This window comes from Stenotrophomonas sp. WZN-1, from assembly GCF_002192255.1.
Classification (GTDB): Bacteria; Pseudomonadota; Gammaproteobacteria; order Xanthomonadales; family Xanthomonadaceae; genus Stenotrophomonas.
Window position 1 is genome coordinate 4,404,948 of record NZ_CP021768.1, and the last position, 42,553, is coordinate 4,447,500.

Here is a 42,553-nt window from a genome sequence, read left to right on the forward strand (position 1 = left end):
GGATGTGGTTTTCGTTCCACACCTCCGGGTCGTGCACATCGCGCGCGTCCGGGGCGATGTTGAAATCGCCCATCACGATCAGCTTCGGATGCCGCTGCATTTCTTCGGCGATCCAGGCATGCACCGCCTCCAGCCAGCGGAGTTTGTACTCGTACTTGTCGGTGCCGATGTCCTGGCCGTTGACCACGTACAGGTTGATCACCCGCAGGTCGCCGAAGGTACCGGCGATGACGCGCCTCTGCTCGTCCTCGAAGCCGGGAATGCCGATCTGCACGTCCTGCGCCGGCTCACGCGACAGCAGCGCCACGCCGTTGTAGGTCTTCTGGCCGGCGAACACGCTGCGGTAGCCCGCGGCGATCAGCGCCGAATCGGGGAACTTGTGGTCCTCCAGCTTGGTTTCCTGGATACCGACGATGTCCGGGCCGAACTCTTTGAGCCACTGCTCCAGGTGCGGCAGGCGGACATTGAGCGAATTGACGTTCCACGAGGCGATCTTCATGGGGGCATTCTACCCGGGCGGGCCTTGATGGGCTCCCATATAACCTGGTGGACGCCAACCCTGGTTGGCGCCGGCAATCACCGTGTGCCAACCAAGGTTGGCACCCACCAGGTAGTGCCGGCCGCTGGCCGGCAACCCCATTACCCCCACCGGCGTTACCGCACCAAGAACCGTAACAACCCCGCAATCTTCGAATACGGCGGCCGCAGCCGGTCACTGGCCGCCCAGCGCGACTGCCACAGCACCGGCAGCCGCTTGCTCATCGCATCGAACCCGGCCCGGCCATGGTACGCACCCATGCCGCTGGCCCCTACCCCGCCAAACGGCAGGCCTTCGGCGGCGAAGTGCAGCAGCGCGTCGTTGACCGTCACTCCGCCGGCCACCACCTGGCCGAGGATGCGCTCCACCGCCGCCGTGTCGTGGCTGAAGGGATACAGCGCCAGCGGCCGGTCGCGGGACAGCACGTCGGCCAGCGCGCCGTCCAGGTCCGGGTAGGCGCGCACCGGCAGGATCGGCCCGAAGATCTCCTCGCGCATGAGGTCCAGGTCGTCCGGCGGGTCCAGCACCACGGTCGGCACCAGCAGCCGCTCACGATCAGCGCGCGCATCGTCCACCTGAGCCAGCGGAATCACCGGCACGCCGCGTTCGCGCGCCTGCGCCAGATAGCCCTGCAGGCGCCGGTACTGGCCCTCGTTGATGATGCGGGTGTAGTCGTCGGCATCGCTGAAGTCGCCATAGCGCTCGCGTACCTGCTGCTGCAGCGCCTGCACGAACTCGCGCTGGCGCACCGTATCGATCAGCACGTAATCCGGCGCGATGCAGGTCTGCCCGGCGTTGAACCATTTGCCAGTGGCCAGCCGCGCGGCGGCTTTGTCCAGTGGGAAATCGCGGCAGACGATGGCCGGCGACTTGCCGCCCAGTTCCAGCGTGACCGGCACCAGATGCTCGGCGGCGGCGGCCATCACCTTGCGGCCAACGGCCGTCGAGCCGGTGAACAGCAGATGGTCCAGCGGCAGCGACGACACCGCCGCGGCCACATCCGCCCCACCCTGCACCACCGCCACCCGATCGGGCGGGAACACACTGGCCAGCAGATCGGCCAGGAACGCGCTGGTGCGCGGCGTGTGTTCCGAAGGCTTGAGCAGCACGTGGTTTCCGGCGGCGATGGCGGTAGCCAAAGGCACCAGTGCCAGCGTGACCGGGTAGTTCCAGGGCGAGATCACCCCGACCACCCCCAGCGGCGTCGGCCGCAGCTGCGCGCGCGCCGGCCACAGCCGCCAGCCGGCACCGACCCGCTGCGGCTTCGACCAGCGCCGCAGGTGGCGGCGCAGGTGGTCGATGGCCGACAGCACGCTCATGCCATCGGCCAGCTTCGATTCGGTGTGGGCGCGGTGGCCGAAGTCCTCGGCGATGGCCTCGGCCATTTCGTCCAGGCGCGGCTTCAGCGCCTCGCGCAGACGGCGCAGGTCAGCTTCGCGCTGGTCGAGCGAGGGGCGCTGCGCCTGCCAGGTGCTGCGCAGGGTGTGCAGGATGGCGGGGAGGCCGGCCGGAGTGAGGATGGTCATGGGCCGACTATACGGGGTGCTGCGCAACGCAATGGTAGTGCCGGCCGCTGGCCGGCAGCCCCATGGAACTCCGGCAGACATCGTGCATTTGCCGGCCAGCGGCCGGCACTACCGAACAAAAAGGCCGCGGTCTGCACCGCGGCCCCTGAAACCCGGCGGATGCCGACCGTTGGTCGGCACGCCGGTTATTTGGTGATATCCACGTCCTTGGTCTCGCGCAGGAACAGGCCACCAATCACCACCGACATCAATGCGATGATGATCGGATACCACAGGCCGTAGTACAGGTTGCCGGTACCGGCCACCAGCGCGAACGAGATCGCCGGCAGGAAGCCACCGAACCAGCCGTTGCCGATGTGGTACGGCAGCGACATCGAGGTGTAGCGGATGCGGGTCGGGAACAGTTCGACCAGGTAGGCGGCGATCGGGCCGTAGACCATGGTCACGTACAGCACCAGCAGCCACAGCATGAACACCGTGCCGGCGATGTTGATGCGTGCGCCATCGGCCTTGGCCGGGTAGCCGGCGGTGGTCAGGGCGGTCTTCAGTTCCGCACCGAACGCATCGGCCTTGGCCTTGCCCTCTTCCTTGGTCAGGCCGGCCGCCTCATACGAGGTGACGCTGGCGCTGCCCACGTTCACCATCGCCAGCGAACCGGCGGCGGCGGGTTGCACGTCATACGGCACACCGGCCTTGGTCAGCGCGGCGGTGGCCACGTCGCAGGAGCTGGTGAACTTGCGCAGGCCAACCGGATCGAACTGGAACGAGCAGGTGGCCGGATCGGCCACGACCAGGGCCGGCGAGCTGCTGCGGGCCTCTTCGATGGCCGGGTTGGCGAAGTGGGTCAGGCCCTTGAAGATCGGGATGTAGGTGACGGCGGCCAGCAGGCAGCCGGCCAGGATGATCTTCTTGCGGCCGATACGGTCGGACAGCCAGCCGAAGAAGATGAAGAACGGCACGCCCAGCGCCAGCGCGGCCGCGATCAGCAGGTAGGAGGTGGTGGCATCGACCTTCAGCATGCTGCTGAGGAAGAACAGCGCGTAGAACTGGCCGCCGTACCAGACCACCGCCTGGCCAGCCGCAGCACCCAGCAGGACCAGCAGCATCAGCTTCAGGTTGCCGCCCTTCAGGCTGTCACGGAACGGGGTCTTGGAACCCTTGCCCTCGGACTTCATCTGCTGGAACAGCGGCGATTCGCTCAGCTGCAGGCGGATCCACACGGACACGCCCAGCAGCAGGATCGAGACCAGGAACGGAATGCGCCAGCCCCAGGCTTCGAAGGCTTCGTTGCCGAGGAAGTAGCGGCAGGCCAGGATGATCAGCAGCGACATGAACAGGCCGAGCGTGGCGGTGCACTGGATGAAGCTGGTGTACAGGCCGCGCTTGTCGTCCGGCGCGTGCTCGGCCACGTAGGTGGCGGCACCGCCGTACTCACCGCCCATCGCCAGGCCCTGGGCCAGGCGCAGGATGATCAGGATCACCGGTGCGGCGAAGCCGATCGAGGCGTAGTTGGGCAGCACGCCGACCAGGAAGGTCGAGATGCCCATGATCAGGATGGTGACCAGGAAGGTGTACTTGCGGCCGATGCGGTCGCCAAGGCTGCCGAAGAAGGCTGCGCCGAACGGACGCACGAAGAAGCCGGCGGCGAACGCCAGCAGGGCGAAGATCATGCCCGTGGTTTCATTGACGCCACTGAAGAACTGCTTGGCGATGATGGCGGCGAGCGAGCCATACAGGAAGAAGTCATACCACTCGAACACCGTACCGAGGCTCGAGGCGAAGATGACTTTCTTGTGGCCCTTGGTCAGGGTGCCCGCTTTGTGTGCGGTGCTGGGTGTAGTGGACATGGGACGCTTCCCCTCCGAAGCAATCGTTGTTGGTGGGTGCCGACCTTGGTCGGCACTCAATCTCGGTAGGTGCCGACCGTTGGTCGGCGCTCGATCAGAAGCTGTACTTCGTGGTGAACTGCAACCGGGTGATGTCACCCTTGTTGCCGTTCTCCACTTCGCGACGGCCGTACATCAGCTCGGCGCCGATATCGACCTTGGGCAGCGGCGAGTAGAAGATGTTGCCGCGGATGCTCTGCACGCTCTTGGTCACCAGCGGGCCGAGGATGCTGTCGTTGTCGTAGTCGCTGCGCGCGTAGATCAGGTTGGTGCGCAGCTTCGGCGAGAACGCATGCCGCCAGCCCACGTAGCCGGCAAGCACGCCGGTCGGGTTGAGCTCGTCGCGGGCCACGTCGTAGGCACTGTCGGCGGTGATACCCAGGCCGATGTAGCGGGCGATGCCTTCGCCGCCGGTCAGCTGGTAGTGCAGCGAGTCGCTGTCACCCATCACCCACTTGCCGCCCAGGGTCAGGCCGCCGGCCACCTTGTCGGCCTTGGCGCCGGTGGCCTGGTTGTCAACCTTCAGCTGACGGACGATGCCGCCGACACCGAAGGTGCCCCAGTCGCCCTTCCAGCCGTAACGCATCGTCAGATCAGGCAGGCTGCCACGATCGGAGTTGGCGCTGGCATTGGTCCAGGCGCCGGTGACCGGGTTGCGGGTACCGGTGAGGGTGGTGGTTTCCGGGTTTTCCAGCGCGACGCTGAAGCCGCCCTGGGTGTAGCGCACCTGGGCCTGGCGCACGAAGATCACGCCGTCGGTGGGGCCGACGAAGTCGACCGCTTCCGGCAGTGCGGCCGCGTCCATGAAGTTGGACCAGGTCTGGCCGGCCATCCAGTTGTTCCAGTACATGTAGGCGTGGCGCAGGGTCACACCGTAGGTATTGGTCGCGGTCTGGTTGCCCAGCGAGTTGCCGAAGAAGTCCATTTCGAAGAACGCACCGGCCTTGTTGCCCGATTCGCTCACGTTGTCGATGCCCAGGTTGAAGCGCGAGAACTTGGCGTGGGCATTGAAGTCGGTGCCCGAACGCTTGCCGCTGCCGCCGGCGCCTTCCACCGGGGTCTGGCCCGGCAGGTACAGCGAACGGCCGGTGGCGTCGTCGGCCAGCTGGCCATCGCTGGTCTGGGTGGCCAGGAAATCGGCCTTGATGAAGCCGCCGATCTTGACCGTGGTACCCGGCGCCGCGCCCGGGGTGATGGTGGTGACCTGGATCGGCTGCTTGCCGGCCGGCACCCGTGCGACCGGCTTCTGCTCGGCCTGCACCGTGCGGACTTCGGTCACCGCCTGCTGGGTCTGGCTGATCTGGGTCTGCTGTTGTTGCTGCGAAGACAGCAGCAGCTGGACCTGGCGTTCCAGTTCGGCAACGCGTGCTTCCAGTGCCTTCTCTTTGGCGGTCTCTGCGAACGCCATGCCCGGTGCGACCAGGGCGACCAACAGGCAGGCCGCCAAAGGTTTGCGCACGGCTTTCAACGTACGGTGGCTCATGTTGCCCTCTCTCCCAAGTGGCAAGGTGATGCCGCGCGTGGGGCACGGTCGAGCCGAGACTGCGGGGCGTTCACGCACAGCGGCTATTCGCCATTGGTCGAACCCGGCCCTGCTGGGCGCTCACTTTCGACCATGGTCTAACCAGTGTGGTGACGCGGCCGGGGGTGGATGGGGCAAACTGAGGGGGATCGGTCGCTGCGATGCTGCGACCGCACATACAAAGTCAACGTGCAAGTGAGGGTGCCATGGCTGATATCTACCCCGTCGATCCGCAGTTCGCCGCCAAGGCACGCATCGACAAGACGTCGTACGAACAGCAGTACCAGGCTTCGGTGACCGACCCGGATGGTTTCTGGGGCAAGGCCGCCGAGCGCCTGCAATGGATGCGCAAGCCGACGAAGATCAAGAACGTCAGCTACGACCTGTCCGACTTCCACATCAAGTGGTTCGAAGATGGCGAGCTCAATGCCAGCGTGAACTGCCTGGATCGCCAGCTGGAAACGCGCGGCGACAAGACCGCCCTGCTGTTCGAGCCGGATGGCCCGGATGCACCGGCCCAGCACGTGACCTATCGCGAGCTGTACGAGCGCACCTGCCGCCTCGGCAATGCGCTGCGCAACCTCGGCGTCAAGAAGGGCGACCGGGTCACCATCTACCTGCCGATGATCGTCGACGCCGCCGTGGCCATGCTGGCCTGCGCACGCATCGGTGCGATCCACTCGGTGGTGTTCGGTGGCTTCGCACCGAACTCGATCGCCGACCGCGTCAGCGACTGCCAGAGCAAGCTGATCATCACCGCCGACGAAGGCCTGCGCGGTGGCCGCAGGATTCCGTTGAAGGCCAACGTCGATGCCGCGCTGAAGCTGCCCGGCACCAATACCGTGGAAACCGTGCTGGTGGTGCGCCACACCGGCGGCGCGGTGGACATGCAGGCGCCGCGCGACCGCTGGTTCCACGATGTGGTGGACAGCCAGCCGGCCACCTGCGAACCGGAACGCATGAACGCGGAAGACCCGCTGTTCATCCTCTACACCTCCGGTTCCACCGGCAAGCCGAAGGGCGTGCTGCACACCACCGGCGGCTATCTGCTGTACGCGGCCTACACCCATGAAGCGGTGTTCGACCTGCGCGAGGACGACATCTACTGGTGCACCGCCGACGTCGGCTGGGTCACCGGCCACAGCTACATCGTGTACGGGCCGCTGGCCAACGGCGCGACCTCGCTGATGTTCGAAGGCGTGCCGAACTACCCGGACACCTCGCGCTTCTGGAACGTCATCGACAAGCACAAGGTGACCATCTTCTACACCGCCCCGACCGCCATCCGTGCACTGATGCGCGAAGGCGAGGAGCCGGTGAAGAAGACCTCGCGCGCGACGCTGCGCCTGCTCGGCAGCGTCGGCGAGCCGATCAATCCGGAAGCCTGGCGCTGGTACTACGAAGTGGTCGGCGACAGCCGCTGCCCGATCGTCGATACCTGGTGGCAGACCGAAACCGGCGGCATCCTGATCTCGCCGCTGGCCGGCGCGATGGATCTGAAGCCGGGTTCGGCCACCCTGCCCTTCTTCGGCGTGCAGCCGGCGCTGGTCAATGCCGATGGCGAGATCCAGGACGGCCCGACCGAGGGCAACCTGATCATCCGCGATTCCTGGCCGGGCCAGATGCGCACGGTGTACGGCGACCACCAGCGTTTCATCGATACGTATTTCCGCACCTACCCGGGCAGCTACTTCACCGGTGACGGTTGCCGCCGCGACGAGGACGGCTACTACTGGATCACCGGTCGCGTCGACGACGTGATCAACGTGTCCGGCCACCGCATCGGCACCGCCGAAGTGGAAAGCGCGCTGGTCTCGCATCCGAAGGTGGCCGAAGCGGCCGTGGTCGGCTTCCCGCACGACGTGAAGGGCCAGGGCATCTACGCCTACGTCACCCTGGTGGCCGAAGAGGCGCCGAGCGATGAGCTGCACAAGGAGCTGATCGCGTGGGTGCGCAAGGAGATCGGCCCGATCGCCACGCCGGACCATCTGCAGTGGGCACCGGGCCTGCCGAAGACCCGCTCGGGCAAGATCATGCGCCGCATCCTGCGCAAGATCGCCGAGAACGCGCCGGACCAGCTCGGCGACACCTCGACCCTGGCCGATCCGTCCGTGGTGGCGTCGCTGGTGGACGAGCGCAAGGTGCGCTGATGGCGTGACTGCAGGCGCAGGACGCGCCAGGGACGTGGCCGGGAGGAGGGACCCGGCCGTGTCCGACCCGTCCTGCACCTGCCATCACGTCGCTCTTTTTCCTGATCGATAAGCTCGACCCATGACCACCCTCCTGATTGCCGATGACCACCCGCTGTTCCGCGAAGCCCTGCGTGGGGCGGTGCAGCGGGTCATCCCCGGCGTGCAGCTGTTCGAGGCCGACAGCGTGGAAGCGCTGTATGCACTGGCCGACCAGCACAACGACGCCGACCTGGTCCTGATGGATCTCAACATGCCCGGTGCGCAGGGTTTCAACGCGCTGGTGCACATGCGCTCGCTGCACCCGCACCTGCCGGTGGTGGTGGTGTCCGCGCGCGAGGAAGCCACGGTGATGCGCCGCGCGCTCGACCACGGCGCGCTGGGCTTCATTCCGAAATCCGCCGACTCGGACACCATCGGCCATGCACTGGGCACCATCCTTGATGGCGAGACCTGGGCTCCGCCGGAAGCGCACAACGTGCCGCCCACCGGCAGCGAAGAACGCGAAGTCGGCCAGCGCCTGCGTGAGCTGACGCCGCAGCAGTTCCGCGTTTTGCAGATGCTGGGCGCTGGTCGCTTGAACAAGCAGATCGCCTACGACCTCAACGTCTCCGAAGCGACGATCAAGGCCCACGTCACCGCCATCCTGCGCAAGCTGGGCGTGACCAACCGCACCCAGGCCGTGCTGATGGCCGGCAAGCTGGCCATCGACGACGACGCCATCGTGCTGCCGCCGGAAGAAGACTGAAGGTAGTGCCGGCCGCCGGCCGGCAATCGCCTTCAGTTCCTGAAATCACCCGAAACCGCTTCGGTAGGTGCCAAGCTTGCTTGGCACGCTCTCGCCGTTGCGCATGCCGGCCAGCGGCCGGCACTACTCGGCACCGCTGCGCTCTCGATATAGCCATCGCTATACAAACCAGCCCTGCCTGCGCATTTCGCTGGAAATGCGCCACGCGCGAATCGCGGTGCTAAGCTTCGCGTCCCCTTGGGGAGTAGCCGGATTCCTTCGCAGGAATCGTCCACGTCAACATACTCGGCCAGTGCGCCGTGGCGTGGACAACCATGATGGTTGGCGAGACCAGCGGCCCGCGCGCGCAACGTCAGGTTGGGCGCGAGCGCAGGCCGTGCGTCCGTCCTAGCCCGACCTCAGCCGCTGCCCATGTCCCCCATTTCGATCCTCCTGATCGGCTTTGCCATGTCCACCGATGCCTTCGCCGCTGCAATCGGCAAGGGCGCGGCCATGCGCAAGCCGGTGTTCCGCGACGCACTGCGTGCCGGCATCATCTTTGGCGTCATCGAGGCGATCACGCCCATCATCGGCTGGCTGCTCGGCCGTGCCGCCCTGCAGTACGTCGAAGCCTTCGACCACTGGATCGCGTTCGGCCTGCTCGGCGCGCTGGGCATCCACATGATCTACAACGGCCTGCGCCCGGACAGCGCCGAGGACGATGAAGATCCCTCGCAGCACCACGGCTTCTGGAAGCTGGCGCTGACCGGCTTCGCCACCAGCATCGATGCGATGGCGGTGGGTATCGGCCTGGCCTTCATGGACGTGCATATCGGCGTGATGGCTGCGGTGATCGGCCTGTGCACGCTGAGCATGGTCACCGTCGGCATCATGCTCGGCCGCGTGCTGGGCAGCATGGTCGGCAAGCGTGCCGAGATCATCGGCGGCGTGATCCTGGTGATCATCGGTGCGACGATCCTGTACGAACACCTGCACGGCGTGGGGTAACACATCCGCGATTACGTGGTTGCCGGCCGGCGGCCGGCACTACTGGGCGTCGCGCAGCGCGCCCAGGAAGGCGCGCAGCGAGGCCGGCTTGATCGGCTTGGTCAGCACGCGGTAGCCCCGTTCACGCGCCATCCGCTTCAGCTCGTCGCGGCCATCGGCGGTCAGCAGCGCGCCCGGCAGCGGGTAACCGGCGGCTTCGCGCAGCGCCACCAGCGCATCCAGGCCGTCCATGCGGTCGTGCAGGTGGTAATCCACCAGCATCACCTGTGGGTGCTCGGCGATCTTCTCCAGCGCCTGGTCGACGGTGGCCGCAGTGATCACCTGCACCTGCCAACGACCGAGCAGTGCGCGCATGCCGTCGAGGATCTCCTCGTCGTTGTCCACGCACAGCACGCGCAGGCCCGCCAGCGAATCGCTGCGCACCGGCGCGGCGACAGCCTGTACCGGCGCGGCCAGTTCGGTGTAGCCCGGCAGGGGCGCCACCCGCGGCAGGATGATCGAGAACATCGAGCCCTTGCCAACCCGGCTGCGCGCGTTCAACCGATGGTCGAGCAGGCGCGAAATGCGCTGGCAGATCGACAACCCCAGTCCCAGCCCCTGCTCACCCCAGTCGAACGGCTGCTGGTAGCGGTGGAACTCGTCGAAGATCTGCCGCATGTGGTGCTCGGGAATGCCGGGCCCGGTATCCCAGACCTGCAGCTCCACTTCGTCGCCGCGCTGGCGCACGGCCAGCACGATGCGACCCTGGCGGGTATAGCGCAGCGCGTTGGCCAGGAAGTTCTGCAGCACGCGGCGCAGCAGGCGGCGGTCACTGCGTACCCATGCCGGGCGCGCGAACAGGTCCAGGCGCAGGCCACGGCCAGCGGCAACCGGGGTGTACTGGGCGGCCAGCTCGCGCATCAACGCGCTCACGTCGAACTCGCCGATCACCGGGTGCAGGCCGCCGGCATCCAGCCGCGATACATCCAGCAGGCCATCGAGCAGTTCTTCGGCCGCGCGCAGCGACGCGTCCACGCGCTCGGCCAGGTGCTTCTGCTCGTCGCTCACGTGATCACTGTCGCGCAGTGCCGAAGCGAACAGGCGTGCTGCGTTCAGCGGCTGCAGCACGTCGTGGCTGATCGCCGCCAGGAAGCGCGTCTTCGACTGCTGCGCGACCTCGGCCTCGTGGGAGCGCTCGGCCACGCGCTGTTCCAGCGTTTCGTTGGCTTCCAGCAGTGCTTTCTCCGCGTGCTTGTAGTCGGTGATGTCGTTGTAGCTGGTCACGTAGCCGCCACCGGGCAGCGCCTGGCCGCGCATCTCGATCACCTTGCCGTCGCTGCGGGTACGCTCGAACACGTGCGGTGAACCAGCGCGCATGTAGCCGATGCGGCGGTTGATCTGCACCTCGATATCACCCTCGCCCAGCTCGCCGCGCTCGGCGTTGTAGCGGATCAGGTCGGCCACCGGGCGGCCCACGTAGAGCATGCCGTCGGGATAGCCGAACATGTCCTGGTAGCGACGATTCCACGCCGTCAGCCGCATGTCCGGATCGACCACGCTGACACCGGCGCTGATGTTCTCCAGCGTGGTCGACAGGATCTCGCGATTGAAGCGCAGTTCCTGTCCGGCTTCGTCCAGCACCGCCACCACTTCGCCCAGATCCATGCCCGAGCCGCGCAGCAGGCTGGTCAGCAGCAGGCGTGCCGATGCCGCACCGATCGAGGCGGCCAGCAGGCGCTCGGTGAACTGTACCCACGGCCGGTCCGCAGGCGCCGAGGATTGCAGCTCGCGGCCCAGCGACTGCGCCTGCTCGAAGAACGAACGCCGCGCATGGCGCTCGCCCACCACGCGCGAGGCCAGCGCCAGCAGGTCGCCCACGTGCACATGGCCCGGCCAGCCACCGGCCACCGACGGGCGCTCGGCATACGGGTCGAGGAACGGTGCGGCACGCAGCCGCTCATCGACGCCGGGGCGCCAGCGTGCGGACACCAGCATCATCGTCGCCGCATTGACCAGCAGCGACCAGAACGTGCCGTGGGTCAGCGGGTCCCAGCCGGTCATCCCGAACAGCTGCTGCGGGCGCAGCCACTCGATGCCGAATGGACCGTGCTGCACCCAGGCGGCATCGACCCAGCCGGCCATGGTCATCGCTGGCAGCAGCAAGGTGTACAGCCAGGTGGCGAAGCCCAGCAGCATGCCCACCTCGACGCCGCGCCGGCTGGCGCCGCGCCAGTACAGGCCGCCAATCAGGCCGGGTGCGAACTGCGCCACCGCTGCGAACGCCATCAGGCCATACGAGGCCAGCGTGCTGTCGTTGCTGCTGGTGCGGTAGTAGCTGTACGCCATCAGCGCCAGCAGCAGGATCGCCAGGCGGCGGATCCACAGCACGCGCGAGGCGACGTCGGCGGCCTCCTGGTGGTCACCGCTCCGACGCAGCAGCACCGGCATCACCAGGTCGTTGCTGACCATGGTGGCCAGCGCGATCGACGACACGATGACCATGCCGGTGGCCGCCGAGAAGCCGCCCACATAGGCGATCAGCGCCAGCGCGTTGCGGCCCTCGGCCAGTGGCAGGGCCAGCACCATCGAGTCGTCGGCGACGCTGCCGCCGGTGCCGAACAGGGTCACGCCGGCGGTGGCGATCGGCAGCACCATGCCCGAGATCAGCACCAGGTAGCCACCGAACATCCAGCGCGCGCGGCGCACGTCGCGCACGTCACCGCACTCGACCACAGCCACGTGGAACTGCCGCGGCAGGCAGATGATGGCGAGGAAACTGAGCAGGGTCTGCGAAATGAAGCCCACCGGCGGCAGGCCGGTGAACAGCGTATGCACCGACTCGACCACTGCATCGGTGCGGTTGCTCAGCCACAGGTAGGCGAACACGCCCACGGCCAGCATCGCCAGCAGCTTGATCACCGATTCGAAGGCGATCGCCAGCATCATGCCGTGATGGTGCTCGGTGGCATCGACCTGGCGGGTACCGAACAGGGTGGCGAACAATGCCATCAGCAGCGCCACGTACAGCGCGGGATCGGTGAAGAAGCCGGTCGGGCCGGTGTTGCCGGTCAGCACCTGCAGGCTCATCGCCACCGCTTTGTACTGCAGGGCCAGGTACGGAATGATGCCGATCAGCGCGATGATCGCCACCAGCGCCGCCAGCCTCCGCGAACGGCCGAAGCGCGAGGAGATGAAATCGGCGATGGACACCACGTTCTGGCTGCGCGCGATCAGCGCCAGGCGTTCGATGATGCGCCAGCCGAACAGCAACAACAGCAGCGGGCCTATGTAGATCGGCAGGTAGCCCACGCCGTTGCGCACGGCGGTGCCGACCGCGCCGTAGAAGGTCCACGACGAGCAGTACACGGCCAGCGCCAAGCTGTAGACCACCGGCCGCAGCCAGGGTCTATCCGGATACATCGGTCGACGGTCACCCCACCACGCCACGCCGAACAGCAGCGCGGCATAGGCAACCGAGACCAGCAGCAGGATCCAGCTGGAGACCACGCGTGCGTTTCCGTCGGAAGAACCCGCAGTGTAGGCCAGGCGTGGCCGGGGGTGCGGGCTCGTTGGGGGCAACCACCCCCACCAAGGTGGGGGCCTACGCGGAGCGGGCCACGACCGTTGGTCGTGGCCGGCTTCTTACTGGGCCGGTACGCCCATTTCCTTCAGCAGTTCCGGTGCCGGGTAGACCTTGGCCAGCAGCCAGCGCAGGTAGCGCATGTCCACGTGCACGGCGCGCTTGTAGCGCGGGTCGAACCACCAGCTGGCGCTGACCGACTCCCAGTTGCTGTCGAAGTTCAGGCCGATCAGTTCGCCCTTGGCGTTGAGCACCGGCGAGCCGGAGTTGCCGCCGGTGGTATCCAGGTTGGTCAGGAAGTTGACCGTCTGGGTCTCCAGCGCCGGATCGGCGGTGCTGCCGAAATCACCCTTGGCGATCGCCGCCAGCAGCGGCTTGGGGGCATCGAACGGATAGGCGTTGGTGTTCTTCTCGACGATGCCGGCCACGGTGGTCACCGGCGAGTAGGTCACGCCGTCGCGCGGATGCAGCGCTTCGACCTTGCCGTAGCTGATGCGCAGCGTGCGGTTGGCATCCGGGTACACCGCACGGCCCTGCTTGGCACGCCAGGCGAACAGCGCCTGCATGTAGGCCGGGCGCAGGCGCAGCTGCTCGCCTTCGCGGGTCTTGCTCTCGTTCTCGATGCGCAGCTGCGCGGCCACCAGCGGGCCGGCCACGGCGATCAGCGGATCGGTGGCCAGTGCCTTGCCTTCGCGGGCCGCAGCGAAGCGGGACAGGCGCTGCGCCTCCTCACCCAGCTGGGTACCGGCATACAGGGTGTCCAGCGCCGCGGCCAGCTGCTGCGGGGTACGGCCGAAGGCGGCGTCGAACTCGGCCACGCGCTGCGCGTCCGGCAGCTGCTGGTAGCGGGTCAGCAGGGTGCTCAGCAGCGCCTTCTCGACTTCCGGCGCGTAGCGGCGCTGGACCTGCTTGAGCACGCCTTCGATCATCGCCTGGTCGCGCTGCTGGTAGCCGCTCTCGCGCTGTGCGTCCGGCTTGGCCGATTCGATGCGCAGGCGCTCCAGCAGCAGTGCCGAGCGCAGCAGCTGGCTCTGTGCGGCCATCTGCTCCAGCAGCAGGTCGCGCTCACCCACCGCCGCACCCTGCGACAGGTTGGCCAGCAGCGCCTTGATGTCGCCCTGGTACTTGCGGTCGGTGGCGGCCAGCATCGCCGTCTCGTCGGCGGCACGCTGGGCCTTGGCGTCGCTGCGCAGCAGGCCTTCCAGCTCACCGGCAGCGCGCTTGCGGTTGTTCTTCAGCGACTGCAGCTGCGAGGCGTAGCGGGTACGCGCCTGCGCATCCTTGGCGCTGGCCGCCTCGATGGTGTCGATCATCTGCTGGAACACCGACACGCGGCGCGGCAGCACGGTATCGATCTGGCCAGCGAATTCGGCGGCGGTGCGGTGGCGGTAGGTGATGCCCGGGTAACCGGCCAGCATCGCGTAGTCGCCTTCCTTCGGCCCTTCCACCGACATCTGCAGGTGCGCCGGCGCCTGGTAGGGCACGTTGTCCTTGCTGTACGCGGCCGGCTTGCCGTCCTTGCCCACGTAAGCGCGCAGCAGGGTGAAGTCGCCGGTGTGGCGCGGCCACATGAAGTTGTCGATCTCATCGCCGTAATTGCCGATCGCACGCGGCGGCGCGTAGACCAGGCGCACGTCGCTCAGCTCCAGCTGGGCGATGCGGTAGAAGTCAGTGCCGTAGTACATGTTGGCCACCGAGCAGCGCACGCTGCCGTCCTTCTCGCACTCGGCCACGATCTGCTTGCTGGCCGCATCCACGGCATCGAAGTAGGCACGGCCGGTCTTGCCACGGGCCTGCGCCAGCACCTGGTCGGTCACCTTGTCGAAGCCGACGGTGACCAGCACGCGGAAGTCCGGGTTGGCCGGGCGCTCGTCGGCACGGTCCCTGGCGATGAAGCCACCATTGATCAGGTCGTGCTCGGGCGAGCTGTTGTACTGGATCACGCCCATCGCCACGTGGTGGTTGGTCAGCAGCAGGCCGTCGCTGGACACGAACGATCCGGTGCCACCACCGGCACGCACCACTGCGCTCAGCGGCGGCGCGGTGACGTTGGCCAGGTCGGCCGGATTGCCCTTGAAGCCCGCGGCCTGCAGCGGCTTGACCAGCTCCGGCAGCTGGGTCGGCATCCACATGCCTTCATCGGCATGGGCGCCGGCGGCGAGGGTCAGGCCCAGGGCCAGGGCGGTGGGAAGGGCTTTGCGTGGTGACATGAGGCAATCCGGTACGACAGAACAGCCCGGGACCATAGCCCGTGGGGCGCTGTCGGGCAACGCCCGATAGTCAGGCCTGCGCCGCGCTCCTAGAATTGCCGTTTTCTGCACATCGGACGTTCGCAGATGATCGTCGGCATCGATCTTGGCACCACCCATTCCCTCATCGGCATGCACACGGCAGCGGGGCCGCAGCTGTTCCCCAATGCCCATGGCGAGCTGTTGACCCCTTCGGTGGTCAGCCTCGTCGATGGCGCCGTGCTGGTCGGCCAGCCGGCCCGTGACCGCCTGGTCAGCCATCCGCAGCAGACCGTGGCCCATTTCAAGCGCTGGATGGGCAGCGACCGTGAGACCCGGCTGGGTGAGCGCAGCTTCCGTCCTGAGGAACTCTCGGCCATGGTGCTGCGCTCGCTGCTGGCCGACGCCGAGGCCGCCCTGGGCCACAAGGTGGAGGAAGCGGTGATCAGCGTGCCGGCCTACTTCTCCGATGCCCAGCGCAAGGCCACCCGTGCCGCCGGCGAGCTGGCCGGCATCCGTGTCGAGCGCCTGATCAATGAACCCACGGCCGCCGCGCTGGCCTATGGCCTGCAGGAACGTGACGGCGAAGGCCGCGTGCTGGTGCTGGACCTGGGCGGTGGCACCTTCGACGTCTCCATCCTGGAATTGTTCGACGGCGTGGTCGAAGTGCATGCCAGCGCCGGCGACAATTTCCTGGGCGGCGAGGACTTCCTGCAGGTACTCGTGCAGGCCTTCCATGCCGACCAGGGCACGTCTGCCAGCGACCTGTCCGCTGCCGAACAGGCGCAGCTGCTGCGTCGGCTGGAACTGTTCAAGCGCGAACTCAGCCAGAGCGGCGCTGCCAGCCTGCAGTTGCCCCTGACCGGCCGCGAACGCCAGTGGCAGCTGGATGAGGCACGCTACGCGCAGCTCTGTGAGCCGCTGCTGCTGCGCATGCGGACGCCCATCGAGCGCGCGATCCGCGACGCCCGGCTCAAGCCCGAAGCGCTGGACGACATCATTCTGGTCGGCGGTGCGGTACGCATGCCGATGGTCAGCAAGCTGGCGACCCGGATGTTCGGCCGGCTGCCACTGCGCCACGTCCATCCGGACCAGGCGATTGCATTGGGTGCCGCCGTTGCCGCCGGACTGAAGGCGCGCGACGAATCGCTGCGCGAGGTCGTGCTGACCGATGTCTGCCCCTACACGCTGGGCACGCAGGTGTCCCGCCAGGATGCTTCCGGTGGCGAGCGCAGCGGCTATTTCCACCCGATCATCCAGCGCAACAGCGTGGTGCCGGTCAGCCGCGAGGATCGCTTTTTCCCGCTGCACGAGCGGCAAAGTGCCATCCGCATCGACGTGTTCCAGGGCGAGAGCCCGACGGTGGATCGCAACATCAAGCTCGGTGAGCTGAGCGTGCCGCTGACCCATTCCGTCCCGATGCAGGAGCGCAGCGTCACCGCCCGCTTTACCTACGACGTGAACGGGCTGCTGCAGGTCGAAGTCACCGAGGACGCTACCGGTAGGCGCCACGAGCTCATCCTGGAGCAGAACCCCGGGCTGCTGTCACCCGAAGAAATCCAGCAGCGCCTGCGGGTGCTGGAAGCATTGAAGATCCACCCGCGCGACGCTCAGCCCAATCTGGCCGTGATTGCCCGCACCGAGCGCCTCTACGAGGAACGCATCCATCACCGCGAACAATTGCAGTCATGGCTGAGCAGCTTCCGCCATGTGCTGGAAAGCCAGGATGCCGTCGCCGTCGAGCGTCATCGCCAGCAGCTGGATGAGGCACTCGATGCCCTCGAGCGCGATGCATGAGCTGGGCACTGCATGTCCTGGAGCTGGACGAGACGGCTGACGAGCGCGCGATCAAGCGCGCCTACGCAAAGCGCCTGCGGGTGACGCGCCCCGACGAGGATCCCATCGCCTTCCAGCGCCTGCATGAGGCCTATCAGGCGGCATTGGACTGGGCCCGCCAGGATCCTCTGGCCGATACCGCGAGCGAGGCCGAACCGGCAGAGCATGCAGCCGACATCACACCTTGGCCGTACGACGCCGACGCGGCCTCGACGCCGCCCGGGACACGTTCGTACTCGCCTCCATTGCCACCCCGCGGCACGCCGGTGCTGCTGCGCACAGCACCGGTGGTGGAGCTGGAGGGTGTGGTCCACGTATCGGGCCATGCGCAGACGATCCTGCGCATGGCCCATCTGTCTTCCCCTGAAGACTTCGGGCCATGGCTGGAGGCCACGCCGGTCCTGTGGTCGCTGCGCTACAAGCCATTGGTGGGCGACGCACTGCTGGACGAACTGGCGCGCAGTCGCGATGGCATCAGCGCCGCCAACATGGATCTGCTGGCACGTTGTTTCGGCTGGGACGATGTTCACGACGGCCTGGATGCGGACAGGCTGATATCGATCCGATCGCGCGGTCATCGACGCTGGGCCGTCGAGACCGGCAATGCGGCGGAGCTGTCAGCGCAGCTTGAACAGGAGGGCAGCCTGCGGCTGGGGAAGATCACGGTCAGCCGTTGCCTGCGCTACCTGTCGCTACCATGGAACCCGTGGCGATCCCTCTGGCAGGCGCAGTTGCCCGAACACATCAATGAAGTCAACGCACTGCTGGATGCCATCGAGTCGGGGGGAAGGGAGCAGGTACCCGAGGCATGGCATCCGCAGCAGATCCTGTTCTGGCGAAGTCTTGCCGACGTCTCCCGGCCCAACCGGTGGCGCTGGCAGGTGAACGCGCTGCGTGGCGTGCTGCTGGGCGTCTGCAGCCTGTTGTTCTTTGGTGGAATCGCAGTTGTCTCGTTGGTCCAGGGAAAGGCGGGCGAAACCACGATGTTCGTCCAGCTGGGGGCGCTCTTGGGCCTGCTGCTGGCGGTGACGGGAGTGCTGTGGGTTCCTGTTCGCTGGGCGCTGCGCCAACTTACGCTTGACCTCACTCATCAGCGTGCAGGTCTGCTGCTGGCCCTACCGGCGCCGTTGATGGCGATCGGCAGCCTGGTTCTTGTCCATGGCCTGGGCCACCGCATGGAAGGTACGCTCCTGATCTTCATGGCACTGCCCTTGGCGACTGCGCGCCTGTGGCGACGCGTCGGTGCCCGGATGCGGTTCGGAATCCGCCACGCCGTGTTCATGGTGCTTGCCATGCTGATCGCCGAAGCAGGCATCGTTCTCACCCTGCTGCAGTGGGGCGCCGAGTTCGTGCATCGCGCGCGCCGTCACGCGCCGATTGACCGGCGCCCGCCGGCCTCTGGAAACACTGTGTGAACCGGGCACTGGACGCTCTCGGGCTCGACGCCAGCGCCGACGAACGGGCGATCAAGCGCGCCTACGCGCAGAAACTGCGCATGGCGCGCCCGGACGAACACCCGGTGGCATTCCAAGCGCTGCACGAGGCTTACCAGGAAGCGCTGCGGTGGGTACGCAACCACGCGCAATGGCAGGAGGAAAACAGTGCAGAAGCGCTGACGACCACGCCTGCAGACAACAGCCGACCCGAGCCACCGGCGCCGTACGACAGCCATTCGCCGATGGACCACATGCCGGTGCTGCATCATCCATGCACGTTCGACACCGACATGCCGGACGATGTAGTGGAGCAGCCATTGAGCCTGTCCCGGTTTGCGCGCCTGCTGATCAACACCGCGACCGATGCCGACCCAGCCAGCTTCGAGCGCTGGCTGGCCCATCGTCCGGAGCTGTGGTCCTTGGCCGACAGGCCACGCATCGGCGACGTGGTACTGCAGCAGCTGCTGCACCAGGGCGGGCCCCTGTGCGAGTCCAACTTCGATCTGCTCAGCCGGTATTTCTGCTGGGATGAGATCCGGGGTGATATCGATCCCTACCGGGTGCGTGCACGACGCAGCCAGCTGCATCGCCACTGGCTGCTGCAGCCGCGCAACCACGCGGCCCTCACCGAAGCACTGGATCGACCGCAGGATCGCGTGTCCGCACAGGAAGCCCATGCCCGCATGGAACGCTTGACCCGACCCTGGCACTGGCTGGAATCGATGCTGTCGGCTTGCGTGCCCGGGCGCGCAGGCACCATGCGGCGCACGATGCAGCATCTGGGGGTGCACACCGTCCGCGACACGCTGGCGCCACTGGACGCAGATCAGATCGCCTTCTGGATGGCGATCTCGCAGCCCAGGCACTTCAGTCTCCTGAAGATGCAGGTGGCGATTGTTCGCTGCCTGCTGGGCGCAATGATCGTGCTGGCGGTTCTGGCGGTTCTGGCGGTTCTGGCACTGCTGGGTGATGCCGCGCGACCGCTTGCGATCAGCACGTCCGGCATGAAACGCGTGGCAATCCATGCCTCGGTGGTCATCGTGGCCGGCGTCGTCATGCTGGCGACCTTCGTGGGATGGACTCCATCGCGAACGGCGTCCGCGCCAGCGCCCGTCGAACCACCGTCGCCGCCTGATGCACTCGGCATGCTCACGCACGGGCCTCGTCCGCGCAGGCCAGCCCCCTCCTTCGCCGTCGTCAGCCAGATGGACCCCGGCACAGAGGGCGGTTGAGTGGCGGCGGGTTACTTCTCCCGCCGCCAGTTGATCGACCCACGGTTTTCCACCGTGCTCGACTCCACTTCCACATCGAAGCCGCGACGCAGCAGGTACTTCAGCGTGATCACCGAACCGGCACCGACCAGCGACACGCCGTAGCCGACGTACAGCTTGGGCGAAATGTACTTGCCGACGCCGATCACCGAGCCCCCCAGCGCGCGCGACTGGCTCACGCCGGCATCGTCCAGGCCCAGCTTGGCGCCCAGCTGCGAGGCCAGCAGGCCACTGCCTGCAGAGAGTGCCGCCGAGGCCGCATTGACCTGCTGCGTCTGGTCGCTGCTGGCACCGGTCAGGCTGCGTCCCAGCACCAGATAGGCCAGTGCCTCGGACTGCGACATCGCCGGATCGGACCACACGTCCGCGCGCGGCTGCTGCGCACGCCCGGTCACGTCGATGCCGGCGGTGACATCACCGATCCGGCGCTCGGCACGGATGTTGATGCGCGGGTCGGACACCGCGTTGTAGTTCCAGGTGAGGTTGCCGCGGGTGATGGTCAGGTCCTGCCCATACGCCTTGTAGCGACCACTCACTTCCAGCCCGCCATTGGCGGTCATCTCGCGGCCGGGCTTGGCCCAGACCTGCATCTTGCCGGTCAGTGCACCCTTCAGGCCGAAGCCGGTCATCTTCACCTTGTCACCGAGGCTGACCGTCAGGTCCATGTCCAGCGGCGAGGTGCGTGACTCTTCCGGATCAGCCGGGTCGAGCACCACCACGTCTTCGGACACCGAGGTGCCACGGTCCAGGCGCTCCAGGTCGATGTCGGCCTCGGGCACGTGCACGGTGCCACGCAACTCCATCGCGGCCTTGGCCAGGGTGAAGTCGAGGTTGGGATTGGCGACGATGCGCAGTTCGCTGGTGTTGGACAGCAGCACGTTCTCGCCATGGATCTTCAGCTGCAGCGGCTGTGCATCGCCGAACCACGACAGGCCACCGTCGACATACAGCGTGCCTTGGCCCGAGTTGGCCTGCGCGGTGATCTTGGCCGAACCGTCGGGCTGGGCCACAAAGCTGCCCTTGCCCTGGTCGAAGGTCAGGCCCAGCGCCGGGAATTCACCCTTGAAGTTGCTCAGCTGCGCGTCGCCGCCCAGCGACGGCTGCCCGCGCGTACCGCGCAGGCTGACGTGGCCTTCGATCAGGCCGGTCGGGCGCACGATGTCCGGCGAGAACAGCTCCAGCCAGTACAGCCGCGACATGTTGAGATAGAGCTCTCCGTTCAGCGGTGCGCTGGCTTCCCAGCCGGTCTGCATCCTGGCGTCGACGAAGCCGTTGCCCTGGAAGCCCATGCCCAGATAGCCCTTGATGCTGGCCGGGGTCATGTCCAGCTTCAGCGAGAACTGGTCATAGCGCACCAGCTCGCCACGGGTGGTGTCGCCCACGGTGTTGCGGTTCTCGCCCAGGCGCACACCACCTTCCTTCGAGCGCACTTCCACATGGCCTTCCCAGGCGTTGCCGCGTGGGCGGATCTGCGCATCCAGGCTGACATCGCCGCGCAGGTAGATGCGGCGGCCGGACTGCGGCGGCAACCACGGCTGCACCAGCGCCAGCGGCAGCGCATCACTGCGCACCACCAGGCCCTCGCGCGGCCAGTTCGCCTGTGCACACAGTGCACCGCTGCTGGCGGCGGCCAGGCAGGCTTCGGACAGCGTGTAGGTGCTGCCGTTGATTGCGAACGCCGCCGGTGCACGCAGCGACCAGGCATCGCCCTTCACCGGTGCGATGCGCAGCGATGCCAGCTCGCCACGCCACTGCGCCCCCTGCTGGCGCACGCTGCCCTGCAGCTCGATCGCGCCCATCTCGTTGCGGGTCTGCGCCGCCAGGCGCAGGTTGGAGACACTGCCCTGCGCATCCACATTCAAGCGTTCCAGCAGCATGCCAGCGTTGACCTGCTGGCCCTGCACCGCCAGCGTGCCGCTGTCGCCGCGCCAGGGCAGGTGGCCCTTGATGCTCACGCTCTCGGCGCCGTAGCCGTCCCAGTTGAGGTTGTTGCCGACCAGGTCGGCGGTGATGTCCGGCGCATCGCGCGGGCCCTTCACCTGCACCTGGCCACGCAGGCCACCATCGGCGCCCGGCAGCAGGTCGCTCAGCTGCAGCGGCTCGAAACGCGCATCGATGTCGAGGCGGTCACCGACCTTGCCCGAGGCGGTCACCCGGCTGCTGCCCAGCGACAGCTTCAGATCGCCCTGGCCCTGCGCACCCTGCAGCGCGAACTTGCCCTGGGCGTCGAGGTTGCGCTGGCGCAGCATGCCCTTCAGCGAGGGCAGGTCCACCGTGGCTTCCAGCGTTCCGGCGGTGCCCGGTGCGGCATTGGCCGGCGGCGGCAGCTGGCGGCCCTTGGAGGCCAGGTTGCCGGACAGGCGGCCGTTCCAGCCCGGCACGAAATAGCCGGGGTCGAAATCCTTCAGCGTGGCCTTGGCGTCCCAGTCCAGCTGCGGCGCCCAGGCCACCTGGCCCTCCACCTGCAGCTGCCCACCCGGTGTCTGCGCCTGCAGCTGGTGGATCGACGCGGCCTGGTCGTTGCCGCGCACGTCGAAGCGCAGCTGCGCCTTCTGCGCATCACGCTCCACCTCGGCGCGGCCGATCGCGGCCCAGGCCTTCAACGTGCCGGCCAGGCCGAAGCGTGCTTCCTTCAAGGTCACCGGCACCGGTGCGCTGCCGGCGGTGTTGGGATCGGGCACCGGCACATAGGTCAGGTCCCGCGCGACCACCGAGAAGTTGAGCTTCTGCTGGTCTTCCTGGCTGAAATCAGCGGTGCCCTCCAGGCGGGCTTCGCCACCGAGGCCCTTCACCAGCAGCGGTGAAACCTTCAGCACCTGGTCCTGCAGCGACACCACCGACGGTGCCAGTTCCAGTTCCTGGTCGCCCTGCTTCACCTTGCCACGCAGGTTGGCGTTGCCGCCCTTGCCGGCGGCGGTGAAGTCCAATGCCAGCGGCGCGATCGCCGAGCTGGCCAATGCCGGCGACAGCAGCGCCAGATCCAGCTCGTCGCTGCGCACGCTGGCGCTCCAGCTCGGGTCGGTGCGGCCATCGAACACCAGCATCGCGTGCAGCGGCTTCGGCGCACGCCCGGCCACCGCTACTTCCATGTGCGACAGGTCACCACGGGCGACCAGGCCAAGCGTCGCTGCGGTACGGCCACGCGGCGCCGGCAGCACTGCCGTCACCGTCACGTCGGTGTCGTAGTCCTTGGCCGGGATGTAGCGGCCCTGGGCGGTGAAATCGCCCATGTCGCTGTCCACGACCAGTTTGTGCGCCTGGAACTCGCCGTTGGCGATCTCGATGCCGCCACGCACGCGGCTGATGTCGATCACCGGTTCGTTGGCCTGGCTGATGCGGAAACCGTCGATGGCGATGGCATCGGCCTGGATCGCCAGCGGCATCTCGATCTGCGGCAGCGAATCAGGCCACGACGGCAGCTTGAACGGCTCGTCACTCTTGGCCAGGTTCAACGTCGCGTTGGTCAGCTCCAGCTTGTCCAGCAGCAGCTTGCGGCCCAGCAGCGGGCGCAGGTCCGGCTCCAGGTGCGCCCGCTCGGCGTGGAAGTGGATGTCGTCGTAGCGGAAGTCGACGTTGTACAGGGTCAGCGGACCGGCCACCGGGCCGTCCACCTTGTCCCAGGTGAAACTGGCGCCCACCGGCAGCCGCGCCACCACCTGTGCCAGCAGCACATCGCGGCCGGCCACGGTCTGCAGCAGCCAGTACACCGCCAGCAAGGCCAGCAGCACCAGGCCGATCACGCCGGCGCCGGACCACGCCCAGAAGCGGCGACGGCGATAGAAGCGCACGCGCGGCGGCGGCGGCGTGTTCGGGATCGGTGCGGGCGTGCTCACAGGTCCGCTCCGATGTTCAGATACAGCTGGAACTGCGAATCCGGGTTGTTCAGGCCATGCGCCACGTCGATGCGCACCGGGCCCACCGGCGATTTCCAGCGCACGCCGAAGCCAACGCCGGTATGCAGGTCGATGGTGTTGTCGAAGGCGCTGCCGGTATCGACGAACACCGCCGCGCCCCAGGGGCCGCCGTTGAAATAGTGCTCGTACTCGGCCGAGCCGATCACCAGGTTCTTGGCGCCCAGCGCGTACTTGTCCGGTGCCGGTGTGCGCGGACCGACCTCGCGGTAGGCATAGCCACGGATGCTGCGGTCACCACCGGCGAAGTAGCGCAGGCTGGGCGGCATCGCCACCAGATCGCTGGTCCAGGTGGTGCCACCCTCGCCACGCAGGATCAGGCGATTGCTTTCACCCACCGGGATGTACCAGCGCAACACGGCGTTGGCCTGCACGAAGCTGGTATCCGAGCCGGCGCCTTCGACGCCGGCACGCATCGTCGCGGTGCCGCTGATGCCCTTGCGTGGGAACATCTCGTCGTCGACGTTGACGTAGTCGGCAACCATCTGCGGGTACACCAGCGTCGAGGTGTTGTAGACGGCGTCGGTGAATTCGGTGCCGGAGGCATAGCGCCAGCGCTCGCGCAGCGCGTTGACCGAGGCGATCGCGGTCCAGTGCTCGTTGATCTCGCCGCTGCGGCTGGCAATCAGCTTGAAGTTGCGCAGGTCTATGTAGTCGGTCTGCTCGTCGTATGCGCTGGCGGCGAAGGTGTACCAGCCATCGAGCCAGTTGAAGGCCGGGATGCGGTAGCTGGTGACCAGGCTCTTGCGCTTCTGCGCATAGTCCAGCTGCGTGTTCATCTTGTGGCCGCGGTTGTTCAGGAAGCGCCGCTCGATGCCACCGCGCACACCCGGGCCGCTCTCGCTGCCGTAGCTCAGGCCGGCGGTGTAGATCGTGCGCTTGGCCCGGGTCAGCTTCACGTCCACCGGCACATCGCCGTTCTCGTCGGCCTGGTCCGGCCGCGGCTGGATGTCGATCACGCTGAAGTAGTCCAGCTTGGTCAGCGACTGCCGCAGGCGGTCCAGCTTGCCCTCGTGGTAGTAGCTGCCCTGGTCCCAGTACACCAGCGGATCGAACAGCTTGTCGACGAAGTAGTCCTGTTCGAAACGCACCGGGCCCATGTTGTAGCGGCGGCCGCTGTCCCAGGTCAGGTCGATGTCGGCGGCATTGTCGGCGCGGGTGATCTGCACCTGGCGCTGGGTGTAGTCGGCATCGAAGTAGCCGCGCTCGGCCAGGCGCCGGGTGATGGTGATCTTGCTGGCTTCGTACTGGGTGTGCTCGAAGCGCTGGCCCTTGCGCGGCTTGAACGCGGCCAGGTCGTCCTGCAGGTACTGGTCGTACATCGCCGGGCCGGTGATGTCGATGTGCTCGCGGCGCACGGTCACCGGGGTGCCCTTGTCGACGTGGATCAGCACGCGCACGTGCTCGTCCTGGCGCGGCGCCTCGACCTTGATCACCGGGTTGTAGTACCCGAACGGTTCCAGTGCCTGGCGGGTCTGCCGCTCGGCCTGTGACAGCAGGTATTCCAGGCGCGATTCGCCCTGTTCCTTGCCGATCGTGTCGTACAGCGACAGCGATTCCTGGATGTTCTCGATGATTGCGGCGTCGTCGCCCTTGTCCAATCCCTTGATGTCCACCTTGTCGATGGTGCCGCGCGCGTGGGCCACGGAAGTGGCGGCGAGCGACAGGACCATCAGCGGCAGGGCGTATTTCTTTGGCTGCATGCGGCACAGCATACCGACCGGAGGTGACGATGCGAAATGCATCACGTCATTCGGGATCGGTTGTTAAGTGGCGGTCAAAATACGCGCCTTTGTGGCGATCATCGTGAATGCAGGCGAGGATGCCGGCATCGTGCGCGATGCCGGCGATGACCCCGATGGACATCCGCCGGCGATTCGGTGCGCGGGGGCAATGCCGGCCAGCGGCCGGCACTGCCGGTGGGTGCCAAGCTTGCTTGGCACCATATATCAGCTCGACAGATGCTCGATCGCCGCGACCTTGCCCAAGCGCTCGCCCAGCATCGTCAGCAGCGCCAGGCGGTTGCCACGCAGCGCCGGATCTTCCGCATTGACCATCACGCCATCGAAGAACGCGTCGACCTGCGGGCGCAGGCGCGCCAGGCGTGCCAGCACCGCCACATAGTCCTTGTGCTGCAGGCTGGCGCCGGTGTCGTCGATGGCTGCGGTGACCGCTTCGGCCAGCGCGCGTTCGGCATCTTCCTGCAGCAGCGCCGGGTCGATCTGGGCCGGAATGTCGCCCTCCGCCTTGCGCAGGATGTTGCGGATGCGCTTGTTGGCTGCGGCCAGCGCCTCGGCTTCCGGCAGCGCGGCGAAAGTGCCGATCGCATCCAAGCGGCGGTCGAAGTCGTACAGCGAGGCCGGCTTCAGCTCGGCCACCGCATTGAAGTGCGTGGCCGGCACGCCCTTGTCGGCGTAGTAGCCCTTCAGGCGGTCGAGGATGAAGTCGTACAGCTCGCCTACGTCGGCCTGCACGTTGCGCGCGGCCAGGCCGGCGTTGGCGCTGGCCAGCAGCGCGCGCAGGTCCAGCTCGAAGCCGCTTTCGATGATCGTGCGGGCCAGGCCCAGCGCGTTGCGGCGCAGGGCGAACGGGTCCTTGTTGCCGGTCGGCTTCAGGCCTGCGGCGAAGCCACCGGCCAGCGTGTCGACGCGCTCGGCAATCGCCAGCACCTTGCCCAGCGGCGACAGCGCGATGTCATCACCGCCGAAGCGCGGCTGGTAGGCCTCGTCGATGGCCAGCGCGACCTCGGCCGATTCGCCACCAGCCACGGCGTAGTGGCGACCGGCGATGCCCTGCAGCTCCGGGAACTCATTGACCATGCGCGACTGCAGGTCGTTCTTGGCCAGCTCGGCAGCCCGCTTGGCCTGCGCCGGATCGGCGCCGACCTGGGGGGCGATCACTTCAGCCAGGGCGGCCACCCGCGCTACCTTGTCGGCCACGCTGCCCAGCTTGGCCTGGTAGGTCACCGTCTTCAGGCCCTCGCCCATCGACACCAGGCCCTGCTTCAGGTCCTCGTCGAAGAAGAACTTGGCATCGGCGAAGCGCGGGCGGATCACGCGCTCGTAGCCCTTGGCCACTTCGGCCACGTCCTTCGATTCGATGTTGGCGATGCCGATGAACTTCTCGGTCAGGGTGCCGGCGGCATCCAGCACCGGGAAGAACTTCTGGTTGATCTCCATCGTCTCGATCAGCGCTTCCTGCGGCACCGCCAGGAACGCGCGCTCGAAGCTGCACAGCACTGCCGACGGCCACTCGACCAGGTTCACCACCTGCTCCAGGTTGTCTTCGGTGATGCGGGCGCTGCCACCGGCCTTGGCCGCAGCGGCCTCGACCTCGGCGACGATCCGCGCACGGCGCTCGCGCGGGTCGACCAGCACGAACGCGGCGCGCAGGGCTTCAACGTAGTCCTGCGGCTGCGCCAGCGACACGGCCTGGTCGTGGTGGAAACGATGGCCGCGGCTGACACGGCCGGCCTGCAGGCCGAACAGCTCGGCCTCGACCACGTTGGCACCGTGCAGCAGCACCAGCCAGTGCGCCGGACGCGCAAAGCCCCAGGCGTGGTCGCCCCAGCGCATCGGCTTGGGAATCGGCATCGCCGCGATCGCCTCGCGCAGGATCTCGGGCAGCAGGCTGGCGGTGCTCGCGCCCGGGGTCACCGCGCGGTGCACGAAGCGCTCACCCTTGTTGTCGGTGGTCTTCTCCAGCGCGGTCCAGTCGATCCCGGCCTTGGCGGCGAAGCCCTGCAGGGCCTTGGTCGGCTGGCCTTCGGCGTCCAGCGCGATGTTCAGGTACGGGCCCAGCACTTCGCTGTGCTGTTCCGGCTGCTCCAGGCCGACGCCCGGCAGCAGCACGGCCAGGCGGCGCGGGGTCGACAGCGGGCGCGCATCGCCCAATTCCAGCGCGACGCCGCGCTTGCGCAGGCCTTCGACAACACCGTCGAAGAACGCCTGGGCCAAGCCCGGCAGCGCCTTGACCGGCAGCTCCTCGGTGCCCAGTTCGATCAGCAGGGGGGACAGTTGGCTCATCGGTTCGATCCTGTGGTGGGGGCGCAGCGCGCAACGCGTCCGGCGCCCCGGGTAGTGGGTGAAAAGCGGGTCGGTGCAGGAAGGCGGTCAGGCCTTCTTCGCACCCGGGAAGCCCAGCTTCTCGCGCTGCTCGTAGTACGCCTTGGCCACCGCCTGGGCCAGCGCGCGCACGCGCAGGATGTAGCGCTGGCGCTCAGTCACGCTGATCGCGCGGCGCGCATCGAGCAGGTTGAAGGTGTGGCTGGCCTTCATCACCTGCTCGTAGGCCGGCAGCGGCAGGCCCACCTCGACCAGCTTCTGCGCTTCACGCTCGCAGGCATCGAAGCGGTGGAACATTTCGTCCACGTCGGCGTATTCGAAGTTGTAGGTGCTCTGCTCCACCTCGTTCTGGTGGTAGACGTCGCCGTAGGTCACCGGCTGCCCGTCCGGGCCGTAGGTCCACACCAGGTCGTAGACGTTGTCGCAGTTCTGCAGGTACATGCACAGGCGTTCGAGACCATAGGTGATCTCGCCCAGCACCGGGCGGCATTCCAGGCCACCGGCCTGCTGGAAGTAGGTGAACTGAGTCACCTCCATGCCGTTGAGCCAGACTTCCCAGCCCAGGCCCCAGGCACCCAGGGTCGGCGATTCCCAGTTGTCTTCCACGAAGCGCAGGTCATGCACCAGCGGATCGATGCCCAGGGCCTTCAGCGAATCCAGGTACAGCTGCTGGATGTTGTCCGGCGCCGGCTTCATCGCCACCTGGTACTGGTAGTAGCGCTGCAGGCGGTTCGGGTTCTCGCCGTAGCGGCCATCGGTCGGGCGGCGCGACGGCTGCACGTAGGCCGCGTTCCAGCTTTCCGGGCCGATCGCACGCAGGAAGGTGGCCGGGTGGAAGGTACCGGCGCCCACCTCCAGGTCGAGCGGCTGGATGAGCACGCAGCCCTGCTGGGCCCAGAACTGGTTCAGGGTCTGGATCAGGCCCTGGAAGGTGATCGGAACGGTCGGGGTCGCGGACATGCGTACGAGTCTTGGCCGGCAAGGGGGTGCGCTAGTATAACGGCCGACCTGCGGGGCATTCCGTACCCGGGAGGAGCAGGCAGATGGAACATCGGCTGCCGGTGGGCACGCCCGGCGAGCCAGGCGGCGTCCCGCTGCCGTGGGGCCGCCTGCATTTCGAACAGGTCGGCGCGGCGCTGCTGGCCGATGGCCTGGTCGCCGAGCACGAAGGCGAGCGCATGCGGTTTTCCGCGCAGGGCGCGCGCAATGCCAGTGAAGTGCATCCGCTGGTGCTGCTGTCCAACCTCAAGCTGGCCGCCCGCGACGGTGGCGAGCTGACCCTGGAGCGCCTGACCGAATGGCTGGCCCGGCGGACCGGCAGCCGCTACCTGCGCATCGATCCGACCCGGGTCGACGTCGCGGCCGTCACCGCGCTGGTCTCCCACGCCTATGCCCGCCGCCACCGCTTCCTGCCGCTGGCAGTGGATGCCGAGCGTGTGCTGGTAGCCACCAGTGAGCCGCTGGTACAGGAATGGCGCCGCGACCTGCAGCACCTGACCCGCCGCCGCATCGAGCTGGCGGTGGTCAACCCGCTGGACCTGCACCGCTACACCATGGAGTTCTACGGGGTGACGCGCTCGGTGCGTGGCGCCCGCGGCGACGTCCGCGGCGAGGCCAACACCACCCTGCCCAGCTTCGAGCAGCTGGTCGAGCTGGGCCGCACCGGTGACGTCAACGCCGACGACCAGCACATCGTGCACATCGTCGACTGGCTGCTGCAGTACGCCTACGAACAGCGCGCCTCGGACATCCATCTGGAGCCGCGCCGCGAGATGGGGCGCATGCGCTTCCGCATCGACGGCGTGCTGCACAAGGTGTTCGAGGTGCCACCGGCAGTGATGACCGCCGTGGTCAGTCGCATCAAGGTGCTCGGCCGCATGGACCTGGCCGAACGCCGGCGCCCGCAGGACGGCCGCATCAAGACCCGCTCGCCGGGCGGCCGCGAAGTCGAGATGCGCCTGTCGACGATGCCCACCGCCTTCGGCGAGAAGTGCGTGATGCGCATCTTCGACCCCGATGCCGCCTTCAAGAGCATCGACCAGCTCGGTTTCAGCCCGCAGGAGGCCGCCGGCTGGAATGCGCTGGTCGAGCGCCCGCACGGCATCGTGCTGGTCACCGGCCCGACCGGCTCGGGCAAGACCACCACCCTGTATTCGACGCTGAAGCGGCTGGCCACGCCGGACGTGAACGTGTGCACGGTGGAGGACCCGATCGAGATGATCGCGCCCGAGTTCAACCAGATGCAGGTACAGGCCAACATCGACCTGGATTTCGCCAGCGGCGTGCGCACCCTGCTGCGGCAGGACCCGGACATCATCATGATCGGCGAGATCCGCGACCTGGAAACCGCGCAGATGGCGGTGCAGGCGTCGCTGACCGGCCACCTGGTGCTGTCCACCCTGCATACCAACGACGCGCCGTCGGCGGTCACCCGCCTGCTCGACCTGGGCGTGCCGCACTACCTGCTGGCCAGCACCCTCAACGGCATCCTCGCCCAGCGCCTGGTGCGCACGCTGTGCCCGCACTGCAAGCAGCCGCACAGCCTCGGCGCCGCCGATTGGGCCGTGCTGGCTGATAGCCAAGCCGCATATCCAGATGCCGCCACGCCCTGTCGGCCGGTCGGTTGCCTGGAGTGCCGGCGCACCGGATTCCTCGGCCGCATCGGCCTGTATGAGTTGCTGCCATTGGGCTCGCGGCTGCGCGGGCAGATCCGCGCCGACATGGATCTGGCCGGTTTCACCCGTGCCGCGCGGGCTGAAGGGCTGCGAACCCTGCGCCAGGCCGGGCTTGAAAAGGTGGCGCAGGGGCTGACTACAATCGAGGAAGTCCTGTCAGTGCTGCCGCCCCCGGATGAACCCAGCCCCGTTCCTGATCCTTGAAACCGGCCGCCCGGTACCGTCGCTGCGCCGCTATGGGCGCTTCCCGCACTGGATCCGCGTCGCCGCCGGGCTGGAAGAACACGAGACGGTGGTGGTCGATGTCGAACATGGTGGCGCCCTGCCCGACCCGCATGCCTTCGCTGGCGTGCTGGTGACCGGCTCGGCCGCCTTCGTCACCGACCACGCCGACTGGAGTGAGCGCAGCGCTGAATGGCTGCGCCAGACCGCCCACGCCGACCTGCCGGTGTTCGGCATCTGCTACGGCCACCAGCTGCTGGCGCACGCGCTGGGCGGGGAGGTGGCCTACAACCCGGCCGGGCGCGAGTCCGGCACGATCGAACTGGAACTGCAGCCGCAGGCCGCGCAGGATCCGCTGTTCCAAGGCCTGCCGCAGCACTTCGCCGCCCACGCCACCCACCTGCAGACCGTGCTGCGCGCACCAGACGGTGCCGAAGTGCTGGCACGCTCGCCGCTGGACGGCTGCCACGCCTTCCGTTGGGGGCGCCAGGCGTGGGGCGTACAGTTCCATCCCGAATTCGCCACCCACCACATGCGCGGCTACGTGCGTGCCCGCGCCGACTGCATCGGCCGCCACGGCGGCTGCGCCCGCAGCATCGAGCGCGCGGTCAGCGCCGCACCGCTGGCCCGCCAGCTGCTGCGCCGCTTCGTCCGCCAGGCGCGGCTGTCTTCAGCCCAGCCGGCGGCAAAACAGGGATAATCGGCGCCACGGGCAACCGCCCGGCCCCCTCCTGTCCTTCCCGGATGTCCATGAAAGAGATTCGCAAGCTGCCAGCCTCGGCGGGCGCCCAGTGGTTGCTGGATACGTTCTCGCTGTACCGGCGCGCGCCGCTGCAGCTGGCCCGGATCGGTCTGACCTGGCTGCTGGTGAGCTGGGTGGTCACCCTGTTGTCGACGCTGATTCCCGGCGCCGCCGGCATGGCCGTGCAGCTGATGACCCTGGCCATTTCGCCGATCATGTTCGGCGGCATGCTGTATGCCGTGGGCGAGATCGACGAAGGCCGCCCGGGCCTGGCCTCGCACCTGCTGCAGCCGATCCGCGACCATCGCGTCAGCCACCTGCTGGTGCCGCTGGCGATCCAGGTGCTGGCGGTGCTGCTGCTGGGCGCGCTGTTGTTCATGATGATCGGCCGCGAGGGCTTCACCGCCTTCAGCGAGGTCATGACCAAGATGGAAGAGATCAGCCGCAGTGGCCAGCAGATCAAGCCGGACGATGCCGCTGCGTTGGTGGCCAACCTGCCAGCCAAGCGCATTGCACTGTGGATGCTGCTGGTGTTCCTGAGCGCGGTTGCACTGTCGCTGGCGATGTTCACCCAGCCAGCGCTGGTGGTGTTCGACAAGCAGAGCGGCATGCACGCGCTGCGCCTGAGCCTGCAGGGCTGCATCGAGAACATCGGCGCGATGATCGTGTTCGCCGTGCTCGGCCTGATCGCCGCGTTCTGCATCTACATCCTGTTCGTGATCGTGATCCAGATCGCGATGCTGATCGGTGGCCCGCTGGCCGCCGCCTTCATCGCGCAGCTGGTACTGACCACGGTGCTGATGCCGCTGTACGTCGGTGCGGTCTACGCCGCGTGGAAGCAGATGTTCGTGCACCGCGGCAGCCGCGCCGCACCGCCGATCCCGACCACCCCGACCTCAAGCGACGTCTTCCACGCCTGACCAGCACATCGGTAGATCCACGCCATGCGTGGATAGAAAAGGGGACGGAGAGGATCAAGTCGTTTGTGCTTTTAACGACTTGATCCCCTCCGCCCCCTTTTTTTCTTTCAGGCAGCGGGTTTCTTCACTACCGACGACGGCACCAGCCAGCGTGCGGCGTGGATGCCCAGCTCGTAGAGCAGGCACATCGGGATCGCCAGCATCAGCTGCGAGACCACGTCCGGCGGGGTCAGCACCGCTGCCAGCACGAAGATGCCGACGATCGCGTAGCCGCGGCCTTCCTTGAACTGCTGCGGCGTTACCCAGCCCAGCAGCACCAGGATCACCATCGCCACCGGCAGTTCGAAACTGCCACCGAAGGCGAAGAAGATCGCCAGCACGAAATCCAGGTAGGCATTCGCATCCGGGGTGATCGCGATCACGTCCGGGCTGAAGGTAGTCAGGAAGTGGAACACCGCCGGCAGCACCAGGAAGTAGGCAAAGGCACAGCCGGTGTAGAACAGCAGCACCGAGGACACCAGCAGCGGCACCGCCAGGCGCTTCTCACGCGCGTACAGGCCCGGGGCAACGAACGCCCACAGCTGGTACAGCAGCCACGGCACCGCCACGAACAGGGCAACGAAGAAGGTCAGCTTCAACGGTGCGAAGAAGGCGCCGGCCGGGTTGGTGGCGATCATCGTCTGCCCGTTCGGCAGCTGCGAGACCAGCGGCTCGGCCAGCGCGTTGTACAGCTTCTGGGTGAACGGCAGCAGCGCCAGCAGCGCCACGCCCAGGCCCAGCAATGCGCGTACCAGGCGGCCGCGCAGTTCCACCAGGTGTTCGACCAGCGAGCTTTCGCCGAAATCCTGTTCACTCATGGCTGGCGCTCCGTACTCTGCGTCGGCGGCCTCGAACCGGCTTCAGGCGAAGGGGCCGCAGCCGTCTCGGAAGCAACGCCATCCTGCGCCGGCGCATCGGCATGGGGCAGGTCGCTCATATGCGGCGGCAGATCCGCAGGCGCCGGTGCGCGTACCTCCTGCGCCAGCGTATCGCCCTGCTGCTGCGCCTCCTGCGCTTCGCGACGGATCGCTTCGCCGCTGGCGCGCAGCTGGTTCTCGGTATCCTGCATGCCCTGGCGCACGTCCTGCATCTGCCGCTTGATCTCCTCGGCCTGCAGTTCGCGCTCCAGTTCCTGTTTCACCGAATCCCATTGATTGCGGGCACGACGCACCCACAGGCCGGCGAAGCGGGCCGCCTTGGGCAGGCGCTCGGGACCGAGCACCACCAAGGCAACCACGGCGATCACCAGCAGTTCGCTGAAGCCGATATCAAACACCGCAACCGCTCCGGATCAGCGAGGGGTGCGGTCGTGCTCGTCCTGCGCGGTGCGCGAGGCGTCCTGGCTGCGCGACTCGTCGCCCAGCTGCGCGTTCGGCTTGTCCTCGTCGCGCATGCCCTTCTTGAATTCCTTGACCGCCGAACCGAGGTCCTTGGCGCCACTGGTCAGGCGCTTGGTGCCGAACACCAGCAGGACGATGGCCAGCACGACCAACCAATGCCAGATGCTGAAACTGCCCATAAAGACGCTCGTTACGTTAGTGATCAGGTTGTCGAGCATAGCGCACCGGCTGTTAGCCGGCGCGCGTGACGAAAGTCAGTTTCCGCCCAGCGTTTCCGTGCGGATTTCGCCGTCGTTGACTGGCTGGAAGCCCTGCTGCTGCGGCGGCGGGTTCTGCGGGACGTTCTGCAGCGGCGCGGTGGTGGCTTCGGCCGGGGCCGCCGGTGCTGCCTGAACAGGCGCAGGCACAGGAGCGGCAGCCGGAGCCGGTGCCGGGCGCGGCGCGTTGCCACCGTTGCCGTTGCGGTTGTTGCGGGCGGCGTAGGTGGCCTCTTCCAGGCGATCACGGAAGGCAACCACGTCCATCGACGGCGACCCGACGGCGCGACCTTCGAAGATCATGCGCGGCGTGGTGTTGCTGCCGTAAGCGTCAAGGTTGGCGGCATCGTCGATCTGCAGCACCGCACCATCCAGCGCGACGCCGGCAAACAGGCCACGGGCGCGCGACCAGGACCAGATCTCGGCCTTCAGCTGGCCGTCGGTGGCGGCGGCGGCATTGCGGCCGACCGGACCGGCGGCAACGCCAGCATCGGCGCCAAGCGTGAACTTGCCGTTGACCAGGTTGTCCAGGCTGCGGTCGTTGCGGAACACCAGCACCACGTCCGAAGACTGGACGCCGGCCTGGAAGCCGATGCTGCCACCGGTCAGCTTGACGAATACCGGGCTGGACCACGCGCCATTGGGCATGCGCACCGACATCAGGCCGTGACCGCGACGACCACCAATGACCAGACCGGCCTTGATCGTGTCGGGAATGACGATGACCGCGCGGCCTTCGTCGAGCAATTTGTCCGGAATGCCCTGTTCAGGGATTTCCTGGATTTCAGCCAGCACGCGCACGGCATTGCGGGCACGCTGGTCTTCCTGCGGTCCGGCCATGGCCTGGCTGGACAGCAGGCTGGCGGCGATCAGCAGGGCTTGGATCGGGCGACGCATGGCAGGCTCCAGAAGTCAGTCCATAGGAAGATATAGCAAGTGACTGAAATTAGTAGTGTTGTCATGAATCGCCAATGAGCGTTGCCTGCTCACATTGATGCGCGCTATGCCCGCAATCCAAACCCTGCATCCCGGCGCGGCACCGGATCGGCGACAATACGCACCATGCTCGACGCACCCGATACCGCCGTGCTGGCGGTCAACCTAGGCACGCCCGAGACGCCGACGGCCCCCGCCGTACGCCGTTACCTGGCCGAATTCCTGTCCGACCCCCGCGTGGTCTCGATTCCGGCGCTGCTGTGGCAGCCGCTGCTGCGCGGGCTGATCCTGCCGCTGCGCAGCAGTCGTTCGGCAGCCAAGTACGCCCAGGTCTGGCTGCCGGACGGCTCACCGCTGATGGTCCATACCCGGCAGCTGGCGCAGGCGATGCAGGCCCTGCTGCCAACCCTGAAGGTTCGCCACGCGATGCGCTACGGCGAACCCGCGCTGACCCGCGAGCTCGACCGCCTCGCCGCCGAAGGTGCACGTCGCATCGTCGTGCTGCCGCTGTACCCGCAGTACTCGACCACCACCACCGCCTCGGTCGAAGACCGCGTCGACGCCTGGCAGCGCCGCAACCCGGGCGTGACCGTCAGCCTGGTGCGCGACTACTCGATCGACCCGGGCTGGGTCGAAGCGGTTGCCGGCTCGATCCGGCGCTACTGGGAGCAGCACGGTCGCGGCCAGACCCTGATGTTCTCCTTCCACGGCATCCCACAGCGCCTGGCCGACGCGGGTGATCCATACCCGCAGCGCTGCGAAGCCAGCGCGCAGGCCATCGCCAACGCGCTGGGCCTGGGCAAGGACGACTGGCAGATGGGTTACCAGTCGCGCTTCGGCCGCGAGCGCTGGCTGCAGCCGTACGCTGAGCCGAGCCTGTGGGCCCTGGCCGAATCCGGCGTGAAGCAGATCGACGTGGTCTGCCCCGGCTTCGCCACCGATTGCCTGGAAACGCTGGAAGAAGTCGCGATGGGCTTCACCGAAACGCTGGCCGAACGCGGCGCGACGATGCGCTACATCCCCTGCCTCAATGCCGAACCGGAACACGCGCGCACCCTGGCGCGACTGGCCGTGGCCTCGCTGGCATGAATCTGCAGCCCTTTGAACTCGAGGTCGGCGGCACCCGCGTCGCCGGCCTGCGCAACAGCAGCGAAGGCCCGCGCGTGCTGGCCCTGCATGGCTGGCTCGACAATGCCGCCAGCTTCGTGCCGCTGGCCCCGCACCTGTCGTCGCTGCAGCTGGTGGCGATCGACCTGCCAGGCCATGGCCACAGCGCGCATCTGCCGACCGGTGCCAGCTATACCACGGCGGCCGCGATCTGCCACGTGCTCGATGTGGCCGACGCGCTGGGCTGGGACCGCTTCAGCCTGCTCGGCCATTCGATGGGCGCCGGCATCGCCAGCCTCACCGCTTCGGTCAGCGATCGCATCGAGCGCCTGGTGGCGATCGAAGCCCTCGGCGGCCTGCGCGGCCCCGAGGAAGAAACCGCCCATCGCCTGCGCGAGCATGTGAACGCCACCCGTGCGTTGGCGCGCAAGCAGCTGCGCGTGTTCCCCGACCTGGCCGCGCCGATCCGCGCACGGATGATGACCAACCAGCTCAGCGAACCGTGCGCACGGCTGCTGGTCGAGCGCGGCGTGGAGCCGGTCGAAGGCGGCTATCGCTGGTGCAGTGATCCGCGCCTGATGCTGCCCACCGCGATCCGCCTCAGTGAAGGCCAGATCGACAACCTGCTGCAGGCCATCGCCTGCCCGACACAGGTGATCTATGCCACGCCGGCGCAGTCCTACTATCCCGAGCCGATGCGCAGTGATCGCCTGCGGCACCTGCGTGATGGGCGGCTGGCAATGTTTCCCGGCAACCACCACCTGCATATGGAAGACCCGAAACAGATCGCAGGCGTGATCCTGCACTTCTTCAGCAACGACAACGCCGGCTGAGCGCAGGCGTCCGCGCGCTTCACTCCGCGCGTTTGCGGCCGATACATCAGTTGCGGGCCCCTGCGCCCGCTGCACGCGGGCCCGGTCGGTCCTGCGGCATGTGTCTGGTTCTGCAAGGAAGTCCGCATGCCCGCTCTGCTGCACCGTCACCCACAGGATGTGGCCACGGTGTCCCGTCTCCGCGTCGCTGATCGCGCCGCATCCCTCGAATTCCCGGCACCCGCCCTGGTCACGCCCCGCTGCGTGCGCTGCGGCGTGCTCGTTGTCGTCTGCTGATCCAGGAGTCTCCGATGTCCATTGCATCCGCCCGTCCCCCCGATACCGCCCGCCTGCCGCACCTGCAGCAGCTCGCCCGCGGCGCCGACCGGCGCCTGCTGATCGCCAGCGCGGTGCTGGCCGTGACGGGCCTGGTGCTGGCCCTGCGCGGTCCGCACGCTGTGGCCGGCGCGTTGGCCGCGGGCGCGGTGCTACCCGCCTTGTGGCTGGCCGGTCCGCTGGCAGGCCGCGGCATCGCGCGCAACGGCCTGGCGATCCTGATGTCGCTTCAGCTGGCCCTGTTGTGCGCGATCGCCGGCCTGTCGCCGGCATTGCCGATCGCCCTGCTGCTGGGCGTGCTGCTGGGCCATCGCGATCGTCTGCCGGTGTGGCTGGCCGGCAGCATCGGCACGCTCGCACTGCTGGCACCGCTGCAGGCGGGTGCCGCGGTGGGGCCGACACTGTTGCAGGCCGCGATGCTCGCCGGCCTGACCCTGTTCCTTGGCCAGGTCGCACTGCGGCTCCGCCAGCAGACCGAAGCACTCGGCCACGGCCCCCGCCGGCTGGCCGCACTGGCGCGCGATATCGCCACCGGTGCCGATCTGGGTACACATGCCGACACCACCGCCTACGCACCGGGTTCGCTGGCCCATGCGCTGGCCGACACCGCACGCCATGTACAGGCCCAGCGTGGGCGCGAGGGAGAGGCGCATGCCGAGAACGCGCAGATCCGCCAGGCCCTCGATGCCTCGCGCACGGCGATGATGATCGCCGACAACGACCACGTGATCCGCTACGTGAACCGCTCGGTGGTGGCCCTGCTGCGCAACCAGCAGGCGACGCTGCGCCAGGCCTTCCCCGATTTCGATGCCGAGCGCCTGGTGGGCAGCAGCATCCATCGCTTCCACGCCAACCCGGACCGCATCCGCGCCATCCTCAATGGCCTGCAGGTCACCCACAACGGCAAGGTCCAGATCGGCCCGGTGCACTTCGCCCAGGTGGTTACTCCGGTCTTCGACGCGCAGGGCCTGCGCCTGGGCTTCGCCGTGGAGTGGCATGACCGAACCCATGAGCTCGCGCTGGAGAACGCCGTCGCCGGCATCGTCGCGGCCGCCGCCGCCGGCGATCTCGACCAGCGCCTGCAGGCAACCGAAGGCGCCAGCTTCCTCGATGGGCTGACCGGTGGCATCAACCAGCTGCTGGATACGTTGGGCAGTACCGTCGACGAAGTGCGGGAGATGCTCTCGGCGCTGGCCAGCGGCGATCTCGATCGACGCATGCACGGCGAGTATCACGGCGCCTTCGCCGCGATCCAGCGCGATGCCAACGCCACCGCCGGCCAGCTGGCGCGCATGGTCGGCCGCATCCAGCAGTGCGCATCCTCGATCAGCACCGCTGCGAGCGAGATCGCTGCGGAAAATGGCGCGCTGTCCGAGCGCAGCGAGCGCCAGGCGGCGCACCTGCAGGAAACCGCCGCCTCGATGGAAGAACTGACCGCCACCGTGCGCCAGAACGCTGCCCATGCACGCGAGGCAAGCCAGCTGGCGGTCACCACGCAGGCCGCCGCCAGTGACGGCAACATCGCCATGCAGCGCGTGGTCGATACCATGCAGGCGATTGAAGGTGCATCGAAGCGCATCGGCGATATCACCGGCGTGATCGATGGCATCGCCTTCCAGACCAATATCCTGGCATTGAACGCGGCAGTGGAAGCCGCGCGTGCCGGCGAGCAGGGCCGTGGCTTCGCCGTGGTGGCCAGCGAGGTGCGCGTGCTGGCGCAGCGTTCGGCCGCCGCCGCACAGGAAATCAAGAAGCTGATCGATGAGGCCGGTCGCCAGGTGGGCGAAGGCGCCCAGCTGGTGGCCGACGCGGGCCAGCGGATGCAGGGAATTGTCGGGGGCGTGGAGAATGTCAGCCACCTGATGCACGAGATCTCGGCGGCCTCGCAGGAGCAGTCGGTCGGCATCGAGCAGATCAACCAGACCGTGGTGCAGATGGACCAGGCCACGCAGCAGAATGCCGCGCTGGTGGAGGAAGCGACTGCTGCCGCACGCGAATTGCAGTCGCAGGCGGGTACGCTTACTGAGGCGGTATCGGTGTTCCGACAGCAGGAATTGCACGAGGTCTCGCAGGCCGCCTGATCCGGGCCTGCAATTCGATCCTGACCATGACGGCGCCCGCAGGGCGCCGTTTTTTTGCCTTCTTTTGTGTGATGGGTCAGGAAAAGACCACTTCCGCGTCTGCCGTGGGTAGCGGCCAACCCTGGTTGGCGCCGCATCCATGCACGGCGTGGATCTACCGGCAGTGCCGGTCGCTGGCCGGCAACCACAGCGGCGTGCACTGTCTGGGCCCGCTGCCGGGGTTGGCACCGCTCTTCGCAGGGACAGCCCATCCACGCATGGCGTGGATCTACTGTGGGTCCGCATGCCCTCGGTAGACGCCAACCTTAGGTTGGCGCTGTGGCTGCCCGCGGAGAATATCCACGCATGGCGTGGATCTACCGGCTGGTGTGCAGCCACGGGGGTGCCGGCCAGCGGCCGGCATCACCCGCATTTTCTGCGTACAAAGAAAAACCCCGCTGCGTGAGCAGCGGGGTTTTGGGTGTAAACCCTGGCGATGACCTACTCTCGCATGGCTTGAGCCACACTACCATCGGCGCAGCTGCGTTTCACTTCCGAGTTCGGGATGGGATCGGGTGGTTCCACAGCGCTAATTTCACCAGGGAGGCTTTTGGAGAGTCGCACTCGTCCCGGGGGACAAGGCGCCAGCCTCGCATAGTTCTTGTGACGTAGCGTGCACTTGGATGCTCTTACGACGCTGTCGTAAAGCCAAGGCAACTTGAGGTTATATGGTCAAGCCGCACGGATCATTAGTATCAGTTAGCTCAATACATTGCTGTACTTACACACCTGACCTATCAACCACGTAGTCTACATGGTTCCTTCAGGGGGCTTGTGCCCCGGGAGATCTCATCTTGAGGCGCGCTTCCCGCTTAGATGCTTTCAGCGGTTATCGCTTCCGAACATAGCTACCCGGCAATGCCACTGGCGTGACAACCGGAACACCAGAGGTTCGTCCACTCCGGTCCTCTCGTACTAGGAGCAGCCCCTCTCAAATCTCCAACGCCCATGGCAGATAGGGACCGAACTGTCTCACGACGTTCTGAACCCAGCTCGCGTACCACTTTAAATGGCGAACAGCCATACCCTTGGGACCGACTACAGCCCCAGGATGTGATGAGCCGACATCGAGGTGCCAAACACCGCCGTCGATATGAACTCTTGGGCGGTATCAGCCTGTTATCCCCGGAGTACCTTTTATCCGTTGAGCGATGGCCCTTCCATACAGAACCACCGGATCACTAAGTCCTAGTTTCCTACCTGCTTGATCCGTCGATCTTGCAGTCAAGCACGCTTATGCCTTTGCACACAGTGCGCGATGTCCGACCGCGCTGAGCGTACCTTCGAGCTCCTCCGTTACTCTTTAGGAGGAGACCGCCCCAGTCAAACTACCCACCATACACGGTCCCCGACCCAGATAATGGGCCCAGGTTAGAACGTCAAGCACGACAGGGTGGTATTTCAAGGATGGCTCCGCTGCAGCTAGCGCCACAGTTTCATAGCCTCCCACCTATCCTACACAGACGAACTCAACGTTCAGTGTAAAGCTATAGTAAAGGTTCACGGGGTCTTTCCGTCTTGCCACGGGAACGCTGCATCTTCACAGCGATTTCAATTTCACTGAGTCTCGGGTGGAGACAGCGCCGCTGTCGTTACGCCATTCGTGCAGGTCGGAACTTACCCGACAAGGAATTTCGCTACCTTAGGACCGTTATAGTTACGGCCGCCGTTTACTGGGGCTTCGATCAAGAGCTTCGCCTTGCGGCTGACCCCATCAATTAACCTTCCAGCACCGGGCAGGCGTCACACCCTATACGTCCACTTTCGTGTTTGCAGAGTGCTGTGTTTTTGATAAACAGTCGCAGCGGCCTGGTTACTGCGACCCTCTTCAGCTATAGCTCGCACGAGCCACCAAAAAGGGTGCACCTTCTCCCGAAGTTACGGTGCCATGTTGCCTAGTTCCTTCACCCGAGTTCTCTCAAGCGCCTGAGAATTCTCATCCTACCCACCTGTGTCGGTTTACGGTACGGTCTGCGTAAGCTGAAGCTTAGGAGCTTTTCCTGGAAGCGTGGTATCAGTGACTTCGCCATAAAGGCTCGTCTCGGTGCTCGGTCTTAAAGGATCCCGGATTTGCCAAAGATCCAAACCTACCGCCTTTCCCCAGGACAACCAACGCCTGGTACACCTAACCTTCTCCGTCCCTCCATCGCACTTACGCGAGGTGCAGGAATATTAACCTGCTTCCCATCGACTACGACTTTCGTCCTCGCCTTAGGGGCCGACTCACCCTGCGCCGATTAACGTTGCGCAAGGAAACCTTGGGCTTTCGGCGTGCGGGTTTTTCACCCGCATTATCGTTACTCATGTCAGCATTCGCACTTCCGATACCTCCAGCAGACTTCTCAATCCACCTTCAACGGCTTACGGAACGCTCCTCTACCGCGCATAACAAAGTTATGCACCCCAAGCTTCGGTTCACTGCTTAGCCCCGTTAAATCTTCCCCGCAGACCGACTCGACCAGTGAGCTATTACGCTTTCTTTAAAGGGTGGCTGCTTCTAAGCCAACCTCCTGGCTGTCTGTGCCTTTCCACATGGTTTTCCACTTAGCAGTGAATTTGGGACCTTAGCTGTGGGTCTGGGTTGTTTCCCTTTTCACGACGGACGTTAGCACCCGCCGTGTGTCTCCCATACAGTCCGTCTCGGTATTCGGAGTTTGCAATGGTTTGGTAAGTCGCGATGACCCCCTAGCCATAACAGTGCTCTACCCCCGAGAGGATACATATGAGGCGCTACCTAAATAGCTTTCGAGGAGAACCAGCTATCTCCGGGTTCGATTAGCTTTTCACTCCTAATCACACCTCATCCCCTACCTTTGCAACGGGAGTGGGTTCGGGCCTCCAGTGCGTGTTACCGCACCTTCACCCTGGGCATGACTAGATCACCCGGTTTCGGGTCTACTGCCCGCGACTATGCGCCCTTATCAGACTCGGTTTCCCTTCGCCTCCCCTATACGGTTAAGCTTGCCACGAACAGTAAGTCGCTGACCCATTATACAAAAGGTACGCAGTCACTCCTTGCGGAGCTCCTACTGCTTGTACGCACACGGTTTCAGGTTCTATTTCACTCCCCTCTCCGGGGTTCTTTTCGCCTTTCCCTCACGGTACTGGTTCACTATCGGTCGGTCAGTAGTATTTAGCCTTGGAGGATGGTCCCCCCATGTTCAGACAGGGTTTCACGTGCCCCGCCCTACTCGTCTTCACTGAAATGGCCCTTTCAGATACAGGGCTATCACCTTCTATGGCTGCTCTTTCCAGAGCATTTTCCTAGAACCAAATCAGCTTAAGGGCTAGTCCGCGTTCGCTCGTCGCTACTTACGGAATCTCGGTTGATTTCTTTTCCTCTGGT

General features: G+C 66.5%; 27 protein-coding genes, 2 rRNA genes and 1 riboswitch (2 of these 30 only partly in view). Of the genes, 13 read left to right on the forward strand and 16 right to left on the reverse strand.

All coding sequences use genetic code 11. The annotated features are described in order from the left end of the window. The 4 genes from xth to CCR98_RS20570 all read right to left on the reverse strand — a co-directional run. On the reverse strand, positions 1–499 hold the 5' portion of the coding sequence (gene xth, locus CCR98_RS20555) for an exodeoxyribonuclease III (RefSeq protein ID WP_087924052.1). It extends 269 nt beyond the left edge of the window; the window shows 499 of its 768 coding nt (coding positions 1–499); its start codon is at positions 497–499; its stop codon lies off the left edge, out of view. A gap of 155 nt (positions 500–654) precedes the next feature. After that, positions 655–2,064: a coniferyl aldehyde dehydrogenase gene (locus CCR98_RS20560; protein ID WP_087924053.1), complete on the reverse strand. Its 1,410-nt coding sequence runs from the start codon at positions 2,062–2,064 to the stop codon at positions 655–657. Between the two features lie 185 nt (positions 2,065–2,249). Beyond that, positions 2,250–3,911, reverse strand: coding sequence for an MFS transporter (locus CCR98_RS20565; RefSeq protein ID WP_087924054.1), 1,662 nt, complete (start codon positions 3,909–3,911; stop codon positions 2,250–2,252). 94 nt (positions 3,912–4,005) lie between these two features. Continuing rightward, positions 4,006–5,433 (reverse strand): DcaP family trimeric outer membrane transporter, encoded by a 1,428-nt coding sequence (locus tag CCR98_RS20570; RefSeq protein WP_087924055.1) that lies wholly within the window; start codon positions 5,431–5,433, stop codon positions 4,006–4,008. A 245-nt stretch (positions 5,434–5,678) separates the two neighbouring features. Here CCR98_RS20570 and acs point away from each other — a divergent pair, with 245 nt between their 5' ends. From acs to CCR98_RS20585, 3 genes are all read left to right on the forward strand, one after another. After that, on the forward strand, positions 5,679–7,622 hold the full coding sequence (acs, locus tag CCR98_RS20575; protein ID WP_087924056.1) for an acetate--CoA ligase: 1,944 nt from the start codon (positions 5,679–5,681) through the stop codon (positions 7,620–7,622). 121 nt (positions 7,623–7,743) lie between these two features. Beyond that, the gene (locus tag CCR98_RS20580; RefSeq protein WP_006477308.1) at positions 7,744–8,409 is read left to right on the forward strand and encodes a response regulator transcription factor; all 666 of its coding nucleotides are present in this window, start codon (positions 7,744–7,746) and stop codon (positions 8,407–8,409) included. Between the two features lie 233 nt (positions 8,410–8,642). Next, a riboswitch (yybP-ykoY riboswitch) is annotated at positions 8,643–8,732 on the forward strand. Positions 8,733–8,820: 88 nt separating this feature from the next. After that, complete coding sequence (locus CCR98_RS20585; protein ID WP_087924057.1) at positions 8,821–9,396, forward strand: manganese efflux pump MntP family protein; 576 nt, start codon at positions 8,821–8,823, stop codon at positions 9,394–9,396. Between the two features lie 39 nt (positions 9,397–9,435). Here CCR98_RS20585 and CCR98_RS20590 read toward each other — a convergent pair whose 3' ends face one another. Next, positions 9,436–12,882 (reverse strand): PAS domain-containing hybrid sensor histidine kinase/response regulator, encoded by a 3,447-nt coding sequence (locus CCR98_RS20590; protein ID WP_087924058.1) that lies wholly within the window; start codon positions 12,880–12,882, stop codon positions 9,436–9,438. Positions 12,883–13,017: 135 nt separating this feature from the next. After that, the gene (locus tag CCR98_RS20595; RefSeq protein WP_087924059.1) at positions 13,018–15,165 is read right to left on the reverse strand and encodes a S46 family peptidase; all 2,148 of its coding nucleotides are present in this window, start codon (positions 15,163–15,165) and stop codon (positions 13,018–13,020) included. 126 nt (positions 15,166–15,291) lie between these two features. Between CCR98_RS20595 and CCR98_RS20600 the strand changes: the two genes are divergently transcribed. From CCR98_RS20600 to CCR98_RS20610, 3 genes are read left to right on the forward strand one after another with little or no spacing between them, the layout of a single operon-like run. Beyond that, positions 15,292–16,980: a molecular chaperone HscC gene (locus CCR98_RS20600; RefSeq protein ID WP_087924060.1), complete on the forward strand. Its 1,689-nt coding sequence runs from the start codon at positions 15,292–15,294 to the stop codon at positions 16,978–16,980. After that, positions 16,977–18,434, forward strand: a complete 1,458-nt coding sequence (locus CCR98_RS20605; RefSeq protein ID WP_087924061.1) for a J domain-containing protein — start codon at positions 16,977–16,979, stop codon at positions 18,432–18,434. The genes CCR98_RS20600 and CCR98_RS20605 overlap by 4 nt, the downstream gene beginning before the upstream one ends. Beyond that, on the forward strand, positions 18,431–19,687 hold the full coding sequence (locus CCR98_RS20610) for a heat-shock protein (protein ID WP_087924062.1): 1,257 nt from the start codon (positions 18,431–18,433) through the stop codon (positions 19,685–19,687). The genes CCR98_RS20605 and CCR98_RS20610 overlap by 4 nt, the downstream gene beginning before the upstream one ends. 11 nt (positions 19,688–19,698) lie before the next feature. Here CCR98_RS20610 and CCR98_RS20615 read toward each other — a convergent pair whose 3' ends face one another. From CCR98_RS20615 to glyQ, 4 genes are all read right to left on the reverse strand, one after another. After that, positions 19,699–23,559, reverse strand: a complete 3,861-nt coding sequence (locus CCR98_RS20615) for a translocation/assembly module TamB domain-containing protein (RefSeq protein WP_087924063.1) — start codon at positions 23,557–23,559, stop codon at positions 19,699–19,701. Further along, on the reverse strand, positions 23,556–25,352 hold the full coding sequence (locus tag CCR98_RS20620; RefSeq protein WP_087924064.1) for an autotransporter assembly complex family protein: 1,797 nt from the start codon (positions 25,350–25,352) through the stop codon (positions 23,556–23,558). The genes CCR98_RS20615 and CCR98_RS20620 overlap by 4 nt, the downstream gene beginning before the upstream one ends. A gap of 234 nt (positions 25,353–25,586) precedes the next feature. After that, positions 25,587–27,662 carry a glycine--tRNA ligase subunit beta gene (glyS, locus tag CCR98_RS20625; RefSeq protein ID WP_087924065.1) on the reverse strand — a complete coding sequence of 692 codons (2,076 nt, stop codon included), beginning with the start codon at positions 27,660–27,662 and terminating at the stop codon, positions 25,587–25,589. A gap of 87 nt (positions 27,663–27,749) precedes the next feature. Beyond that, positions 27,750–28,661, reverse strand: a complete 912-nt coding sequence (gene glyQ, locus CCR98_RS20630) for a glycine--tRNA ligase subunit alpha (RefSeq protein ID WP_049412007.1) — start codon at positions 28,659–28,661, stop codon at positions 27,750–27,752. A gap of 83 nt (positions 28,662–28,744) precedes the next feature. Here glyQ and CCR98_RS20635 point away from each other — a divergent pair, with 83 nt between their 5' ends. From CCR98_RS20635 to CCR98_RS20645, 3 genes are read left to right on the forward strand one after another with little or no spacing between them, the layout of a single operon-like run. Then, entirely contained in the window at positions 28,745–30,580 is a 1,836-nt protein-coding gene (locus CCR98_RS20635; RefSeq protein ID WP_049446899.1) for a GspE/PulE family protein, read from the forward strand. Next, positions 30,552–31,298: a glutamine amidotransferase gene (locus CCR98_RS20640; protein WP_087924066.1), complete on the forward strand. Its 747-nt coding sequence runs from the start codon at positions 30,552–30,554 to the stop codon at positions 31,296–31,298. The genes CCR98_RS20635 and CCR98_RS20640 overlap by 29 nt, the downstream gene beginning before the upstream one ends. 50 nt (positions 31,299–31,348) lie before the next feature. Continuing rightward, a complete protein-coding gene (locus CCR98_RS20645) occupies positions 31,349–32,260 on the forward strand; it encodes a BPSS1780 family membrane protein (RefSeq protein WP_014038990.1) in 912 nt (303 codons plus the stop codon). A gap of 107 nt (positions 32,261–32,367) precedes the next feature. Here CCR98_RS20645 and tatC read toward each other — a convergent pair whose 3' ends face one another. The 4 genes from tatC to CCR98_RS20665 all read right to left on the reverse strand — a co-directional run bounded on the left by tatC (position 32,368) and on the right by CCR98_RS20665 (position 34,793). Further along, positions 32,368–33,117 carry a twin-arginine translocase subunit TatC gene (gene tatC / locus CCR98_RS20650; protein WP_014038991.1) on the reverse strand — a complete coding sequence of 250 codons (750 nt, stop codon included), beginning with the start codon at positions 33,115–33,117 and terminating at the stop codon, positions 32,368–32,370. After that, positions 33,114–33,575, reverse strand: a complete 462-nt coding sequence (gene tatB, locus CCR98_RS20655; protein ID WP_087924067.1) for a Sec-independent protein translocase protein TatB — start codon at positions 33,573–33,575, stop codon at positions 33,114–33,116. Before tatB ends, tatC begins: the two co-directional genes overlap by 4 nt. A gap of 15 nt (positions 33,576–33,590) precedes the next feature. Then, entirely contained in the window at positions 33,591–33,818 is a 228-nt protein-coding gene (gene tatA / locus CCR98_RS20660; protein WP_012512521.1) for a Sec-independent protein translocase subunit TatA, read from the reverse strand. 75 nt (positions 33,819–33,893) lie between these two features. After that, complete coding sequence (locus tag CCR98_RS20665; protein ID WP_046433307.1) at positions 33,894–34,793, reverse strand: YSC84-related protein; 900 nt, start codon at positions 34,791–34,793, stop codon at positions 33,894–33,896. 165 nt (positions 34,794–34,958) lie between these two features. Here CCR98_RS20665 and hemH point away from each other — a divergent pair, with 165 nt between their 5' ends. The 4 genes from hemH (at position 34,959) to CCR98_RS20680 (ending at position 39,168) form a co-directional block, all read left to right on the forward strand. Next, on the forward strand, positions 34,959–35,921 hold the full coding sequence (gene hemH, locus CCR98_RS20670; RefSeq protein WP_087924068.1) for a ferrochelatase: 963 nt from the start codon (positions 34,959–34,961) through the stop codon (positions 35,919–35,921). Next, a complete protein-coding gene (locus CCR98_RS20675; RefSeq protein ID WP_087924069.1) occupies positions 35,918–36,772 on the forward strand; it encodes an alpha/beta hydrolase in 855 nt (284 codons plus the stop codon). Before hemH ends, CCR98_RS20675 begins: the two co-directional genes overlap by 4 nt. A 126-nt stretch (positions 36,773–36,898) precedes the next feature. Continuing rightward, positions 36,899–37,048 carry a hypothetical protein gene (locus tag CCR98_RS21175; protein WP_157721560.1) on the forward strand — a complete coding sequence of 50 codons (150 nt, stop codon included), beginning with the start codon at positions 36,899–36,901 and terminating at the stop codon, positions 37,046–37,048. A gap of 14 nt (positions 37,049–37,062) precedes the next feature. Next, entirely contained in the window at positions 37,063–39,168 is a 2,106-nt protein-coding gene (locus tag CCR98_RS20680) for a methyl-accepting chemotaxis protein (RefSeq protein ID WP_087924070.1), read from the forward strand. A 467-nt stretch (positions 39,169–39,635) separates the two neighbouring features. Here CCR98_RS20680 and rrf read toward each other — a convergent pair. Further along, positions 39,636–39,750, reverse strand: a 5S ribosomal RNA gene (gene rrf, locus CCR98_RS20685). A gap of 125 nt (positions 39,751–39,875) precedes the next feature. After that, positions 39,876–42,553 (reverse strand): 23S ribosomal RNA (locus tag CCR98_RS20690); it runs 202 nt beyond the window's last position.

What these genes read in the sequence shown, in the direction of transcription:
- CCR98_RS20680 (WP_087924070.1), top strand. Translation starts at nt 37,063, where the DNA reads ATGTCCATTGCATCCGCCCGTCCCCCCGATACCGCCCGCCTGCCGCAC.
- acs (WP_087924056.1), top strand. Translation starts at nt 5,679, where the DNA reads ATGGCTGATATCTACCCCGTCGATCCGCAGTTCGCCGCCAAGGCACGC.
- CCR98_RS20600 (WP_087924060.1), top strand. Translation starts at nt 15,292, where the DNA reads ATGATCGTCGGCATCGATCTTGGCACCACCCATTCCCTCATCGGCATG.
- CCR98_RS20635 (WP_049446899.1), top strand. Translation starts at nt 28,745, where the DNA reads ATGGAACATCGGCTGCCGGTGGGCACGCCCGGCGAGCCAGGCGGCGTC.
- CCR98_RS20645 (WP_014038990.1), top strand. Translation starts at nt 31,349, where the DNA reads ATGAAAGAGATTCGCAAGCTGCCAGCCTCGGCGGGCGCCCAGTGGTTG.
- CCR98_RS20585 (WP_087924057.1), top strand. Translation starts at nt 8,821, where the DNA reads ATGTCCCCCATTTCGATCCTCCTGATCGGCTTTGCCATGTCCACCGAT.
- CCR98_RS20570 (WP_087924055.1), bottom strand. Translation starts at nt 5,433, where the DNA reads ATGAGCCACCGTACGTTGAAAGCCGTGCGCAAACCTTTGGCGGCCTGC.
- hemH (WP_087924068.1), top strand. Translation starts at nt 34,959, where the DNA reads ATGCTCGACGCACCCGATACCGCCGTGCTGGCGGTCAACCTAGGCACG.
- tatA (WP_012512521.1), bottom strand. Translation starts at nt 33,818, where the DNA reads ATGGGCAGTTTCAGCATCTGGCATTGGTTGGTCGTGCTGGCCATCGTC.
- CCR98_RS21175 (WP_157721560.1), top strand. Translation starts at nt 36,899, where the DNA reads ATGCCCGCTCTGCTGCACCGTCACCCACAGGATGTGGCCACGGTGTCC.
- CCR98_RS20675 (WP_087924069.1), top strand. Translation starts at nt 35,918, where the DNA reads ATGAATCTGCAGCCCTTTGAACTCGAGGTCGGCGGCACCCGCGTCGCC.
- CCR98_RS20665 (WP_046433307.1), bottom strand. Translation starts at nt 34,793, where the DNA reads ATGCGTCGCCCGATCCAAGCCCTGCTGATCGCCGCCAGCCTGCTGTCC.
- CCR98_RS20640 (WP_087924066.1), top strand. Translation starts at nt 30,552, where the DNA reads ATGAACCCAGCCCCGTTCCTGATCCTTGAAACCGGCCGCCCGGTACCG.
- CCR98_RS20580 (WP_006477308.1), top strand. Translation starts at nt 7,744, where the DNA reads ATGACCACCCTCCTGATTGCCGATGACCACCCGCTGTTCCGCGAAGCC.
- tatC (WP_014038991.1), bottom strand. Translation starts at nt 33,117, where the DNA reads ATGAGTGAACAGGATTTCGGCGAAAGCTCGCTGGTCGAACACCTGGTG.
- CCR98_RS20595 (WP_087924059.1), bottom strand. Translation starts at nt 15,165, where the DNA reads ATGTCACCACGCAAAGCCCTTCCCACCGCCCTGGCCCTGGGCCTGACC.
- CCR98_RS20620 (WP_087924064.1), bottom strand. Translation starts at nt 25,352, where the DNA reads ATGCTGTGCCGCATGCAGCCAAAGAAATACGCCCTGCCGCTGATGGTC.
- glyS (WP_087924065.1), bottom strand. Translation starts at nt 27,662, where the DNA reads ATGAGCCAACTGTCCCCCCTGCTGATCGAACTGGGCACCGAGGAGCTG.
- CCR98_RS20560 (WP_087924053.1), bottom strand. Translation starts at nt 2,064, where the DNA reads ATGACCATCCTCACTCCGGCCGGCCTCCCCGCCATCCTGCACACCCTG.
- CCR98_RS20565 (WP_087924054.1), bottom strand. Translation starts at nt 3,911, where the DNA reads ATGTCCACTACACCCAGCACCGCACACAAAGCGGGCACCCTGACCAAG.
- CCR98_RS20605 (WP_087924061.1), top strand. Translation starts at nt 16,977, where the DNA reads ATGAGCTGGGCACTGCATGTCCTGGAGCTGGACGAGACGGCTGACGAG.
- glyQ (WP_049412007.1), bottom strand. Translation starts at nt 28,661, where the DNA reads ATGTCCGCGACCCCGACCGTTCCGATCACCTTCCAGGGCCTGATCCAG.